Raw genomic sequence first — 53,065 nt, forward strand, 5'->3', positions numbered from 1 at the left:
TCGGCATTGATGCGGAACTGCAACGCGAAGCCACGGTGCTGGATGTCTTCCTGCTTGATCGACAGCGGCAGGCCGGAGGCGATGCGAATCTGCTCGCGGACGATGTCGATGCCGGTGATTTCCTCGGTGATGGTGTGTTCCACCTGCACCCGGGTGTTCATTTCCATGAAGTACACCTCGCCATCGGCAAGCAGGAACTCCACGGTACCGGCGTTCTCGTAATCCACCGCCTTGGCCGCGCGCACCGCCAGGTCGCCGATGTAGGCGCGCTGCTCGGGGGTCAGCTGGGGGCTTGGGGCAATCTCGATCAGCTTCTGGTTGCGGCGCTGGATCGAGCAGTCACGCTCGAACAGGTGCACCACGTTGCCGAAGCTGTCACCGAGGATCTGCGCCTCGATGTGCTTTGGGTTGACGATGCATTTCTCCAGGAACACTTCCGCCGAGCCGAAGGCCTTGGTGGCCTCGGAAATGACACGGGGGAAGTTCTGCTCCAGCTCTTCACGGCTGTTGCAGCGGCGGATGCCGCGCCCGCCGCCACCGGAGGTGGCCTTGAGCATCACCGGGTAACCGATGCGGTCACCTTCGCGCAGGGCTTCATGGATATCGGCGACGTTGCCTTCGGTGCCGGGCGTGACCGGCACACCGGCCGCGATCATGGTGCGGCGTGCTTCGGTCTTGTCGCCCATGCGGCGAATGACATCGGCGGCCGGGCCGATGAACTTGATCCCGCGTTCGGCGCAGATCTCCGCAAGCTCGGCGTTTTCCGACAGGAAACCGTAGCCTGGATGCAGGGCATCGCAGCCGGTCTCGACAGCAAGGTTCACCAGCTTGCGCGGGTTCAGGTAGCCGGCCAGGGGCTCGGCACCGATGCTGTAGGCCTCGTCGGCGCGCTTGACGTGCAGGGCGTGACGGTCGGCGTCGGCATAGATCGCGACGGAGCGAATGCCCATCTCGGCGCAGGCACGCACGATCCGAACTGCGATCTCACCCCGGTTGGCGATCAGGATTTTTGTTATCACTGGAGTCTTCCCAAAGCCGTAGGAACAGACGATCCGGTTTTACCGGTCGGCGCGTGACCAGACGTCGCTGGCCAGTCGCATATTCACCCTAGCGCTGAAGGTCGATAAACAAAAATCAATATTTGTTAGGGGCAGTATTAGCAAAAGCTTATAGTGAGGTAACAAGGTTTTGCCGGAGCCCCGGAAAAAATGCGTAAGTCCTTGATGCGTATGACTTTGCGTCAGCTTCAGGTGTTCAACGAGGTGTGTGATCTGCGCTCCTACAGCCGGGCGGCCGAGGAGATGGCGCTGACGCAACCCGCCGTTAGTCTACAGATCCGCCAGCTCGAGGAGCTGGTCGGCCAGCCGCTGTTCGAGTACGTCGGCAAAAAGCTCTACCTGACCGAGGCAGCCGAGGCGCTGCAACGCGCCAGCCGGGATATCTTCGGGCGCCTGGAGAACCTCGACATGCAGCTGTCGGACCTGCAGGGCTCATTGCAGGGGCAGCTGAAACTGGCGATCGAATCCAGCGCCAAGTACTTCGTGCCACACCTGTTCGCCGCCTTCAAGCAGCGCCACCCGGAGGTCAACCTCACCCTCACGGTGGTCAACCGGGCCCAGGCGATCCGGCGCCTGTCGGACAACCGCGACGACCTGACCATCATGTCCATGGTGCCCCAGGACATGGGCCTGGAGTTCCTGCCCTTCCTCAACAACCCGATCATTGCCGTGGCGCCACCGGATCACCCGCTGTGCAAGCTCGAACAGCTGCGCCTGCAGGACCTCGAGCCTCATGCCCTGCTGGTCCGCGAACAAGGGTCGGGCACGCGCAAGGCCTGCGAGGAGTTCTTCAAGGACAAGCGCGTGCACTTCACCCAGACCCTCGAGGTGGCCTCCACGGATGCCCAGCGCGAATGCGTGGTGGCCGGCCTGGGCATCGCCCTGCTGACCCGCCACGCGGTCAACCTGGAGCTGGCCACCGGCGTGCTCAGGGAGCTGCCGGTGGAAGAGCTGCCGCTATACCGCAGCTGGTGCCTGGTGCAGTCCAAAAACAAGCGCCAGTCGCCGGTCGCCTTGGCGTTCCAAGCGTTCATCCGCGGCGAACGTGCACAGATCAGCGGGCTTGTGCAGCGTTTCTCGGGGAAGTTGCCGCCGACACCTGCCACACCGTGATGTCCTGCAGGTCGGGGTAGTCGGCCAGCTCGCGCAGCAGCTGGCGCTGGTCGCAGTAGCTTTCGATCGCGCGGCGAAACTCCATGCGGCGCTGGTCCTTTTCCTGCTGCTTGCGAGCCTTGGCGTTGGGTTGGTACACACCTGCGTGATCATGTGCCATTGCCTGTCTCCCAGATAGGATGCGGGAGTTTCAGACTGGCCTTGGCGGTTTACGGTTTGGCGGTGGAATGGTGACGAAATGATGAAATCTGCGTGGGAGCGGGCCTGCCCCGCGTTTGCAATCGCGGGGCAAGCCCGCTCCCACGGAACCTCTGCATTGCTCAGTCGTCGGTAGCCTTGATCGACTTAGGCGACAAACGCAGGCTGCGCAAGCTGCGCTTTACGCTCTTGAGGTGATTGACCAGGCTTGGCCCGCGGGCCATGGCCACGCCCATGGCCAGCACGTCGATCACCACCAGGTGAGCGATACGCGAGGTCAGCGGGGTATAGATCTCGGTGTCCTCATGCACGTCGATGGCCAGGTTGACCGTCGACAATTCGGCCAGTGGCGTCTGGCTCGGGCACAGGGTGATCAGGTTGGCGCCACTTTCACGCACCAGGTTGGCGGTGATCAGCAGGTCCTTGGAGCGCCCCGACTGCGAAATGCACACCGCCACGTCGCCCGGCTTCAGGGTGACCGCCGACATCGCCTGCATGTGCGGGTCGGAATACGCCGCGGCGCTGAGCAGCAGGCGGAAGAACTTGTGCTGGGCATCGGCCGCGACCGCGCCGGAAGCGCCAAAGCCGTAGAACTCCACGCGCTGGGCCTGGGCCATGGCGGTCACCGCCTGCTGCAGCGCCTGCGGGTCGAGGTGCTCGCGCACCTCCATCAGCGTGTGCAGGGTGGTGTCGAAGATCTTCAGGCTGTAGTCGGCGACCGAGTCGTCTTCATGGATGGCGAACTGGCCGAAACTGGCGCCGGCGGCCAGGCTCTGCGCCAGCTTGAGCTTGAGGTCCTGGAAGCCCGAGCAGCCGATCGCCCGGCAGAAGCGCACGATGGTCGGCTCGCTGATCCCCACGCTGTGCGCCAGATCGGCCATCGAGCTGTGCATGACGGCAGCCGGATCGAGCAGCACATGGTCGGCCACTTTGAGTTCCGATTTGCGCAGCAGGTGCCGCGATTGGTCGATATGTTGCAACAGATTCACGGGCTGGACTCGGTTATGATCGGCGTGCCGGGATGTAGCTTTCTTGTAGTTATACTACATGCTTGCCAACCCGCCCAGCTAAACGAACGTGGAGAGTGGTGGTTTGACGATTCCTTGCGACATCCTGGTCTTCGGCGGCACGGGCGACCTGGCCCTGCACAAACTGCTCCCGGCGCTCTACCACCTGTATCGCGAGGCCCGCCTGCACAATGCCGTGCGGATCATCGCCCTGGCCCGACGCCACCTTTCGCGCAACGACTACCTCAAGCTCGCCGAACGCCATTGCCGGGCGCAGATCGCCCGCCAGGACTTCGACGAGGACGTCTGGCAGCGCTTCTGCGCCCGCCTGGACTACTTCCCCATGGACGCCGCGCAGAGCGCCGACTTCGGTCGCCTGGCCCGTTACCTGGGCGAGCCCGGCGGGCTCACGCGCATCTTCTACCTGGCCACCGCGCCCAATTTGTTCGTGCCCATCGCCAACCACCTGCGCGTCGCCGGCCTTGCCGACAGCGAGGCGCGCATCGTCCTGGAGAAGCCCATCGGTCACTCGCTGGAGTCGGCCACCGCGATCAACGAGGCCATCGGCGCGGTGTTCAGCGAACCGCAGGTATTTCGCATCGACCACTACCTGGGCAAGGAAACCGTGCAGAACCTCATGGCCCTGCGCTTCGCCAATGCCCTGCTAGAGCCGGTGTGGCGCAACGGCCAGGTCGACCATGTGCAGATCAGCGTCTGCGAGACCCTCGGCGTGGAGAACCGCGGCGCCTACTACGACCGTGCCGGCGCCACCCGCGACATGCTGCAGAACCACCTGCTGCAATTGCTCTGCCTGGTGGCCATGGAACCGCCGGCGCAGTTCGAGGCCGAGGCGGTGCGCGACGAAAAGGTGAAGATCCTTCGCGCGCTCAAGCCCATCACCGGCCAGGACGTGCAGGACAAGACCGTGCGCGGCCAGTACGGCGCCGGCAAGATCGGCGGCCAGGAAGTGCCGGCCTATTACTTCGAGAAAGACGTGGACAACGACAGCGACACCGAGACCTTCGTTGCGGTCCAGGCGCACATCGACAACTGGCGCTGGGCCGGCGTGCCCTTCTACCTGCGCACCGGCAAGCGCATGGCGCGGCGCTCGTCGCAGATCGTCATCCAGTTCAAGCCGGTGCCCCACGAGCTGTTCAGCGGTGGCCAGGTCAATCAATTGCTGATCCAGCTACAGCCGGACGAGCACATCAGCCTGCGCATGATGACCAAGAGCCCGGGCAAGGGCATGCGCCTGGCACCGGTCGAACTGGACCTGAACCTCGCCCAGGCCTTCGCCCAGACCCGCCGCTGGGACGCCTACGAGCGACTGCTGCTGGATGTGCTGGAAGGCGACTCGACGCTGTTCATGCGCCGCGACGAGGTCGAGGCCGCCTGGGCCTGGATCGACCCGATCCTGCAGGGCTGGGAGGAACACTTCCAGGCGCCACGCCCCTACCCCGCCGGCAGCAATGGCCCGGAACAGGCCAACAGCCTGCTGGCCCGCCAGGGCCAGGCCTGGCACCTGTAGGAGCGGCCTCGTGCCGCGAAAGGGCTGCAAAGCAGCCCCGGCAATTTCATGCCGGGCGCCTGGGCCGACCTTTAGCGCAACAGGTCGGCCGTCGAGCGATCAAGCAGCGCGCGGAACGAGGTCGCGTCCACCGGACGACTGATCAGGTAGCCCTGCACCTCGTCGCAACCATGCTCGCGCAGGAACTGCAGCTGCTCGCGGGTTTCCACCCCTTCGGCCACCACTTTCAGTTGCAGGCTCTTGGCCATGGCGATGATCGCCCGGGTAATGGCCGCGTCCTGTGAACCTTCGAGCAGGCCGCGGATGAACGCCTGGTCGATCTTCACGTAGTCCACCGGGAAGCGCTTGAGGTAGCTCAGTGACGAATAGCCGGTACCGAAGTCATCGATGGCCAGCTTCACCCCCAGCGCGTGCAGCTGCTCGAAGGTGGTGATGATGTGCTCGACACTGTCCAGCAACTGGCTTTCGGTCAGTTCCAACTCCAGCAGGTGCGGCGCCAGGCCGGACTCCTGCAGGACCTGGCGCACCAGGCTGACCAGCTTGCCCTGGCGCAGCTGGTACACCGACAGGTTGACCGAAACGCGTACCTCCAGGCCCTGGCGCAACCATTCGCACGCCTGCCAGCAGGCCTGGCGCAGCACGAACTCCCCCATGGGCGCGATCAGCCCGGTCTCTTCGGCCAGGCCGATGAACTCGCTGGGTGGCACCATGCCCCACTCGGGGTGCTGCCAGCGCACCAGTGCCTCGGCCGCATGCAGCTGCCCGGTGCGCAGGCACAGCTTGGGCTGGTAGTAGACCAGCAACTGGCGCTCATCGATGGCCTTGCGCAGCTGGTTTTCCAGCTGCAGGCGTTGCAGGGTGCTGGCGCGCAGGCTCTCGGTATAGAACTGGAAACTGTCGCCGCCCAGGTGCTTGGCGTGCTGCTTGGCCATGTCGGCCTGACTGACCAGGGCATTGAGGTCCTGAGTGGCGTCGGACAACAGGCTGATGCCCACCGACGCGCTGATCACCACCTCGTGCCCACCCACACGCTGGGGCACGCGCAGCTTGTCGAGCAGCCGGGTGGTGACGCGCACCAGGCTCGACAGGTTGGTGTAGCCGTCGAACAGCACGGCGAACTCGTCGCCAGACAGGCGCGCCACGGTGTCGGCCTCCGGCACCGCGTTGGCCAGGCGCTGGGCCATCTTCTTGAGCAGCTGGTCCGCCAGTTCATGGCCCAGGCTCTCGTTGAGCAGCTTGAAGCGGTCCAGGTCCACATGCAGCAGCGCCAGGCTGCGGCCGTTCAGGCGCATGCGCTGCGCCGCCTCGTGCAGGCGCAAGCGGAACAGCGCGCGGTTGGCCAGCCCGGTGAGGTCGTCGTAATGCGCCAGGTAGCGCAGACGCTCCTCGGATTCGCGGCGCGCGGACAGGTCGGTGAAGAAGCCAACGATATTGACGATCCGTCCCCGTGGGTCATTCACGCTGTTCAGTTGCAGCCACTGCGGGTAGAGCTCGCCGTTCTTGCGCGCCTCGACCAGCTCGCCCTGCCAGCGGCCCTGCTGCTCCAGGGCCTGGTCGATGGCCTGGCTGTGGCGCCGGGCATCGCGGCTGCAAGGCAGCTCCAGGGCGTTGCGGGCGATCAGCTCGGCCCGGCCGTAGCCGGTGACATCGCAGAAGGCCTGGTTCACCGCCAGCAACTGGAAGTCCGCGTCGAGAATGGCGATCCCTTCGCTGGCCGCCTCGAACACCGTCGCGGCCAGGCGCTGCTGCTCTTCCTGTTCCTTCTGCGCGGTGATGTCGCGGCGGGTGCCGAGCATGCGCAGGACCTTGCCCTGGCCATCGGTCTCCACCGCCCGCCCCCGGTCCTCGATCCAGCACCAGTGCCCCTGGGCGTGGCGTACCCGGTACTCTACCCGGTAGTCCTCGGTGCGCCCCTTGAGGTGCTCGACCAGCGTGCGCCGCAGCACGGGCAGGTCATCGGGATGCAGCCGCGGCTTGAGGTCGGCGCGCACCGAGCGCACCTGCTCCGGATCCAGGCCGAACAACGTATGCAGCTGGGTGTGATGGACCTCGTCGGTTTCCAGGTTCCAATCCCACAGCCCGAGTTCGCTGGCCTGCAAGGCCAGGGCCAGGCGCTGCTCGCTCTTGCTCAGGGCCTGGTTGGCCAGGTCCAGCTCATGACTGCGTTGGGCCACGCGCTGCTCGAGGCCGGCATGGGCTTTGCGCAGGTCGTCCTCAGCCCGGCGTCGTTGGGCGATCTCTGCGCTGAGCTGACGGTTGAGGCCCTCGCCATGACGCTGGGCGTTCTGCAGGTGTTCGATCAGCGCCTGGTTCTGGAAACGGCGCAGCAGGCCGCGCTCGATCAGGCGATTGACCTGCCAGGCCACCACCATCAGCGCCACCAGCAGGATCAGCCCCAGCCAGCCCCAGCCGCGCTGGTGCCCAGCGTCATAGACGAAGAGAAACGCGATCGGCGGCAGCAGGCACGGCAGGGCGAAGCTGAGAAACGCCGGCAGGCTGACCGCGTAGGCGACACTGGCCGACAACGCCGCCGCGCCGAGCAGGCCGAAGACCCAGGCCTGCTGCACGAAGTTGTCCGCCGGCGCCAGGGCGATCACCGCGCAGGCCAAGGTCAGGCCACTGAACGCCGAACCGAGCAGGAACATGCGCCGCCAGGTCGGCTTGGCCTGGCGCGCCGGCGTCGCCGCGTCGAAGGCCGCCACCTGGATCACCCGAAGCGCCACCAGCGCCACCAGCCAGGCCATCCAAACCCCGACCAGCAAATAGCGCGCAGGGCTCCACAGCAGCCAGGCGCAGAGCAGGCCGTTGAGCAACATGAACAAGGTGGGCAGCAACGAGCCCTGGTACAGCAGGCGAGTACGCTCGATCGACAGCTGGGTGGCGAATTGCCTGCGAACGCTCCTTGTCGTCTCCGGCGATGCTCCGATCGCCGCGCAATCCTGGGTCATATTGGCTGGTTTCTTTTGTCTTCTTGTTATGGCTGACCGCAAATGTGCAGGGAGCATACACAAGCACCGCGTCGGACCAAACTGCTCTGCGTCATGATTTCGAAAATGTCTGCTGCGTCCAGGTCTGACCGCTCAACCACGGGCACCGGACAAGTCCACCGATGAACGGTCGAGCGCCCGTCCGGCGATTTGCGTCCGGGGCGTTTGCCCCTGCCTTCGCACGGCCATAGAATGCCCGGATGCATAATGACGACCTCTCCCTCCTGCTGAACTCCCTCAACGACGCTCAACGCCAGGCCGTGGCGGCCTCGGTGGGGCGCCAACTGGTGCTGGCCGGCGCCGGCTCGGGCAAGACCCGCGTGCTGGTGCACCGCATCGCCTGGCTGATCCAGGTCGAACAGGCCTCGCCGCACTCGATCCTGTCGGTGACCTTCACCAACAAGGCCGCGGCGGAAATGCGCCAGCGGATCGAGCAACTGCTGGGCATCAACCCGGCCGGCATGTGGGTCGGCACCTTCCACGGCCTGGCCCACCGCCTGTTGCGGGCGCACTGGCAGGAAGCGGGGCTGGCGCAGAACTTCCAGATCCTCGACAGCGACGACCAGCAGCGCCTGATCAAGCGGGTGATCCGCGAGATGGGCCTGGACGAGCAGAAGTGGCCGGCGCGCCAGGTCCAGTGGTTCATCAACGGGCAGAAGGACGAAGGCCTGCGCCCACGGCATATCCAGGCCAGCGGCGACCTGTTCCTGGCCACCATGCGCGACATCTATGTGGCCTACGAGCAGGCCTGCGACCGCGCCGGGGTCATCGACTTCTCCGAGCTGCTGCTGCGCGCCCTCGACCTGTGGCGCGACCACCCGGACCTGCTCAGGCACTACCAGCGCCGCTTCCGCCACCTGCTGGTGGACGAGTTCCAGGACACCAACGCCGTGCAGTACGCCTGGTTGCGCCTGCTGGCCTCCGGGGGCGACAGCCTGATGGCGGTGGGCGACGACGACCAGTCGATCTACGGCTGGCGCGGCGCCAAGATCGAGAACATCCACCAGTACACCGCCGACTTCCCGGACGCCGAGCTGATCCGCCTGGAGCAGAACTACCGCTCCACCGGCGGCATCCTCAAGGCCGCCAACGCCCTGATCGCCAACAACAGCGGGCGCCTGGGCAAGGAGCTGTGGACCGACATGGGCGAAGGCGAACCGCTCACGCTCTATGCCGCGTACAACGAGCACGACGAAGCGCGCTATGTAGTCGAGACCATCGAAAGCCTGGTCAAGCAGGGTAACGCGCGCAGCGAGATCGCCATCCTGTACCGCTCCAACGCCCAGTCGCGGGTGCTGGAAGAGGCCCTGCTGCGCGAACGCATCCCCTACCGCATCTATGGCGGCCAGCGCTTCTTCGAGCGCGCCGAGATCAAGAACGCCATGGCCTACCTGCGCCTGCTCGAAGGTCGCGGCAACGACGCGGCGCTGGAGCGGGTGATCAACGTGCCACCACGGGGCATCGGCGAAAAGACCGTCGAGGCCATCCGCGACCACGCCCGCCACAGCCAGCTGTCGATGTGGGAAGCCATGTGCCAGCTACTCGCCGCCAAGGCCCTCAAGGGCCGCGCCGCCAGCGCCCTGGGCGCGTTCATCGAGCTGCTCGAGAACCTCGCCGCCAAGGTGCTGGACATGCCGCTGCACCTGATGACCCAGACCGTCATCGAGCAGTCCGGGCTGATCGTCTATCACCAGGAAGAAAAGGGCGAGAAAGGCCAGGCCCGGGTGGAAAACCTTGAGGAACTGGTCAGCGCGGCGCGCAACTTCGAGACCAGCGACGAAGACGCCGACCTCTCGCCGCTGTCGGCGTTCCTCGGTCACGCCTCGCTGGAGGCCGGCGACACCCAGGCCGACGAGCACGAGGACAGCATCCAGCTGATGACCCTGCACAGCGCCAAGGGCCTGGAGTTCCCGTACGTGTTCCTGGTGGGCATGGAGGAAGGCCTGTTCCCGCACAAGATGAGCCTGGAAGAGCCCGGCCGCCTCGAAGAGGAGCGCCGCCTGGCCTACGTGGGCATCACCCGGGCCATGCGCCAGCTGGTCATGACCTACGCCGAGACCCGCCGCCTGTATGGCAGCGAGACCTATAACAAGGTATCGCGCTTCGTCCGGGAGATCCCCGCCGGGCTGGTGCAGGAAGTGCGCCTGTCGAACACCGTCAGCCGTCCGTTCGGCGGCGCGAAGACGCCGGCCAGCAGCCTGTTCGCCAACGCCAGCATCCCGCAGACCGCCTTCAGCCTCGGCCAGCGGGTGCAGCATGCGGTGTTCGGCGAAGGCGTGATCCTCAACTTCGAGGGCTCCGGCGCCCAGGCACGGGTGCAGGTGAACTTCTCCGAGGGCAGCAAGTGGCTGATGCTGGGCTACGCGAAGCTGGAAGCTATCTGACTACCACTCCCACTGGCTTCGCAGATCCTGTGGGAGCGGGTTTACCCGCGAACACGGGCGAAGCCCGTGCCAGGCACCGCGTCGCCTTCTTCGCGGGTAAACCCGCTCCCACACGACCCTGACCATCCTTACAATCAGGCAAAAGCTCGAAACATCTTGTCGCTGGCTATGTCTGCCAGTTCATGTGCACCATGACGCGCGTGCAATCCACACAAACGGGAATCCCCATCTTATGCAACGTTTTCTTAGCATCGCTCTGGCGCTCTGCGTCGGCCTGACGCTGAGCCTCGACGCCAACGCCAAGCGCTTCGGTGGTGGCAAGAGCTCGGGCTCCGCGCCTATCCACCAGACCCGCCAGGCCACCCCGACCACGCCTGCCGCCGCCCCGACCGCTCCTGGTCGCGCACCCGCCGCCGCCAGCGGTGCCTCGCGCTGGCTGGGCCCACTCGCCGGCCTCGCCGCCGGTGGCCTGCTGGCCTCCATGTTCATGGGCGACGGCTTCGATGGCATGCAGATCCTCGATTTCCTGATCATGGGCCTGATCGCCTTCCTGGTCTTCCGCTTCATCGCCGCGCGCCGTCGCCAGCAGCAGCCGCAACACGCTGCCGCCGGCCACGCCCCGTACCAGCGCGAAGCCCAGCCGCAGGCCGCCCCGCAGTCGATCTTCGGCGGCTCCGCCGCACCGGTCGCCTCGCCTGTGATCAACGCCCCGGCCTGGTTCAACGAAGCCAGCTTCCTGTCCGCCGCCCGTTCGCACTTCCAGTCGCTGCAGCAGCACTGGGACGCCAACGAGATGGACAAGATCGCCGAGTTCGTCACCCCGCAGATGCTCGAGTTCCTCAAGCGCGAGCGCGCCGAGCAGGGTGAAGGCTTCCAGTCCACCTACATCGACGACCTCGATGTGCAACTGGACGGCGTCGACGAGCGTGTCGACCAGACCGACGCCACCCTGACCTTCCGTGGCGTGTCGAAGACCTCGCGCTTCGACCAGGGCGAAGCCTTCAGCGAAAGCTGGCACATGGTTCGCGCCCATGGCGAGAACCAGCCTTGGCTGCTGGCCGGTATCCGCCAAAACGGTTAACCGTCGCACGTTGCAGAAAAAACCCCGGGCCTGTCCCGGGGTTTTTGCTTTTGCCAGAGCGGCCTACTAGGGTATAACGCGCAGCGTTGTCATAAGGTCAGAGGATGTGAACCGTGGAAGAAGTGATCGAACAACTCCGTGAAGCCAACGAGCCGGTACCGGTGCCGCTGGAACTGCCGGACGAGGATCAGCTGGTCGAGATCGAGGAAGAACTGTTCATCAACATCCCGTTCGTGTTCAAGGAATACCTGCTGACCGTCAGTGACGTGGTGTACGGCAGCCTCGAGCCGGTGACCGTGACCGATCCGCAATCCCACACCTACCTGCCGGAAGTGGCGGCCAACGCCTGGGACGCCGGCGTGCCCCGCGACCTCATTCCCATCTGCCAGGACGGTGACGACTACTACTGCGTCGAAGAGGACGGCACCGTGGTGCTGTGGTCCGGCGAAGAAGAAATCGTCACCGAGGAAAGCTGGGAATCGGTCTGGCACTGGGCACGGGATGTCTGGCTGGAAAGCTGAATGAGAAATACCCGCATAAAGTGATGGCTTATCGCTACCCATCACTCGTAGAATCGCCAGGCTCTCTGCGCCTGGCGACACTGCTACCGCTCCATCCCCTCGGACGACGGTGAAATCTTGCGCAGAAAGCGTTAACCGCGCGCTCAGTGCGAATGATCGCGGCTGTTCTCCAGCGTCTCCAGCAACGCCACCTGCATCCGCGTATGCACCCGGATCAGCCAGCGCCACAGCAGCGCCACCACCACTGCCGCCACCACGACGATGACCAGCAGCAGTTCGCTGGTCGGCAGGATGCTTGCCGACAAGGCCGACAGCAGCAGGAAGATCACCAACAGTGACAGCAGCGGAATCACCTCGGCGATCACCCGCCGTACCCGCTGGGTATGCCGCCCGGCCATCTCGGGCTTGACGCCCATCTCAGCCAGTAGCATCGACAGCGCCTTGAGCTTGCGATAGGCCGCGATCAGGAATGGCAGCGACAACAGCAATGCCGCGCCCCAGATCAGCGCCTTCTGCTGGCCGGCATCCGCCACCCACTCGCTCAACCAGTTGCCGATGCGCCCGGCGAAATAACCGCCACTGAAGAAGATCGCGATCACCAACGCCAGGTTGACCCCGACCTGCAGCAGAATGCGTCGGATCATCGCCGCCAGCATGGCCCCCTCACCCTGCGGCTGAATGCTGCGCAACCACTCGCCATACAGCGACAGCACCCGTGCCACGCGGCTCGGTACCACCTTGCCCAGCCTTATCGACAGAGGGTCAGCAGCCCGGATCAGGTACGGTGTCAGCAAGGTTGTAATGGCCGACACAGCTACTGCGACCGGATAGAGAAAGTCACTGGTGACCTGCAAGGTCACCCCCAGGGCGGCGATGATGAAGGAGAACTCGCCGATCTGCGAAAGCCCCATCCCCACGCGCAACGAGGTGCGCCCGTCGTTGCCGGCGATGAACGCACCCATGCCACAGGAGAGCATCTTGCCCAGCACCACCGCCAGGGTGATGACCACGATCGGCCAGGCGTACTCGACCAGGATCGATGGGTCGATCATCAAGCCGATGGCGACGAAGAAGATGGCGCTGAACAGGTCGCGAACCGGCTCGATCAGCCGTTCGATCTTCAGCAGCTGGCGCGACTCGGCCATGATCGCGCCGATCAGGAAGGCGCCGAGCACCATGCTGTACTCGAGCTTGACCACCAGCAGGCAGAAGCCGAAACACAGGCCCAGCACGGTGATCAGCAGCATCTCGTTGCTTTCGAATTTCGCCACGTAGGCCAGCAGCCGCGGCACCAGCAGGATGCCGATGACCAGCGCGACGATCATGAACAGCGACAGCTTGCCCACGGTGGAGAACACCTCGCCGGAACTCACCGAGCCGCTGACGGCAATACCCGACAGCAGCGCGATGATGCCGATGCCGAGGATGTCCTCGACGATCAGCACGCCGAAGATCAGCTGGGCGAAACGCTCGTTCTTCATCTTCAGGTCGTTGAGCGCCTTGACGATGATGGTGGTCGAGGAGATCGCCAGGATCGCTCCGAGGAACAGCGAATCCATGGTATTCCAGCCGAACCAGCGACCGATCTCGAACCCGATCCAGATCATCAGGACGATTTCCAGGAACGCCGCAATGAAGGCCGTGGCGCCGACCTTGAACAGCTTGCGCAGGCTGAACTCCAGGCCCAGGCAGAACATCAGGAAGATCACCCCAAGTTCGGCCAGGGTCTTGATGGTGTCTTCGTCGTGGATCAGGCCGAACGGCGGCGTGTGCGGGCCGATGATGAAACCGGCGACGATGTAGCCCAGCACCACCGGCTGCTTGAGGCGATGAAAGAGGATGGTGACCACCCCGGCAACCAGCATGATCACCGCCAGGTCCTGGATGAAGCTGATGGCATGCATGGCGTGATACTCCTTGTTTTCGGTGCTCGGGGCGAACCGCTCCTCTGCCGGACGATCCTTCGGCGCGGAGCAGGCACATACTGTTGTGATAGACGCAAAAGCCCACGTTGCATGGGCGTCGTCAGGTTAACATCGCGCCTTGCCACAAATTGCCGATGCAATATGCAGAAACAGATCGGCCGATTCGACACCGGCGATGGCAAGATTGGCGTGACGATGGAGCGTCAGCCGACGTCCCGTACCAGGATGGGAAACCTCAACGAGGGGAAACAGAAGTGTCTGCAGATACCCGCCCCGAATCCGTGCAAATTCACCGTGAGCTCTCTATGGAACCTGGAAACGCCCAGCTGACCATGACCGTCCTGATGACACCGGACATGGCCAACTTCTCTGGCAACGTACACGGCGGCACCCTGCTCAAGTACCTCGACGAAGTCGCCTATGCCTGCGCCAGCCGCTATGCCGGCACCTATGTGGTGACCCTGTCGGTGGACCAGGTGATCTTCCGCGAACCGGTGCATGTCGGCGAGCTGGTGACCTTCCTGGCCTCGGTCAACTACACCGGCAACACCTCGATGGAGGTGGGCATCAAGGTGGTCACCGAGAATATCCGCGAGCGCTCGGTGCGCCACTCCAACAGCTGCTTCTTCACCATGGTCGCGGTGGACGACGACCGACGCCCGGTGAAGGTGCCGCCGCGCCAGCCGCAGAGCAGCGAGGAGAAGCGCCGCTTCCTGCAGGGCCAGCAACGCCGCCAGATCCGCCAGGAGCTGGAACAGCGCTACCAGAACCTCAAGGCTGATTCGATCTAGTAGAGCAAGCGCTGCGCCTCGAAGCGCACCCGCGGATGGGCGATGCGATCCTGGGCTCGCACCAGTTGCAGTTCATAGCTGGTGCAGGCCTGGGTTTCCAGCAGCACTTCATGCACGGCGGCGGCGGTGAATTCGAAAGCCTGCAACCAGTCGTCGCCCAGCAACACGCGGGCGAGGAACAGCCCGGAGGTCAGGTCGCCCACGCCCACCGGCTGGCGTGGGAAGGCCAGCAAGGGCCGGCGCAGGTGCCAACTGGCATCGCGGGTCACCAGCAGCATCTCGAAGGCATCGTCCGCCCGCTGTGGATAATTCAGGTGCTTGACCAGCACCACCTGCGGCCCGCGCTCCAGCAACCCGCGCGCCATGCCCACGCAATCTTCCAGGGACTGCGCGCGACGGCCACAGAAGCTGTCCAGCTCGAGCTGGTTCGGGCACAGGATATCGGCCTTGGCGACCGCCTCCTCGAGCAGGAACTCGCTGACCTCCGCCGGTACGATGCAGCCCTTCTCGGCATGCCCCATGACCGGGTCGCACAGGTACAGGGCCTTGGGATTGACCGCCTTGATCCGCTCGACGCCGGCCAGGATCGCCCGCCCCTGCTCGGCACTGCCCAGGTAGCCCGACAACACCCCATCGCAGTGGCCCAGTTCGCCGATATTGGAAATGCCTTCCACCAACGCAGGAATTTGCGCTGGGGCAAGCACTTCCCCGGCCCACTGTCCATACTGAGTATGGTTGGAGAACTGTACGGTGTTGAGCGGCCAGACGTTGACCCCGACCCGCTGCATGGGAAACACCGCGGCGCTGTTGCCGGCGTGTCCAAAGACCACGTGGGACTGAATGGCGAGCAGGTGCGGCGTACGTTTCATGCGGGACGATTCCGAAACTGTGTGAATAAGTGTGCGGCCCGCAGTATGAACCTGATTGCCATCTGTACGACAGGCCAGAGACGCAGTTAAGCTGGATCGACCTGTCTGGAGCTTACGCAAATGCTGACCCTGGAAAACCTCTTCGTCCTGATGCTGGTGGCGACCGCAGGCGCCTGGCTGTGGCACAACCACGGGCTGCGCGAAAAGGCCCTGGCACGGGTCAAGCAGCATTGCGCCAAGCTCGACCTGGAGTTGCTCGACGACGCCGTGGCGCTCAAACGCATCGCCTTCGTGCGTGACGCCAATGGCAGGAAGCGCCTGGCGCGCATCTACAACTTCGAATTCACCGTCACCGGTGAACAGCGCCACCCCGGCACCGTCACCCAGTTCGGCGCCCACACCATGCAGATTGAACTCGCGCCCTATCCGTTCGAGATCAAGACCCCGCCGCGTGCCGACAACGTCATCGAGATGCAGCAGTGGCGCCAGGAGCACAACCGCTGGCGCAATTGATCAACGGATCAGCTGGCAGCCGCATATTGCCGCTTGCAGGGCCTGCAAGGGTTGCGGTCGATCGAAGATCAGCTCGATGCGCGAGTCCTTGCGCCATTCGCTGGAGCGCCACTCCAGCGTTCCGCCTTCCAAGCCATTGAACGACTGCCAGCCTTCGGTGCTATGGACAACACCCTTCGCCCGGCGCCACGGCCATTGCTCGAGCACACCGCGCAGCACGGCCTCGTCGAAGCATTGGTCGGGATGCCAGCGCCAGCCGATACTCCAACCTCCCTCCCCCTTCTGATACTGGCAGATCGGCTGTCGTGGATCGGTCCACAGGGTGGGCAACGGCACTGCACCGTTATCCACAGGCAGGCTGCCAGGGTCGACCGTACCTGCCGCCACGGGGGTTGAAACAGGCAATGCAGCAAGCGGCAGTATCCCGTGATCCGTCCAGCGCGCCGGTATTGCGGGTAGTGATGCAGTTATCAACAAGCGTGCGGCTTCATCCACAACGCTCGCCTTGTTGAACACCAGCAACCCCGCCTTCGCCAGCGCCTGGTGCTGAGCCTCGGGCAGGACGTCGCCCCGGGACAGCGCTGCGGCATCCAGCACCATCAGCAGTGGCTGGACCGACAGCACGCCAGTCCAGGGCGCACGCCCCAGTTGCTCCAGCAACTCGACCGGGTGACCGAGGCCGGACGGTTCGATGAACAGGCGGTCCGGGCGAGCTTTGCGCAGCAAGCGGCCAAGCCCCACCTGGAATGGCGCGCCATTGACGCAGCACAGGCAGCCTCCCGCCACTTCTCCGATGGAGATGCCCGCCTCGTCGCGGCTGAGCAAGGCGGCATCAAGGCCAATCTGACCGAACTCGTTGACCAGCACGGCCCAGCGCTCACCTGCCGGACGCTGGTCCAGCAGGTGGCGGATCAGGCTGGTCTTGCCGGCGCCGAGGGGGCCGGCGATCACATGGGTGGGGATGTTCTGCAGCATGGCTCGGTATCGGGGTGAATTGATGGCAGTCTATACCGCCAGGCCCCGCGATTCATGCCAACCAATCCAGGCTCAACAACAATCGGCGCTCCCCGGCAGGCGTCAGCGGTGACCGGTGGACCAATCCCGCGCCCTCGTTGCCCAGCCACTTCTCGCCCTTCAGCAAAGCCACCTCTCCCGCCGCCAGGCGCCGAACCTTATCCACAGGCGTCGACAACTGCTGCAAGCGAGCGCGATCGATCGCTCCCTCCGCCAGCCATTCGCTGCCCGCACCGGCATAGGTGCTGAGCAGGCGCACCGGCACATGGTCCACATGCATGCGCGGGCACATCGCCCCATCCAGTACCCGCACGCGCACACCGAGACGACGGGCGCCCAGCAGGCAGGTGTACGCGGCCACCAGCCAAGCCACATCCGCGACGAAACCGTCATAGCCGTGCAGGTCGGCGGCCTCCCTGAGCAAACCTGGCAAGGCTGGTGGGTGGCGTTCATCCACCTCGATCACCCGCTCATCGGCCAGGGGTTGGCCAAGGCTGAGCACCAGGTTGGCGAAGTCCTCCACCTGGGCCGGCAGGCGGCGCTGCCAGACCGCCAGGTTGACGCCATCCTGAAGAATGTCGGTCATCACCTGGGGCGATTCACCGAACACCTGGCGGATATCCACAGTCATGCCACCGCGTCCTCATGCCAAGCCCCGAAAGGATCGGGCAGACGCAGCCAGGCCATCGGCCCCGATTCCATCTCGTCGTCCGTGAGCAGGCAGGCCTCCAGCTCTGTGGATAACCGCTCAAAGTCGATGTTCTGCCCGATGAACACCAGTTCCTGACGGCAATCGCCGCTTTCCACCGACCACTGCTTGAGGATCGCCGCGGTGTTCTCTTCGTCCTGCGGCCATTGCTCGCGTGGCACGAAGCGCCACCAGCGCCCCGCCAGGCCGTGACGCATCATGCCACCGGCCTGGGACCAGCTCCCGGCCTCCTGGTATTTGCTGGCCAGCCAGAAGAACCCCTTGGAACGCAGCAACCGCCCGTTGCTCCAAGGCGTGTGGATAAAGTCGTAGAAGCGCTGCGGGTGGAACGGCCGACGTGCCTGCCAGGTGCTGGCGGCGATGCCGTATTCCTCGGTTTCCGGCACATGCTCGCCCCGCAGTTCGCGCAGCCAGCCCGGGGCCTGGGCCGCCTGGTCGAAATCGAACAGGCCGGTATCGAGGATGCGCGACAGCGCCACCTGGCCCATCACCATCGGCACGATCTGCGCCCGGGCATTGAGGCTGCGCAGGATGGCCACCAGCTCCTCGCGGTCAGACTGGCTGATCAGGTCGATCTTGCTCAGCAACAACACGTCGGCGAACTCGACCTGCTCGATCAGCAGGTCGCTGATCGAGCGCTCGTCCTGTTCACCCAAGGTCTCGCCGCGGCTGGCGAGACTCTCGGCGGCCTGGTAGTCACGCAGGAAGTTCAGCCCGTCGACCACGGTGACCATGGTGTCCAGCCGCGCCATGTCGGAGAGGCTGCGCCCCTGTTCGTCGCGAAAGGTGAAGGTCTCGGCGACCGGCAGCGGCTCGGATATTCCGGTCGATTCGATCAGCAGGTAATCGAAGCGGCCCTCACTCGCCAACCGCGCCACCTCTTCCAGCAGGTCCTCGCGCAAGGTGCAGCAGATGCAGCCGTTGCTCATCTCCACCAGTTTTTCTTCCGCCCGGTTCAGGCTGACGTTGCGCTGGACCTCGCTGGCATCAATGTTGATTTCACTCATGTCGTTGACGATCACGGCGACGCGCAGGTTGTCGCGGTTGCGCAGGACATGATTGAGCAGCGTGCTCTTGCCGGCGCCGAGGAAGCCGGACAGCACGGTGACAGGGAGACGGTTGGGCATGACTAACCTCATCGGGAAGGCGCATTCGAATCGATGCATTGCATAATGTTATATTATAACAATACAATTTCGCCAAGCCGTGTCGACCGAACGGTTGTCTGGAGAGCGTCATGAAATCATCCGGCCTCGCTGCCCTACTGCTGCTCGCAGCCCCCACGCAGCTTCTCGCCATGCCCCACACCGACCTCGCCCTGTGCACCCGCAGCGCGACCCTGCTCGCCTGCCAGGATGGCCAAGGCAACTACTACAGCGTGCGTACCGAAGGCAGCACCTTCTACCTGCGTGGCTACGAAGTGGCAGGCAAGCGCCTGTGGGCTCAGACCAACAGCCGCTACGGCACGCTGACCTTCTTCACCGGGCTGGCCAGCGACGGTGAAGCCTGGGTGGGCTACAGCCGCCGCATCGGCTGGACCACCCTCAACCGTGTCTCCAGCTCCAGCGGTCAACGCTTCAACCTGCACTGCAGCCTTGTCGGCGGTTGCCGCTGACTGCCATCACTTCAGGATTCTTACATGTCTAGCCTTGCCCTTCCCGACATCGCCGCACAGAGCAGCCCGCAGGCACTGCCGCTGGACTGGGTCGGCATGTGCGGTATCGCCCTGCCGCTGCTGGTCGACGGACGCAGCCTCGGCGCCCACGCCGATGCCGGCGTGAGCCTGGATGACGGCGCAGCCCGGGGCATCCACATGTCACGGTTGTACCTGGCGCTGGAAGCGCTGGAACAGCAAGCCTTGAGCCCACGGCTGATTCGCCGGACGCTCGAGCACTTTCTCGCCAGCCACGAGGGCCTTTCGAACACCGCCTACCTGCGTCTGGCGTTCGATCACCTGCTCAAGCGCCCGGCGCTGGTCAGCCCGCTGGCAGGCTGGAAACGCTACCCGGTGAGCATCGAAGCCCAGCTGAAAGATGAAATGTTCCACGTGGAACTATCGGTGCACATTCCCTACTCCTCGACCTGCCCCTGCTCGGCGGCGCTGGCAAGGCAGCTGATCCAGGCGCAGTTCGACCGGGACTTCGCTGATCAGTCGCTGGAGCGGGAACGTGTTCGCCAATGGCTTGGCAGCAGCGACGGCATCGTTGCAACACCCCACAGCCAGAGGAGCCTGGCCAAGCTGCAGGTCCGCCTGGACGGCGACGCGTTCAGACTGACTGAGTTGATCGAGACAGCGGAGGCAGCCTTGGGCACGGCCGTACAGACGGCAGTGAAGCGCGCCGACGAGCAGGCCTTTGCCCTGGCCAACGGACAGAACCTGATGTTCTGCGAGGATGCCGCCCGCCGCCTGCATGCGGCCTTACGAACGCTAGCGGGCGTGAGCGGCTTCAGCGTGCGCGTGGAACATGCAGAGAGCCTGCATGCCCACGACGCGGTGGCGGTCAGTCGTTATCGCTGGTGACAGATCAAGTACGTGGTTTGACGGTTCCACAATCATTCCCAAGCCAGACCGCCCGGGTGTCCATGCTGCCCTGCTGCTGGACCCCGGAGGCATTGAAGGTACCGTTGACCTTGGTCAGGAACTCCCGGTCGCTGAGGAAGGTGGCCTGGCCGTTACCCTGGGCCTTGGGGCAACTGAACTGGAACTTCCAGACATTGCCATTGCGCTCGGTGATCTTCTGCGTGCACCCGGACTGCGGATCCTGCAGCGGAATGTCATTGGTCTTGACCTGCTCCGCAGTCAGGCACGAGCGCACCCCCTTGCCTCCCACCGTGATGCCCTGCTTGGCCAGGGCCCCCTCCATCATCGCCCGTTGCTCGGGCGGCAGGTTCTTCAACTGACCGAGCATGAACTCCATGTCCGGCAACGGCTTGCCATCGACCTGCATGTTGCTGGTGGTCAGTTCCCACAGGCCGGGTTGCAGCATCTGCGCATGAACCAGCGGGCTGCCCAGCCCCAGTACCAGGGCGAGCAGTGGCAGACGAATCTTCATGGATGAAAGCTCCTCGAAATACCGGCTCCGGCCGGACTGAGCCGTTAGACGTCAAAATCGCCTATGGGTTGCAGGCATACCCTCGAACGTGGTCTGTTAGCAGCAGTGCTCTCGGCAAGCAGGATGCGTATGGATTTCCACAGCCCCTACTTCTTCGGTTACTTGCTCGGCCTGATTCATCTGCTCGGTCTCATCGCCGCGTTGCATGCGGTGTTCACCGTGCGCACCGCCCAGGGTGCGATCGCCTGGGCCATGTCGCTGCTGTTCATCCCCTACCTCACCCTCATCCCCTACCTGGTGTTCGGCGCCCGTTCCTTCTACGCCTACATCCAGGCCCGACGCCAGGCCAACCAGGAGATGCACGTGGCCATGGCCAACCTGAACTGGCGGCCCTGGGTGGAGGAAGCGCTGACCGCCCGCGAATCCGACAGCTACGCCGCCCTGCGCGCCATGCCCAAGCTGGGGCGCATGCCGTGTCTGGCCAACAACGAGGTGAAGCTGCTGATCGATGGCGCAGCCACCTTCGAGGCGATCTTCTCGGCCATCCGCATGGCACGGGACACCGTGCTGGTGCAGTTCTTCATCATCCATGACGACGCCCTCGGCCGGGAGTTGCAGCAACTGCTGCTGCGCAAGGCCGCCGAAGGCGTGCAGGTGTTCGTGCTGTACGACCGCGTCGGCAGCCATGCCCTGCCGGCCAGCTACAGCCAGGTGCTGCGCGACGGCGGTGTGCAGATCGAGGCGTTCGCCACCCGGCGTGGCTGGTTCAATCGTTTCCAGGTCAACTTCCGCAACCATCGCAAGATCGTCGTGGTCGACGGCCTGCTCGGGTTTCTCGGCGGCCATAACGTAGGAGACGAGTACCTCGGGGCACACCCCAAGCTGTCACCGTGGCGCGACACCCATGTGCAGATCGGCGGCCCGGTGCTGGCCTGCCTGCAAGAATCCTTCGCCGAGGACTGGTACTGGGCCACGCGCCAGCTGCCGCCGCTGATCCTGCCCGACGTCTACCCGGAGAACGGCGTACTGTGCCAGGCCTTGGCCAGCGGCCCGGCAGATCCACAGGAAACCTGTGCGCTGTTCTTCCTCGAGGCGATTCACTCGGCTACCCGACGGGTGTGGATCACCAGCCCCTATTTCATCCCCGACGAAGCCATCTTCGCCGCCCTGCGCCTGGCGGTGCTGCGGGGTGTCGACGTGCGCATCCTGATTCCCTCGCGCCCCGACCACCGCATCGTCTACGCCGCCTCCAGCCTGTTCGCCTTCGAGGCGGTGCGCGCCGGGGTGCGCATGTTCCGCTACCTGCCGGGCTTCCTGCACCAGAAGGTGGTGCTGGTGGACGATGAGGTCAGCGCCATCGGCAGCGCCAACCTCGACAACCGCTCGTTCCGGCTGAACTTCGAGATCACCCTGCTCACCGTGGACCGCACTTTCGCCGACCAGGTCGAACAGATGCTGGAGAATGACTTCGAGCAGGCTCGGGAGATCACCGCGGAGGACAGCCGCGACACCCACCGCCTGCAACAGTTGGGGATGCGTATCGCGCGGCTGATTTCACCAATCCTGTAGCCCGGCGAGCCTAGTCGGCACGCCGGGCTACCCGGTCAGCGATAGAGGTCCTCACGCGTCCACGGCAGGTCGTGGTGGCCGTCGGCGTAGGGCTTCACCGCGAGAATCTGGTGCAGGTTGATCCAGCCCTTGGTGAAGGCGTAGGCGCAGCCGGCCAGGTACAGGCGCCAGATGCGCAGGGTCTTCTCCGGCACCAGCGCGGCGGCGCGATGCAACTGGTTCTCCAGGTTCTCGCTCCAGTGATTGAGGGTCTTGGCGTAGTGCAGGCGCAGGCTCTCGATATCGACCACCTCCAGGCCCGCCTCGCAGATCCGCGCCGTGATCATCGAGATATGCGGCAACTCGCCGTGGGGGAACACGTAACGGTCGATGAAGTCCCCCGCGCCGCGACCGACCGGGCGACCATCGACGTGCTTGGCGGTGATGCCATGGTTCATCACCAGGCCACCTTCCCGCACCGCGCCGAACAGCCGCTGGCAATACAGCTCGAGGTTGGCATGTCCGACGTGTTCGAACATGCCGACGCTGACCGCCTTGTCGAAGCGGCCATCCTGGGGCAGGTCGCGGTAGTCGAGGATCTGCAGGTCAACCTTGTCGGCCAGGCCCTCCTCCTTGACCCGTTGGCGGCCGAGCTTCAACTGCTCCTTGCTCAGCGTGATGCCGAACACCTTGGCGCCATACTCGCGGGCGGTGAACCGCGCCAGCCCGCCCCAGCCGCAACCGACATCCAGCAGATAATCACCGGCCTGCAGGCGCAGCTTGCGGCACAGGTGATCGAACTTGTCCTGCTGGGCCTGGGCCAGGGTGTTGTCCGGCTCCTTGAAGTAGGCGCAGGAATAGACCATGTCCGGGTCGAGCCACAGTTGGTAGAAATCATTGGACAGGTCGTAGTGGTAGGAAATGGCTTCGGCGTCGGTGCGCTTGTCATGGGAGGTGCGCTCCGGCAAGCACTCGTCTTCATCCTTGAGCAAGGCTTCGCTGAGCTCGTCGCAGACCCGAATCACTTCGCCGATATCGCCTTCCAGCTCCAGCTTGCCCTCGACGAAGGCGGAACCAAGCTCTTCCAGGTTCGGGTGGGTGAGCTGGGCGATCAGCTGGGGCTCCTTGACCAGGATGGTGACCTGCGGGCTCGGCCCCAGATCGAACTGGTTGCCATCCCACAGCTTGACGCGCAAAGGTAAGTGCAGGCTCTGCAATGCGGGTGGAAGTTGCGCAAGCATTCATGACCCTCCCTTTCATTGATACGGGACGCCAGACCTCAAGGTGTCGGACGTCACCGGATCAGGGTAGTTCATTCGTGCGAAGTTTCCGTTAATCGCGACCATAGTCTAGAACTATCTGGTCCGGGCCGCACAACAGATTGTATACAATTTTCATCTCTCAGACTAACCTTGTGCCCCTCTTCGCTTCCTCACACTCTCGGAGTAACGAAACCCATGAAATCCTATGACGTGGTGATCATCGGCGGCGGCCCCGGCGGCTACAACGCAGCGATCCGTGCCGGCCAGCTGGGCCTGAGCGTGGCCTGTGTCGAGGGTCGTCCGACCCTGGGCGGCACCTGCCTGAACGTCGGCTGCATGCCTTCCAAGGCGCTGCTGCATGCGTCCGAGCTGTACGAGGCGGCCAGCGGCGAGGAGTTCGCCCACCTGGGGATCGAGGTCAAGCCGACCCTCAACCTGGGCCAGATGATGAAGCAGAAAGACGAAAGCGTGACCGGCCTGACCAAGGGCATCGAGTACCTGTTCCGTAAGAACAAGGTCGACTGGGTCAAGGGTTGGGGCCGCCTGGACGGCGCCGGCAAGGTGCTGGTCAAAGCCGAGGACGGCAGCGAAACCACCCTGCAGGCCAAGGACATCGTCATCGCCACCGGTTCCGAACCCACGCCGCTGCCCGGCGTGACCATCGACAACCAGCGCATCATCGATTCCACCGGCGCCCTGTCGCTGCCTCAGGTGCCCAAGCACCTGATCGTGATCGGCGCCGGCGTGATCGGCCTGGAGCTGGGTTCGGTGTGGCGCCGCCTGGGTGCCGAAGTGACGGTGATCGAGTACCTGGACCGCATCTGCCCAGGCACCGACGAGGAAACCGCCAAGACCCTGCAGAAGGCCCTGGCCAAGCAAGGCATGACCTTCAAGCTCGGCAGCAAGGTGACCCAGGCCACATCCAGCGCCGACGGCGTCAGCCTGACCCTGGAGCCCGCCGCCGGTGGCAACGCCGAAACCCTGCAGGCCGACTACGTGCTGGTGGCCGTCGGTCGCCGTCCCTATACCAAGGGCCTGAACCTGGAAAGCGTGGGGCTGGAAACCGACAAGCGCGGCATGCTCGCCAACGACCATCACCGTAGCGCTGTCCCAGGTATCTGGGTGATCGGCGACGTCACCTCCGGCCCGATGCTGGCGCACAAGGCCGAGGACGAAGCGGTGGCGTGCATCGAGCGCATCGCCGGCAAGCCCCACGAGGTCAACTACAACCTGATCCCGGGTGTCATCTATACCCGCCCGGAACTGGCCAATGTCGGCAAGACCGAAGAGCAGCTCAAGACCGAAGGCCGTGCCTACAAGGTCGGCAAGTTCCCCTTCACCGCCAACAGCCGGGCCAAGATCAACCACGAGACCGAAGGCTTCGCCAAGGTCATCGCCGACGCCGTCACCGACGAGGTGCTGGGTGTGCACCTGGTTGGCCCGAGCGTGAGCGAGATGATCGGCGAGTTCTGCGTGGCCATGGAATTCTCGGCCTCGGCCGAGGACATCGCCCTCACCTGCCACCCGCACCCGACCCGCTCCGAGGCCCTGCGCCAGGCGGCGATGAATGTGGATGGGAAAGCGATGCAGATCTGAGTGAGCACCTTGTAGCAAAACGGTGTGGGAGCGGGCTTGGCCCGCTCCCCCATGTGCCAGGCCTAGCCGTGGGCCAATTGTTTATCCACACCCTCACGGAAGCGCGAGGCCAGGAATGGCGTGATATCCAGCGGTAACGCCTCATTGTGGAGAACCTTGTCCAACAGCACACCGGTAATCGCCGACGTGAGGATCCCGGTACGGAAATGTCCACAGGCATTGAAATAGCCCTGAACATTATCCACAGGCCCGAGAATCGGCAGCTCGTCCGGTGACCCCGGGCGCAGGCCGGCCCAGGTGCGCTTGAGGTTCACCTGCGCCAGCTGCGGCACGCAGCGGATCGCGCCCTGCACCAGGCCGCTGATTTCCGGGAAGGTGTTGCTGACATCGAAGCCCTTCTCTTCGGTGGTGCTGCCGATCAGGATTTCGCCATTGTCCTTCTGCGCCATGTAGCAATCGCTGGTGGTGATGCAGCCATCGAGCAGCTTGGGCAGGCGCTCGGTCAGCACGATCTGGCCCTTCACCGGCTTGACCGGAATGCTCTCCCCGGTCGCCCACTCGCTCAGCTCCGCGGCCCAGGCGCCAGCGGCATTGATCAAGGTACCGCAATGGAACTCGCCGGCCTCGGCGGTGCGCACGCCCTTGATCCGCGAGCCTTCATGCAGCACGCCGGTGATGTTCACGTTCGGGTACAGGTCGACGCCGTTCTGCCGCGCCGCCTCCATGTAGGCATCGCCCAGGCGGAACGGGCTGACCTGGTGATCGCAGAGAAACTCCAGCGCGCCATTGGCCTTGAGCGTCACCGCCGGCTCCGAGGCCCGCAGCGCGTCGCGGTCGAGCCAGCGTACCTGGTCGGCCAGGTGCGGGATCTGCTTGACGATGTGCTCGGCGTACAGCTGGTCTTCTTCATCCTGGATGATGTACTTGAGCCCGGTGCGTTCGAACTTGAAGTCCATGCCGTGGCGCTCGATCAGCTCCTGGTGCAGCTGTGGATAAAGCGCGTTGGACTGCAGGGCGAAGTCGAAGAAACACTCCGGCAGGATGTGCGGCGTGCTCGAGTCGACCACCACCGCCGCGCCGTTGGCCTCACGCTTGTTGCGCGAGGACATCATGCGAAAGAAGATCACCCCGCAGCCCAGTCCCACCGACTCGCCGATGGCCCACAGGCCGCCGGCCGAGGCGCGGGTGGCGTTGCCCGGGCGCTTGCAGTCGATCAGGGCGATCTTCAGGTTGTGCCGCTTGGACAACTGGTAGGCACAGGAAGCGCCGATCACGCCGCCACCGGCAATGATGATGTCGTAATGCTTGTTCATGCTCAGGCCTCCGTGCCGAGTTGTTCGAATGCGGAAAACGGAATCGGGTCTACCGGGAAGCGCGGGCGCAGCCAGCCCACGTCCGGGCGTCCGGTGGCGCTGCGCAGGCGGTCGCTGCAGTAGCCGACGCACATGCGCCCCTGGCAGTCGCCCATGCTTACTCGGGTACGCATCTTCAGGCTGGCCATGTCCTCCACGCCCTGCTCCAGGGCCAGGTCGATCTGCTCGCGGGTGACGTTTTCGCAACGGCAGATCACCGTGTCGGCCTGGGGCAGCTGGATCTGCGCCGCGCCGCGCGCGGTGTAGCGTTCCACCCCGGAGCGGAAGCGCTTGATCGCCGCCAGCTTGCCGAGGAAACGCTCGCGGCGCTCGATCGCCTGCTCGGCATCGAGCTTGCCCATCTGCTGCAGCATCGACACCGCGGCGATACGCCCGGTGAGCATTGCCGCCTCGCCACCGCGAATACCGGCCATGTCGCCGGCCAGGTGAATGTTCGGCTGGCTGCTCTGCTGCCACACGTTGCACTCGGCGCGCAGGTAGCCGTCCTCGCTGAAGCCATGGGCCAGGCCCAGTTGCTGGCTGAGCTGGGTCCGTGGAATGAAGCCGTAGCCCACCGCCAGGGTGCGCACCTGCTCGCGCTGGATGCGGGTCATGTCCGGCTGCCAGTCCTGGGTGTAGGGGGCGACCTGGACCTCCTGCAGCTCGCCATCACCCGTGGCGCCCACCACACCCCAGCCGTAATGCATGGGGATGCCGTTGAGCTTCATGTAGGCCAGCATGCTCAGGCCATCGAGGAACAGCTGCGGCTTATTCATCAACGCCAGGCTTTCCTTGGCGATACGGTTGAACGAGCAGGCCTCGTACACACCGGCCACCTTGGCGCCGGCAGCGTGCAGCTGGCAGGCGACCAGCGGCAGCAACGGCCCGGTACCGGCAATCAGCGTGCTGCCCAGTGGCTTGACCACACCGCTCTTGATCTGCAGCTGCAAGCCACCGAGCAGGATCACACCGGGCAAGGTCCAGCCGGGGAACGGCACGTTGCGTTCGTGACATCCGGCGGCCAGCAGCAGGTGCGAGTAGTCGATCTCGTGCAGCTGTTCATCAGCGTCGAGGACCATCAGCCGTTGATCGTCCCCACCCACCACGCGATGGTTCAGGCGCAGGTCGATGCGCTCGGCGCAGGCGGCGAAATCTTCATGCAGCTTGGTCAGGGCCTTGGTGTAGCGCGGCCCCAGGTAGCCCAGGTCGACACCCGCGCGCAGCGGACCACGATAGACCACGCCACCGGGGCGCGAGGCCTCGTCGAACAGCAGGAAATCCACGCCATGTTCGGCCAGCTCGATGGCGGCGCCCATGCCGGCCGAACCGCCACCAACGATCACGGGACGAAGGCTCATGGATGGGCCTCCTCTTGCACGCGGTTGACCTCGGTCTCGATACTCATGCCCGGCTTGACGATGGTCTGGCAGGCGCGACGCTTGGGACGCCCATCGATCTGCACCAGGCAGCAATGGCAGACGCCCATGCCGCAGTAGGCACCGCTGAGCTGGCCATGATCGTTACGCGCCAGCTGGCGCAGGCCAACGGCGTTGAGCACGCTGAGTACGGTTTCGCCGGCACTGGCGACTGCAGGCAGGCCATTGACCAGCAGGGTCATTTCAGCGCCTTCCAGTGGCTGGATATCGTGCTTTCGTTGCAGCGTCTGCATTTCCTGTCGTCCTTGATGACTGATGGGTCGGGCGACGTTAGGGCAAACAACGAGGGAAAACATTGATCCATGCCAGAGGCTTGGTTAAGAAATGTCTTACAGCGACGGACGCACAATTGTGTAGGAAATTACCTTGTTACCCCCCCCGATCTCACCGGCGCTGCAACTCGCTTGTCGATCCTCGGTTCAAGGAAACAGCTGTTCGATCTGTGCCACCGAACATTCGGCGGCTCTACCTTTTCCCATGAACCGTCGCCTGTTCTGGAAACTCGCCATCGTGCGGGCGGTCGGCGGGGTCGCGCTGATCTGGGTGATCAAACGCCTGGCCTGGCAGACCGAAGAAAGCATGAGTTTCATCCCCCCGAACATCAGCAAGAACGGGCTTGGTCGGCAATCGTGAAGTCGCAGGTACAGCCGCTTGGGCGGCCTGTGCCGACTTGTCGGAGAATCCCTAAACGAACTCAGTACTCTATCCTACCAGTCGTTTAATTAAAAATTTGGCCTTACCCGCACCAAACGAAATAGCAGTAGACGCGAACGGCACGTTGAGTGCCATCCAGGCTGCAATATGTAAAATTCTATATTTGAAGCTCGTGTCAAACGCCAGCAATTTACCAGTCAACGTGTAAGCTCGATTATCCTTGAGCTCCAGCTGCCGAAACGCTTCACCTGCTAGATATCTTGCCTTAGCCCTATTAATTAACGCACTTTTTGAAACTAATATAGGATGTTTTTCTACCAACAGATCAAGCGCGAGAAGCGATTCCTCCAGCAGCTTATAGGTCTGCATACTGGCCCCACCGAGATGTTTCCTGTAGCGACCCAATACCTCCGGAACTTTTATGACGGGACCATTCAATGATATTTCCAGGAAGAATAGCCAATCGCTCACTGTTTTGAGTCGATGATCATACCCCCCCTCAGGAATGGCCGTTCTGCGCACCATGATAGAGCAGCCACCAGGAATTCCACCTTTCAACAGCATATCATCAAAATTATTAACATCTTCACGGGGCAACTGGTTGGTTACAAACAGGCATTCATCCGTATCAGAGTTAAAAATTTCCACTGGGTGATAGCAAAGCACGGCATCCGGTTGAGCCTCTAAGGCGGCCACTTGCTTTGAGATTTTGCCAGGCAACATCAGATCGTCACCCGCAAACAATGAAACAAAATCACCATCGCAATGGTGTAAAGAAAGGTTACAGTTACTAGTAACCCCTAGATTTTTTTCATTGACAATAGCTTTTACTTTGCCCGGATAGCGCTGTGCGTAATCAAGAATAATACCCGCTGTACCGTCCTTGGATGCATCGTCGCACACGACCACCTCAAGGTTCTCATAATCCTGCGCAAGGATCGAATCAAGCGCCTGGGCGATGAACGCTTCCGCATTGAAAGCCGGCATCATGACACTAACTTTTTTCATGGCATTCCTTTGATGTATATTTTTGCAACAATAAGTGTGAAAATAAAATAAATAAAATAATTAACAATAAATGCGTACATCGCCCCAATCAATCCGAACGAAGCGCTCATAACGTAAACCAGCACGACATACAAAGAACTGAAAAACAACTCGGACAGGAAAAATGTCTTTGTCATCGATTTGGCCAGCATTATATACGACAACAAGAACGAAGCTATCTTGATCACATCGCCGATAAGTTGAGGGGCATACAAGTATAACGCCCCTTCGAATTCATCTGAGAATAGCAGCCAGGTAATAGGCCCTTTCAAGATAAAAACGAATGCTGCCGATAAAAAAACAACAGGCATAAGAATCGTATAACCCAGTACGATTTCACGCTTGAAGTTTTGCCGATCATCAATGGAAGAAAGCTTAGGTAAATAATATACGCTGATCGCCATGCTGATGAATAGCAAATAAGCTTCAGATACCTTTGTTACTGCTTGCCAGTAACCAACCTGCTCCCATGAGAAACTTTCAGCAAGCATGTTTCTCACGACGATCTGCACGATGGGGGCCAATAACGCTGAGGTTAAAGTCATCAACGAGAACTTTGCCAGCCTGGATAGCATCTCGTTATCCACACTCGGGCGAAAGTAATTTAAATTGAAATACTGACTTCGCGCATAGCAGCCAAGACTTACGAATAGTAACATACCTTGTCCGAGAACAAACGCCAGCAACACGCCATAGAGTTTAAAAAAGTAGCCTAGGACTGACGGCAACAAGACACCTATCACAGCACCTATCACGTGTACCAGAGCCAACCTTTTAACATCCATCATGCCATTAATGATGGCGATGATCAAATTATGCAATGCCACAAATATCTGCGCCACGGCGAGTACAACGATCAAGCTCGTATATTCTTCCCCTCCCAGAAGCCAAATGCTTATATCAGCACTGAAGATCAGCACCAGCACACACATTAATAACGAAGAAACCAGCGTGAACGTGAGCGCGCTGCCGACCAAGGCCTGAATACTTTGGACATCGTCTCTGAATTGTGCAAGATATTTGACAACACCCGAGCCCACGCCACCGCCCGCGAAAACCACTAACAGCGCAGTCAGGCTCATGAACTGCCCGAGTTGCGCAACACCTTCCGGGCCAGCAAGCACTGCGACCAGCTTCATTACCAGAAACGCTGAAAGCAATCGGGCGAAGGTTGCGATCGCAGTGAGAAACCCGGTTTTAAGCAAATTCAAGATAGGCAGCCTCATTCAGAGCAGAATAGTACTCATGCTCGCACAGGAACTGATCCCAATATGATTTTATATCATGGACGGTCGCCGGCAGCACACAGACGAATATATCGCACTCATATAACGTCAGCGACGAGTCTGTGAATCTACCCGAGCAACACTCTAGAAAACCTCTTTTGAAAAAAGAAAAAAGTGGTTCTCGAGGACTCTACAAACTCATTCCACTGCGTCTCGCAAGTGCGATCATACTCGACACAAATTACCATTCAAGTAGTTCTGCCAAGCCAAAACCTTGCTTTCCGTAGTCGTTCCCATTATAGAAGAGGAAAACCCGGCCATTCAGGTCAACCACACTAGGATACGCCATCATCTCAGAATCCCAGCCATCCTTTGACAGAGGTAATCCGAGTTGATCATCCATGCGCTGCCAATTTTTCATATCGTACGAACGAGCACAACCCAATTTATAGGGTGCATCTTCGGTACTAAACCCATAAAAAAGGTACGCATCGGTATCCGTCTTGCGGAAAATAAAGGGCCGGCCAATGCGATACTCTTCGCCCTCGGTTTCCAACAGGATGGTTCCCGCATCCGGAAAACTATACGGCGTTTCAGACTCTACATATCTGACGTTGTAAATCGGGAGCGTTTTCATCTTGCCCTGCGCAAACTGACTCCCTCCCCCATACCAAGCGCGCCATTTATTACCGTCCTTGATCACACTGTGCGGAACGCGGAATAAAGTTTCATCGCTGTTCCGCTCAAAGACAGGCGTTTTCTTATAACGACTGAATGTCAGTCCGTTATCATGACTTATCGCCAGGCCACCCAGCACAGAGAATCTAACCTTGGTGCCCAACTGGTAGCCGGCGTAGTACATATACACGACACCTCCGTCTGCAACAACCGCAGACGGTACGACACCACTTTCATCGAAGCAGCCAGGCTCGCCGATATCAAGTACCGGAGCCTCCGAGTACCCGAGTATCGTTTTCGGGTCGTTTCTGTCCAGATCCACAAAACCCACACGACTAACCCCGGCAGCATCACGTGCCCCCAAAAACACCCTGATTCTGTCTTCCAGCAATAGCGGGGTAGGCTGCAAGGCGGTGTTATCTGCCCAATCAAATACTTTAGGATCGAAGATCAGCCCCAATTTATTCCAACGCATAACTTCCCCTTCAAAACCTTACGCTAAATGCACTTTTATTCGGCAATTCTTTTGCCGGCGCAACCTGAAAAAAGCCCTCGGCAAGGCCAAGGGCTTTGGTGAACAGCGCTCACCTTACTCGACCGTCACCGACTTGGCCAGATTACGCGGCTGATCCACATCAGTGCCCTTTAGCACCGCCACATAGTACGACAACAGCTGCAACGGCACGGTATAGAGAATCGGCGCCAGGGCGTCGACGATGTGCGGCACTTTGATTACATGGGTGCCCTCGCCGTTGCTCATGCCGGCCTGCTCGTCGGCGAACACCACCAGCTCGCCGCCACGGGCGCGGACTTCCTGCAGGTTCGACTTGAGCTTCTCCAGCAGTTCGTTGTTCGGCGCCACGGTCACCACCGGCATGTCGTTGTCCACCAGCGCCAGTGGGCCATGCTTGAGCTCGCCGGCCGGGTAGGCTTCGGCGTGGATGTAGGAGATCTCCTTGAGCTTGAGCGCGCCCTCCATCGCCACCGGGTACTGGGCACCGCGGCCGAGGAACAGGGTGTGGTGCTTGTCGGCGAACAGCTCGGCGATCTTCTCGACCACGCCATCCATCGCCAGCGCCTCGCTCAGGCGGGCCGGCAGGCGGCGCAGCTCGTCCACCAGCTCGGCTTCGACACCGGCCTCGAGGGTGCCGCGCACCTGGCCGAGGGCCAGGGTCAGCAGCATCAGCGACACCAGCTGGGTGGTGAAGGCCTTGGTCGAGGCGACGCCGATCTCCGGCCCGGCCAGGGTCAGCAGGGTCAGGTCGGATTCGCGCACCAGCGAGCTGATGCCCTTGTTGCAGATCGCCAGGCTGCCGAGGAAGCCCAGCTCCTTGGCATTGCGCAGGGCCGCCAGGGTGTCGGCGGTTTCGCCGGACTGCGAGATGGAGACGAACAGGGTGTCCGGCTGCACCACCACCTTGCGGTAGCGAAACTCGCTGGCCACTTCCACCTGGCAAGGGATGCCGGCCAGGCTTTCCAGCCAGTAGCGGGCGACCATGCCGGCGTGATAGCTGGTGCCGCAGGCAACGATCTGCACGTTGCGCACCTTGGCGAACAGCTCGGCGGCCTGTGGGCCGAAGGCCTGGACCATCACGTGGTCCTTGCCCAGGCGGCCTTCCAGGGTGCGCTGCACCACGGTGGGCTGCTCGTGGATTTCCTTGAGCATGAAGTGGCGGTAGTTGCCCTTCTCGGCCGCTTCGGCACCTTCGTGATACTGCACCGTCTCACGCTGGACCGGATGACCGGCCTGATCCCAGATCTGCACCTGGTCACGGCGGATCTCGGCGATATCGCCTTCTTCCAGGTACATGAAGCGGTCGGTGACCTGACGCAGGGCCAGTTGGTCGGAGGCGAGGAAGTTCTCGCCGAGGCCAAGGCCGATCACCAGCGGGCTGCCGCTGCGGGCGGCGACCAGGCGATCCGGCTGGCTGGCGCTGATCACCGCCAGGCCATAGGCGCCGTGCAGGCGCTTGACCGCGGCCTTGAGCGCGTCGGTCAGGTCGGGAATGTCCTTGAGCAGGTGGTGGATCAGGTGGACGATGACTTCGGTGTCGGTCTGCGAGACGAAGACATAGCCCAGGCCCTTGAGCTCTTCACGCAGCTCTTCGTGGTTCTCGATGATGCCGTTGTGCACCACCGCCACGTCATGCCCGGAGAAGTGCGGGTGGGCATTGGTCTCGGTCGGAGCGCCATGGGTCGCCCAGCGGGTATGGGCGATGCCCAGCTGGCCGGCCAGCGGGTCGGCGCTCACGGCGCCTTCCAGCTCGCTGACCTTGCCAATGCGGCGGCGACGCTCGAGCGCGCCTTGCTGGTTCAGCACGGCCAGGCCGGCGCTGTCATAACCACGGTATTCCAGGCGCTTGAGGCCTTCGATGAGGATGGCCGTGATATTGCGCTCGGCAACGGCACCAACGATTCCACACATAAGATGTTGCTCCTAGCTGATAGCGGCGCAGATAAGGGTGATGCCGCGGGCTTGAATCCGGTCGCGTGCCTCGGCGGGCAGGCGATCATCAGTAATCAGGGTGTTGACGCTGCCCCAGGGCAGCTCGAGGTTGGGGATCTTGCGACCGACCTTGTCCGACTCGACCATGACGATCACCTCGCGCGCCACCTCGGCCATGACCCGGCTCAAACCCAGCAGCTCGTTGAAGGTGGTGGTGCCACGCTCCAGGTCGATGCCGTCGGCACCGATGAACAGCTGGTCGAAGTCGTATGAGCGTAGTACCTGCTCGGCCACCTGGCCCTGGAAGGACTCCGAATGCGGGTCCCAGGTGCCACCGGTCATCAGTAGCACAGGCTCATGCTCCTGCTCGCTGATGGCACGGGCGACGTTGAGCGAGTTGGTCATCACCACCAGGCCTGGCTGGCGCCCGAGCTGTGGAATCATCGCCGCCGTGGTGCTGCCGCTGTCGATGATGATCCGCGCATGCTCGCGGATGCGTCCGACCGCCGCCCGAGCGATGGCCTGCTTGTACAGGGACACCGGCTGGACTGCATCGCCCAGCAATTCCTGGGGCATGGTCACTGCGCCACCGTAGCGGCGCAGCAGCAGGCCGTTGGCCTCCAGGGCGGCGAGGTCCTTGCGGATGGTCACTTCGGAGGTTTCGAAACGCTTGGCCAGGGCATCGACGCTCACCTCGCCCTGCTCGTTGAGCAAGGCCAGGATATTGTGGCGGCGCTGGGGGGTATTTCGTTTCGACATATCGGTTTAAGTTTCGATTCGAAAGATAAGTGGTGCAATCAAAACCTAAGATGGAGGATTCGTCAAGTTTCTCTCTGCACTGACACGGTCCCTGTAGGAGCGGCCTTGTGCCGCGATGGGGCGCGCAGCGGCCCCGGCAATATCAGCTTGATGCGCAGATCTGGGGGCGCTTCGCACCCCTTTCGCGGCACAAGGCCGCTCCTACAGGGGACCTCTATACGACACGCAATAAAAAGCCGGCTTATTCACATAAGCCGGCTTTCGATCGAAAGCGCTGTGGATAACTCAGCTCTTCTTGAGCTTCTCCGGCCGCTTCCAGCCTTCGATGTTGCGCTGGCGCGCACGGGCCACGCCCAACTGCCCGGCTTCCACCGTCTGGGTGATGGTCGAGCCCGCTGCGGTAGTGGCCCCCGCCTGGATTTCCACAGGTGCCACCAGCGAGTTGTTGGAACCGATGAACACGTCCTCGCCCATCACGGTGCGGAACTTGTTGGCGCCGTCGTAGTTGCAGGTGATGGTGCCAGCGCCGATATTGGTGCGGGCGCCGACCTCTGCATCGCCCAGGTAGGTCAGGTGACCGGCCTTGGCGCCCTCACCCAGGTGCGCGTTCTTCAGCTCGACGAAGTTACCTACATGGGCACGGGCGTCCAGGACGCTGCCTGGACGCAGACGGGCGAACGGGCCGGCATCACTGCCCTCGCCCAGCACCGCGCCTTCAAGATGGCTGTTGGCCTTGACCACCACGCCCTTGCGCAGGGTGCTGTCCTTGATCACGCAATTGGGGCCGATCTGCACGTCGTCCTCGATCACCACCTTGCCTTCGAGAATGACGTTGATGTCGATCAGCACGTCGCGGCCAACCGTCACCTCGCCACGCACATCGAAGCGCGCCGGATCACGCAACGTGACGCCCTGGGCCATCAGGCGGCGGCCTTCACGCAGTTGATAGTGACGCTCGAGCTCCGCCAGCTGGCGGCGGTCGTTGGCGCCCTGCACTTCCATCGGGTCGTGGGGCTGCTCGGTGGCGACCACCAGGCCATCGGCCACGGCCATGGCGATCACGTCGGTGAGGTAGTACTCGCCCTGGGCATTGTTGTTGGACAACCGGCCCATCCAGTCGGCCAGGCGTGCGGCAGGCATGGCGAGAATGCCGGTGTTGCCTTCCTTGATCGCCTTCTGCGCTTCGCTGGCGTCCTTGTGCTCGACGATCGCGGTCACGTTGCCCGCAGCGTCACGCACGATGCGCCCGTAACCGGTCGGGTCCTGCAAGGTCACGGTGAGCAGACCGAGCTGCTGCTCGCTGACCTTGGCCAGCAGACGCTGCAGGGTTTCCACCTCGATCAGCGGCACATCGCCGTATAGCACCAGCACGGTATCGGCGGTGATCGCCGGCAACGCCTGGGCCACGGCATGGCCGGTGCCCAGCTGCTTGTCCTGCATGACGAAATTGAGATCGTCGGCGGCCAGGCGCTCACGGACCAGCTCGGCGCCATGGCCGATAACCACGTGAATACCTTTGGGCTGCAACTGGCGTGCGCTGTGGATAACGTGGCCGAGCATGGAGTTGCCGGCGACCGGGTGCAGGACCTTCGGCAGCGCGGAGCGCATGCGGGTGCCTTGGCCTGCGGCGAGAATGACGATATCGAGGGACATTGACTGGCTACCAATCCTGGGCGGTCAGGGACGTGACCGAAGGGGAATATCAGAAAAAGAAAAAGGGTAGCCGAGGCTACCCTTTAACTCAATCGCAACAGAAGTAAGCGGCCAAGGCCGGATTACTTGCCTTTGCGCAATTGCTGGACAGTACGCAGCTGAGCTGCAGCCTCGGCCAGACGTGCGGCAGCAGCGCCGTAGTCGAAGTCCGAGCCTTTAGTGTTCAGCGCGTTCTCGGCAGCCTTGAGGGCTTCCTGAGCCTGAGCTTCGTCCAGGTCGGCAGCGCGCTGCACGGTGTCGGCAAGAACCTTGACCATGTTCGGCTGCACTTCGAGGAAGCCACCGGAGATGTAGTACACCTCTTGAGTGCCACCCTGCTTGGTCAGCGTGATCGGACCAGGCTTGAGATTGGTGATCAGCGGCGCGTGGCCTGGAGCGATACCCAGATCGCCCAGGTTGCCGTGCGCTACTACCATCTCGACCAGGCCGGAGAAGATCTCTCCTTCCGCGCTGACGATGTCGCAATGGACTGTCATAGCCATCTGCTTGCCTCAACCTGATTAGCGCCCCTTGCGGGGCGCCGGGATTACAGTTTCTTGGCTTTCTCGATCGCTTCGTCGATGCTGCCGACCATGTAGAACGCTTGTTCTGGCAGGTGGTCGTAGTCACCTTTGAGGATACCGCTGAAGCCAGCGATGGTGTCCTTGAGCGAAACGTACTTGCCTGGCGAGCCGGTGAAGACTTCGGCCACGAAGAACGGCTGCGACAGGAAGCGCTGGATCTTACGAGCGCGGGCAACCAGTTGCTTGTCGGCTTCGGACAGTTCGTCCATACCCAGGATCGCGATGATGTCCTTCAGCTCTTTGTAGCGCTGCAGAACATACTGAACGCCACGAGCGGTCTCGTAGTGCTCGGTGCCGATCACGTTCGGGTCCAGCTGGCGCGAAGTCGAGTCCAGTGGGTCGACCGCTGGGTAGATACCCAGGGAAGCGATGTCACGGGACAGAACGACGGTGGCGTCCAGGTGAGCGAAGGTGGTCGCTGGCGACGGGTCGGTCAGGTCGTCCGCAGGTACGTATACGGCCTGGACGGAGGTGATCGAACCTTCTTTGGTCGAAGTGATACGCTCTTGCAGAACGCCCATCTCTTCGGCCAGGGTCGGCTGGTAACCTACTGCCGAAGGCATACGGCCCAGCAGTGCGGATACTTCGGTACCGGCCAGGGTGTAACGATAGATGTTGTCGACGAACAGCAGAACGTCGTTACCTTCGTCACGGAACTTCTCAGCCATGGTCAGGCCGGTCAGTGCTACGCGCAGACGGTTTCCTGGTGGCTCGTTCATCTGACCGTAGACCAGCGCTACCTTGTCGAGAACGTTGGAGTCCTTCATCTCGTGGTAGAAGTCGTTACCCTCACGAGTACGCTCACCCACACCAGCGAACACGGAGTAACCGCTGTGTTCCATGGCGATGTTACGGATCAGTTCCATCATGTTAACGGTCTTGCCGACGCCGGCACCACCGAACAGACCAACCTTACCACCCTTGGCGAACGGGCAGACCAGGTCGATAACCTTGATACCGGTTTCCAGCAGGTCGTTGCCGCCCGCCTGGTCGGAGAACGAAGGCGCTGGCTGGTGGATACCGCGACGCTCTTCTTCGCCGATTGGACCGGCTTCGTCGATCGGGTTGCCCAGGACGTCCATGATACGGCCCAGGGTTGCCTTGCCGACAGGTACCGAGATGGCAGCCTTGGTGTCGACGACATCCAGACCGCGCTTCAGACCTTCGGTCGAGCCCATCGCAATGGTACGAACCACGCCGTCGCCCAGCTGCTGCTGAACTTCCAGGGTGGTTTCCGCGCCTTGTACTTTCAGCGCGTTGTAAACACTCGGCACGGCATCACGTGGGAATTCCACGTCGATGACGGCGCCGATGATTTGAACGATACGTCCGCTACTCATAGCTGGATCCTCTGAATTTTTGAACCGTTAAACCGCGGCAGCGCCGCCGACGATTTCCGAGATCTCCTGGGTGATCGCAGCCTGACGCGCCTTGTTGTAGATCAACTGAAGCTCTTTGATCAAATCACCGGCGTTGTCTGTGGCGTTCTTCATGGCGATCATCCGGGCCGCTTGTTCAGCAGCGTTGTTCTCGACCACCGCCTGGTAGACCTGCGACTCCACGTAACGCACCATCAAGCCGTCCAGCAGCTCTTTTGCGTCGGGTTCGTACAGGTAGTCCCAGTGGTGCTTGAGTTCCTGATCCGGGGTTGCCACCAACGGTACCAATTGCTCGACCGTCGGTTTTTGGGTCATGGTGTTGATGAACTTGTTCGAAACCACCGAGAGGCGATCGATGCGGCCGTCCAGGTAGGCGTCCAGCATCACCTTGACGGAGCCGATCAGATCATTGATCGATGGCTCTTCGCCCAGGTGGCTGATCGCGGCTACGACGTTGCCGCCAAAGATGCGGAAGAAAGTAGCACCCTTGCTGCCGATCACGCACAGGTCGATTTCAACGCCCTGTTCGCGGTTTTCGTTCATGTCCTTGACCAGGGCCTTGAACAGGTTGGTGTTCAAGCCACCGCACAGACCACGGTCACTGCTCACCACGATATAACCGGCGCGCTTTACAGGGCGCTCGATCATGAACGGGTGGCGGTATTCCGGGTTGGCGTTGGCCAGATGACCGATCACCTGGCGGATACGCTCCGCGTAAGGACGGCTAGCAGCCATGCGCATTTGTGCCTTGCGCATTTTGCTGACCGCCACTTTCTCCATGGCGCTGGTAATTTTTTGCGTGCTTTTGATGCTCGCAATCTTACTGCGAATCTCTTTTGCGCCTGCCATGTATCACCTATCAGGTTAGCAAGCGGGGGCCGGAGCCCCCGCTGCGGCTTACCAGGTCTGGGTGGCCTTGAACTTCTCGATACCAGCTTTCATGCCAGCGTCGATTTCGTCGTTGAAGTCACCCTTCACGTTGATCTTCGCCATCAGTTCGGCGTGATCACGGTTGAAGTAGGCGATCAGAGCTTGCTCGAAGCTACCGACCTTGGCGACTTCTACGTCGGTCAGGAAACCACGCTCAGCGGCGTACAGCGACAGGGCCATGTCGGCGATCGACATTGGCGCGTACTGCTTCTGCTTCATCAGCTCGGTAACGCGCTGACCATGCTCCAGCTGCTTGCGGGTAGCCTCGTCCAGGTCCGAAGCGAACTGGGCGAAGGCCGCCAGTTCACGGTACTGGGCCAGGGCGGTACGGATACCACCGGACAGCTTCTTGATGATCTTGGTCTGGGCGGCACCACCAACACGGGATACCGACACACCGGCGTTAACGGCAGGACGGATGCCTGCGTTGAACATGGCCGATTCCAGGAAGATCTGACCGTCGGTGATCGAGATCACGTTGGTCGGAACGAACGCGGAAACGTCGCCAGCCTGGGTTTCGATGATCGGCAGAGCGGTCAGCGAGCCAGTCTTGCCGGTTACGGCACCGTTGGTGAACTTCTCGACGTACTCTTCGGAAACGCGCGATGCACGCTCCAGCAGACGGGAGTGGAGATAGAACACGTCGCCTGGGTACGCTTCACGTCCTGGTGGACGGCGCAGCAGCAGGGAGATCTGACGGTAGGCAACGGCCTGCTTGGACAGGTCATCGTAGACGATCAGGGCGTCTTCACCGCGGTCACGGAAGAACTCGCCCATGGTGCAGCCGGCGTACGGGGCCAGGAACTGCAGTGCGGCGGATTCCGAGGCGCTGGCAACGACCACGATGGTGTTGGCCAGGGCGCCGGCTTCTTCCAGCTTGCGAACGATGTTGGCAACGGTGGAACGCTTCTGGCCGACTGCAACATAAACGCAGAAAATACCGGAGTCTTTCTGGTTGATGATGGCGTCGATGGCCATGGCGGTCTTGCCGATCTGACGGTCACCGATGATCAGCTCGCGCTGGCCACGGCCGACAGGGATCATGGCGTCGACGGACTTGTAGCCAGTCTGTACAGGCTGGTCTACCGACTTACGCCAGATCACGCCTGGAGCTACTTTCTCGACCGCGTCGGTCTGGGTGTTGCCCAGTGGACCTTTGCCGTCGATCGGGTTACCCAGTGCGTCGACGACGCGACCCAGCAGTTCCTTACCAACCGGAACTTCCAGGATGCGGCCGGTGCACTTGGCGCTCATGCCTTCGGCGAGGGTGTCATAGGCACCCAGGATCACTGCACCTACGGAGTCTTGCTCCAGGTTCAGGGCCATGCCGAATACGCTGCCCGGGAACTCGATCATTTCGCCGTACATGACGTCGGCCAGACCGTGGATCCGCACGATGCCGTCGGAAACCGAAACGACGGTACCTTCGTTACGGGCTTGGGAGCCAACATCGAGGTTGTCGATGCGGCCCTTGATGATTTCACTAATTTCGGAAGGATTGAGTTGCTGCATTGCTCTGCTGCCCCTTCAAACTCAAGATTTCAAGGCTTCGGCCAGTTTCGCGATCTTGCCGCGAACCGAACCGTCGATTACCAGGTCGCCAGCGCGGATGACGACGCCGCCGATCAGGCTGGCATCCTCCGACGCGTGCAGGCGCACTTCCTGGCCTAACCGTGCACTGAGAACCTTGGCGAGTTTGTCTTGCTGTTCTTGGTTCAACGCAAAAGCACTGGTGACTTCCACGTCCACGGACTTCTCTTGCTCGGCCTTGTACAGGTCGAACAGAGTCGAAATCTCCGGCAGAAGCAGGAGACGTTCGTTTTCCGCGGCAACATGAATGAAATTCTGTGCCTTGGCGTCAAACTTGTCACCGCACACTTCAATGAATGCGGCGGCCTTTTCTGCGCTAGTCAGTTGCGGGGCCTTGAGCAGGCGCTGCATGGTGTCGTCTTGCGACACCGCAGCAGCCAGGCCGAGCATGGCTGACCAATTGGCCAGTTGCTGATGGGCCTGGGCATGCTCGAAGGCAGCCTTAGCGTAAGGTCGGGCCAACGTGGTCAGTTCTGCCATGATCGCCCTCGCTTAAATTTCAGCGGCCAGTTTGTTAACCAGCTCCGCATGCGCGTTTTGATCGATTGTGGCGCCAAGGATCTTTTCAGCACCGCCAACGGCCAGGGCACCCACTTGGGCACGCAGGGCGTCTTTGACGCTGTTCAGTTCCTGTTCGATCTCGGCTTGAGCCTGAGCCTTCACACGGTCAGCTTCGACGCGAGCCTGTTCACGGGCTTCCTCGACAAGCTGAGCAGCGCGTTTCTTGCTTTGCTCAATGATTTCGGCTGCCTGTGCCTTCGCTTCACGCAGTTGCTGACCCGCTTTCTCTTGGGCCAGCTCCAGGTCGCGAGCTGCGCGGTTGGCAGCGTCCAAGCCGTCGGCAATCTTCTTTTGGCGCTCTTGCAGGGCAGTAATGACCGGAGGCCATACGTACTTCATGCAGAAGAGTACAAAAATCAGAAAAGCAACGGATTGGCCAATCAGGGTTGCATTAATGTTCACGCCAACACCTCGCTCGGTCTTTGTCCATCACACCAATCAACTCGTAGGAACGAGTGATTAGCCGGCGATCTGACCAACGAAGGGGTTCGCGAAGGTGAAGAACAGAGCGATACCAACACCGATCATGGTTACGGCGTCGAGCAGACCGGCAACGATGAACATTTTGACCTGCAGCATCGGAACCATTTCTGGCTGGCGAGCAGCGCCTTCCAGGAACTTGCCGCCCAGCAGGCCGAAACCAATGGCGGTACCCAGAGCACCCAGGCCGATCAGCAGAGCAACAGCGATAGCGGTCAGACCAACTACAGTTTCCATCTTTCCTCCCGACTTTTACGTCGTATTGGTTAGGTTTTTAGTTTGAAGCGGTAAAACAAATCGTTTGGTACAGCATGCCCTTGCGGACTTTTTAAGCCCTCCCCCCAAACGGGCGGGGAAGGCTATCAGACACGCCAGGCGGTCTTAATGGTTATCTTCGTGAGCCATCGACAGGTAGACGATGGTCAGCATCATGAAGATGAAAGCTTGCAGGGTGATGATCAGGATGTGGAACACAGCCCACGCCCACTGCAGCACCACACCCAGGCCGCTGAGCCAGAGGATGCCGGCGCCGAACATCACCGCGATCAGGATGAACACCAGCTCGCCGGCGTACATGTTGCCGAACAGACGCAGGGCCAGCGAGATCGGCTTGGCGATCAGGGTGACGAACTCGAGCAGGAAGTTGACCGGGATCAGCAGGATCTGCACGAAGATGTTCTTGCTGCCGAACGGGTGCAGGGTCAGCTCGCCGATGAAGCCACCCAGGCCCTTGACCTTGATGCTGTAGAAGATGATCAGGGCGAACACGCAGAAGGCCATGGCCAGGGTCGCGTTCGGGTCGGTGGTCGACACGGCGCGGAACGGAATGTGCGGATCACCGGAGATCAGGATGGCCAGCTGAGGAATCCAGTCGACCGGTACCAGGTCAATGGCGTTCATCAGGAAGACCCAGACGAAAATGGTCAGCGCCAGCGGAGCAATCACCGGGCTACGGCCGTGGAAGGAGTCCTTCACGCTGCCGTTGACGAAGTCCACCAGCACTTCCACGAAGTTCTGCAGACCGCTCGGCTGGCCGGAAGTCGCCTTCTTGGCCGCCATGCGGAAGATGAACAGGAAGATCAGACCCAGCGCAACGGACCAGCCGAGGGTGTCCACGTGGAACGCCCAGAAGCCCATTGCCTTGACTTCTGCAGCCGAATGGGCGAAGCCCCAGCTGCCGTCTGGTAGTTGACCGTAGGTCAGGTTCTGCAAGTGGTGCTGGATATAGCCCGAAGCGGTTTCTGCTGCCATGGTTGCCTCAAACGCCCTAAGGTCTCGAAAGTCTTTTATTCATCAGCAGGGGCGCGAACCAGCTGACCAAAAGGGTCAGCACGAAGACGCCGAATACTGCCAACGGCGCCAATGGCTTCACTCCTGCGAAGGTCAGTGCAAACAGCACTGCCGTCAAAATCATCTTGCCTGCCTCGCCCGCGTAGAACGACTTGACGATGGCCTGCGCCGCCCGGGCTCCGCTGAAGCGAAAAGCCTTCCAGGCGAAATACACATTGGGCAGCCAGGCAATCAGCCCTCCGCAGAGGCCTGAATATCCACTGACCGCCCCTTTCCACTGCCACAGCACCAAGGTTGCCAGCAGCAGGACGACAAATTGAGCCAGCAGTACCGGAAAAACCGCCCAGCGATGGAAAGGCAGGCGGTTTGGCGTGCGTATTTCCATCACAACTGCTCCTCGAAAGTCGACCGCCTAGTCAGCAATGACTTGGCATAATTTGTGCCGACAAAATGCGCGCAGAGTATAGGGGTGGATTAACCCCTATTCAACTCTTCGGTAGTGATTTCCGACTGCGCGCTACAACAGGAATTGTTTCAGCGGATGTGAGCAAGCACGCCCTGCAACTCGTCAAGGGAGTTGTAGCGAATAACCAACTGGCCTTTGCCCTTGTTGCCATGGCGAATTTGTACCGCCGAGCCCAGGCGCTCTGCCAGACGCTGTTCGAGACGGGCAATGTCCGGATCAGGTTTGCTCGCCTCGACCGGCTCAGGTTTGCCATTGAGCCACTGGCGCACCAGTGCCTCGGTCTGGCGCACGGTGAGCCCGCGTGCGACAACATGACGCGCCCCTTCTTCCTGGCGATCTTCCTCGAGGCCGAGCAAGGCGCGGGCATGGCCCATCTCCAGGTCGCCGTGGGCAAGCATGGTCTTGATCGCCTCGGGCAGCGAGATCAGGCGCAACAGGTTGGCCACGGTCACCCGCGACTTGCCGACGGCGTCGGCCACCTGCTGCTGGGTCAGCTCGAACTCCTGCTGCAGGCGCTGCAGGGCCAGGGCCTCTTCCAGCGGGTTGAGGTCCTCGCGCTGGATGTTCTCGATCAGCGCCATGGCGATGGCGGCTTCGTCGGGCACTTCGCGGACCATGGCCGGAACGGTGTCCAGGCCGGCCTGCTGGGTAGCGCGCCAGCGGCGCTCACCGGCGATGATCTCGTAGCGGTTGTCGCCGATCGGGCGCACCACGATCGGTTGCATGACTCCGTGGGTGCGGATCGAGTGCGCCAGTTCCTCCAGCGCCTCGGGATCCATGTCGCGGCGCGGCTGATACTTGCCGCGCTGGATCAGCTCGACCGGCAGCTGTTGCAGTTCCTTCTGGTCGATCTTCACTGCCTGCGCCTCGAGCGCGCTGACGGAAGGACCACTGAGCAGTGCATCCAACCCACGTCCGAGACCGCGTTTCTTGATGGCCATGCGGATTCCTTAAGTTGTTTGTGCAGTGCGTGATGGACGGCGCTGACGGCGAACCAGTTCCCCGGCCAGCGCCAGATAGGCGAGCGCGCCGCGAGATTGCTTGTCGTAGGCCAGCGCCGGCATGCCGAAACTCGGCGCCTCGGCCAGGCGGATGTTGCGCGGGATCACCGTGTCGTACAGCTGATCGCCGAAGTGTTCCTTGAGCTGCGCCGAAACATCGTTGTTCAGGCTCAGGCGCGGGTCGTACATGGTCCGCAGCAGGCCTTCGATCTTCAGCTCCGGGTTCAGCCGGGCGGCGATGCGCTTGATGTTATCCACAAGGTCGCTGAGACCTTCCAGCGCGTAGTACTCGCACTGCATGGGGATGATCACGCCATCGGAGGCGACCAGGGCGTTGAGCGTCAGCATCGACAGCGACGGCGGGCAGTCGATGAGGATGTAGTCGTAGTTCTCGCGGATCGGCGCCAGCGCGTTGCGCAGGCGGCTCTCCTTCATCTGCATCTCGAGCAGCACGACTTCCGCGGCGGTGAGGTCGCGGTTGGCCGGCAGCAACTGGAAGTTGCCGTGCTCGGAATAGTGCATGGCCTGGGCCAGGTCGCATTCCCCGATCAGCAGGTCGTACACCGAGTGCTCGAGCTCGTGTTTATCCACACCGCTGCCCATGGTGGCGTTGCCCTGTGGATCGAGGTCGATCAGCAGCACGCGACGCTTGGTCGCGGCCAGCGATGCGGCGAGATTGATGCAGGTGGTGGTCTTGCCCACACCACCCTTCTGGTTCGCGATTGCGAATACCTTAGCCATTGTTGCGTGTGTTCCCAGTCATGCCTTGCGGCGCAGTATCAGCAGATGGCGCTGGCCCTGGCAACCTGGAACGGTCAGGGCCTGCTCGCTTTCCACTGTGAAGTCTGCGGGCAATGCTACCAGTTCGTCGGCAGGATGCAGCCCCTTCATTGCAAGCCATTGCGTGCGGGCGTCACCCAGGTGGCGGGTCCAGTTGGTGAAATTCTCCATGCTGCTGAAGGCCCGGGAAATGATCCCGCAGAACGGCTGCTCGGGCTGGACCTCTTCCACCCGGCTGTGGATAACCGTGAGGTTGTCCAGTTTCAGTTCCATCTTCACCTGGGTCAGGAAGCGGGTCTTCTTGCCGTTGCTGTCCAGCACCGTCACCTGCTTGTGCGGATGCAGGATGGCCAGCGGAATGCCCGGCATGCCGCCGCCGCTGCCGACATCCAGCCAGCGCTGGGTGTCATTGTGGATAAACGGCATGACACTCAGGCTGTCGAGCAGGTGACGCGAGACCATCTCGTCCGGGTCGCGCACCGCGGTCAGGTTGTAAGCCTTGTTCCATTTGATCAACAGGGCCAGGTAGCCCAGCAGCGACTCGTGCTGCTGCGCGCTCAGCTCGACACCGAGCTGGCGCGCACCTGTGGACAACTCTTCGGCGTGTTGCGGGGTGACCGGGGAACTCAAGCGCTTTGCTCCAATTCGCGGCCTGCGCCGCGTTTTTTCAAGTGAATCAGCAACAGGGAAATCGCCGCCGGGGTGACACCCGGAATACGCGAAGCCTGGCCCAGCGTCTCCGGGCGGGTCTGCCCGAGCTTGCCCTGGATCTCCTTGGACAGGCCGGAAATCGTGGTGTAGTCGATATCCACAGGCAGGCGCGTGTCTTCGCTGGCGCGCAGACGGGCGATCTCTTCCTGTTGGCGGTCGATGTAGCCGGCGTACTTGGTCTTGATCTCGACCTGTTCGGCGACCTGTGGATCGATCAGTTCACCGCCGGTCGCCTCGATCAAGCCAGCGTAGTCGACTTCCGGACGGGCGAGCAGGTTAAGCAGGCTGTATTCGTGGGCCAGCGGCGTGCCGAACTTATCCACAATGGCCTGGCCCTGCGGCGTGCCCGGGCGGACCCAGGTGCTCTTCAGGCGTTGTTCCTCGCGCTCGATGCCTTCGCGCTTGGCGCAGAACGCGGCCCAGCGCTGGTCATCGACCAGGCCCAGCTCGCGGCCTTTTTCGGTCAGGCGCAGGTCGGCGTTGTCTTCGCGCAGGATCAGCCGGTATTCGGCGCGCGAGGTGAACATGCGGTACGGCTCCTGGGTCCCCAGGGTGATCAGGTCGTCGACCAGCACGCCGATGTAGGCCTCGTCGCGGCGCGGACACCAGCTTTCACGGCCCAGGGCGCGCAGCGCGGCGTTGGTCCCGGCCAGCAGGCCCTGGGCGCCGGCTTCTTCGTAACCGGTGGTGCCGTTGATCTGGCCGGCGAAGAACAGGCCGCCGATGACCTTGGTCTCGAGGCTGTACTTCAGGTCGCGCGGATCGAAGTAGTCGTACTCGATGGCATAGCCCGGGCGGACGATGTGGGCGTTTTCCATGCCGCGGATCGAACGGACGATCTCCAGCTGCACGTCGAACGGCAGCGAAGTGGAAATACCGTTGGGGTACAGCTCGTGGGTGGTCAGGCCTTCCGGCTCGATGAACACCTGGTGGCTTTCCTTGTCGGCGAAGCGATGGATCTTGTCCTCGATCGACGGGCAGTAGCGCGGGCCGATGCCTTCGATCACGCCCGAGTACATCGGCGAACGGTCGAGGTTCGAGGCGATGATCTCGTGGGTGCGGGCATTGGTGTGGGTGATCCAGCAGCTGACCTGGCGCGGATGCATCTGCGCATCGCCCATGAACGACATCACCGGGATCGGCGTGTCGCCCGGCTGCTCGGTCATCACCGAGAAGTCCACCGAACGGCCATCGATGCGCGGCGGCGTGCCGGTCTTCAGGCGGCCGACACGCAGCGGCAGTTCACGCATGCGCTGGGCCAGGGCGTTGGCGGGCGGATCGCCGGCGCGGCCACCGGAGTAGTTCTGCAGACCGATGTGGATAAGTCCGCCGAGGAAGGTGCCGCTGGTCAGGACCACGGAGTCGGCGAAGAAGCGCAGACCCATTTGCGTGACAACGCCCTTGACCTGGTCCTGCTCGACGATCAGGTCATCGCACGACTGCTGGAATATCCACAGGTTCGGCTGGTTTTCCAGGATTTCGCGTACCACCGCCTTGTAGATGGCGCGGTCGGCCTGCGCACGGGTGGCGCGTACGGCCGGCCCCTTGCGGTTGTTCAGGATGCGGAACTGGATGCCGCTCTTGTCGGTGGCCAACGCCATGGCGCCGCCGAGCGCATCGATTTCCTTGACCAGGTGGCTCTTGCCGATGCCGCCGATGGCCGGGTTGCAACTCATGTGACCGAGGGTTTCCACGTTGTGGGTCAGCAGCAGGGTTTTCACACCCATGCGTGCGGACGCAAGCGCAGCCTCGGTACCGGCATGGCCGCCGCCGATGACGATCACTTCAAAACGGGAAGGGAAATCCACCACGCACCTCGTGCCTGTTTTTGCGAATAGAGAAGGTAAGCGGACAAGTATAGGGACTTACCGCCCTTCAAAGAAACCTTCTGAGCAAAAAATGAGCAGGCTGTGGATGAGTGGCAGGCAAAAGAAAACAAAGAGGAAAAATTTAAAAAAGCTTTGTTTTTATGTTTATGTTTAGGCAGCTATCCACATGTGGATAAGTGACCTAAGCCCTTACACTGCGTGGCTTTGCCGGAATCATAACCCTGTGGCGTAGTAGGCCTGGGGGTTCTGGATAACGGCGTGTAACCTGTGGATTAAAGTATCGATTACCCACAGGCGGGTTTGTCCTCAGAAAAAAAGGCCAGTTATCAACGGAGCTGATGGCGAGTTTTCCACAGAGCTCCTGAGCCTGAAATCTCGTCTGTGGATGACGGCGTCGCAGCTGCCTTACAGATACGGCAGGCCAAGCCGGCGCTCGGCTCCCTGAATAACAGGCAAAAAAAAGCCGCTCCAGACAGGAGCGGCCTTGTTATCGAAGGGCTGTGGACTATTTGCCGATGCAGAAGCTCGAGAAAATCCTGCCAAGCAGGTCGTCCGAACTGAACGCCCCGGTGATTTCACCCAACGCTTGCTGTGCCTGGCGCAGATCCTCCGCCAGCAGCTCTCCGGCGCCCGCCAGGGTCAGCTGCGCCCGACCATGCTCCAGGTGCTCGCTGGCCTGGCGCAGCGCTTCCAGGTGCCGGCGACGGGCGCTGAAGCTGCTCTCCGCGGTCTGTTCATACCCCATGCAGGCCTTGAGGTGGTCACGCAGCAGATCCAGCCCCATGTCGTCTTCGCGGGCACTCAGGGTAATGGTTACGTGCCCATCGTCACTCTGCTCCATGCCGACATGCTCACCGCTCAAGTCGGCCTTGTTACGGATGAGCGTGACCTTTGCCACATCTGGCCGTTGGTCCAGGAACTCTGGCCACAGCGCAAAGGGATCACTGGCCTCCGGCGCGGTCGAGTCGACGACCAGTAGCACCCGATCGGCCTCGCCGATGGCCTTGAGCGCCCTTTCCACCCCGATCTTTTCCACATGGTCATCGGTATCGCGCAGACCGGCGGTGTCGACCACATGCAGCGGCATGCCATCGATGTGGATATGTTCGCGCAGGATGTCCCGGGTGGTGCCGGCGATATCGGTGACGATCGCTGCCTCGCGTCCGGCCAGCTGGTTGAGCAGGCTCGATTTGCCGGCGTTCGGCCGGCCGGCGATGACCACCGTCATGCCGTCGCGCAACAGGGCACCCTGCCCGGCCTCACGCTGCACTGTGGACAACTCGCTGCGCACGTCATCGAGCATGCGCAACACATTACCGTCGGCGAGGAAGTCGATTTCTTCCTCGGGGAAGTCGATAGCCGCCTCGACGTAGATGCGCAAGGCAATCAGCGCCTCGGTCAGCCCATGCACACGCTTGGAGAACGCTCCCTGCAACGAACGCAGGGCATTACGGGCAGCTTGCGTGGAGCTGGCTTCAATCAGGTCGGCGATGGCTTCGGCCTGGGCCAGGTCGAGCTTGTCGTTGAGGAACGCACGCTCGCTGAACTCCCCCGGGCGTGCCAACCGGCAGCCCAGTTGCAGGCAACGCTGCAGCAGCATGTCCATGACCACCGGACCCCCGTGGCCCTGCAGCTCCAGCACGTCTTCGCCGGTGAACGAGTTCGGCCCGGGGAAGAACAGCGCGATGCCTTCGTCTAGGACCAGGCCATCGGCATCGCGGAACGGGCCGTAGTGGGCATGGCGCGGGCTCAGCGTGCGACCGGTGATGGCCTGCCCGGCCTGGCTGGCCAGCGGCCCGGACAAGCGGACGATGCCGACCCCGCCGCGGCCCTGGGCGGTAGCGATGGCGGCGATGGTTTCACGCACAGTGTTCATGCTCGAAAGCCTCTACAACGAATTCGTCAGATAGCAAAAACGCCCCACTAGGGGGCGTTTTTATTCACAGGCAAACAGGCTTGCCCGTCAAGCGGCAGCTTTCTTGGTCGCTGCCTCGATGCTGCGGGTGATGTACCACTGCTGTGCGATCGACAGGCAGTTGTTCACAACCCAGTACAGCACCAGACCGGCCGGGAACCACAGGAAGAAGAAGGTGAAGATGATCGGCATCATTTTCATCACCTTGGCCTGCATCGGATCCGGCGGGGTCGGGTTCAGACGCTGCTGGATGAACATGGTGGCGCCCATGATGATCGGCAGGATGAAGAACGGATCCTTGATCGACAGGTCGGTGATCCACAGCATCCACGGGGCCTGGCGCATCTCTACGCTTTCCAGCAGTACCCAGTACAGGGCCAGGAACACCGGCATCTGCACCAGGATCGGCAGGCAGCCGCCCAGCGGGTTGATCTTCTCTTTCTTGTACAGCTCCATCATCGCCTGGGACATCTTCTGGCGATCGTCACCGAAGCGTTCCTTGAGCTGGGCCAGCTTCGGCGCCACGGCACGCATGCGCGCCATCGAGCGGTAGCTGGCGGCCGACAGCGGGAAGAACAGACCCTTGATCAGCATGGTCAGGACGATGATCGACCAGCCCCAGTTGCCGAGCAGGCTGTGGATATGTTGCAGCAGCCAGAAGATCGGCTGGGCGATGAACCACAGGAAGCCGTAGTCGACGGTCAGTTCCAGGCCTGGGGACAGTTCCTTGAGCTTGGACTGGATCTTCGGACCTGCATACAGCATGGCGCTGGTTTCGACCTTGCCGCCGGCAGGGACGTCAAGCGCAGGGCCGGTGAAGCCGATGATGTAGTTGCCCTGGCTGTCCTTGCGGGTTTGGACGGCGTTGTTGTCCGACTTGCTCGGGATCCAGGCGGTCACGAAGTAGTGCTGCAGCCAGGCGACCCAGCCGCCGGTCACATTTTCTTTCAAATTGCCCTTGTCGATGTCTTTCATCGACACTTTCTTGTACGGCTCGGAAGCTGTCCACAGGGCGGCGCCCAGGTAGGTGGCCGTACCGGTGGCAGTGCTCGACGACGGATCGGAGCTTGCGTCGCGCTTGAGCTGGGCAAACATGTTGCCGCTCCAGGCCTGGCCGCTCTGGTTGTCGATCAGGTAGCTGACGGTCAGGTCGTACTCACCGCGTTTGAAGCTGAAGCGCTTGATGTAGTTGACGCCGTTCTCGCTGAACTTCAGGTCGACGGACAGTTGGTCCTGACCGTCGGCAAGCTGGAAGCTCTTCTGTTCGGCGGCGTACAGCGGGCGACCAGTGGAGCGGGCGTCCGGGCCGTTGGTGCCGGTCAGGCCGCTCTGGGCCAGGTACACGCGCTCGCTGCCGTTGTCGAACAGCTGGAACGGAATGTCCGGATGGTCCTGGCGACGTGGGTACTTCGGCAGGTTCAGCTGGACGATGTCACCACCGACCGGGTCGATAGCCAGGTCCAGGACATCGGTCTTGATCCGGATCAGGTCCTTGCTGAGGGCGACCGGCGCCAGTTCAGCAGGGCTGGATTCAGCATTGGCGCTCGGCACATCGGCGCTTGCACCGGAGTTGCCGGCCGGCACGGTGTCCGGCAGGGCCGGGGCAGCATTGCTGGCAGCAGCATTCTGAGTCGGCAGGGCAGCCTGGCCATAGTCCTGGTTCCACTTGAGGACCATGACATAGGACACGATTGCCAGGGCGACGATCAGGATCGTGCGTTTAATATCCATGATTACTCGGCTATCGAAGAAGTTCGGGAGGAAGGAGCAGGTGGAACGGGATCGAAACCGCCATCGTTCCACGGATGACAACGCCCCAGGCGACGAACGGCCAGCCACCCACCACGCAAGAGGCCATGATTTTCGATGGCTTCATAGGCATAACAGGAACAGCTGGGATAGAAACGACAGTGACTGGCCATCAGTGGACTGATGGCGTAACGGTAGAACTGGATCGGAACGAGGGCCAGTTTACGCATTGTGACTGTCTACCCCTGCGGAATCGGCGACCGCTGGAGAGGGCCGACTGCGGACCAGTCGCTTCCAGAGCTTGCCAAAGTGTTGGTGCAATTCTGGGTTTTCCACTTCGCCCAACCCCTTGCGTGCAACGATCACGATATCCAGCCCAGCCAGCATCTGCTGGTTCAACCGGAACGAATCGCGCATCAGGCGTTTCAGGCGATTGCGTTGAACGGCGAGCTTGACGCTCTTCTTGCCGATCACCAGGCCGAGGCGTGGATGATCGAGGCCGTTCTCGCGGGCAAGGATAAGCAGGTTTTTCCCTGGAACCTTGCCGGTTGGGGAGTCGAAGACCGCTTTGAAATGCCGGGGTGTAAGCAGTCGCTTGTCCCGACTGAAGTCCTGACTCACCACCTGTGCCGAAAAATCAAATGGCCAGACGCTTACGGCCTTTGGCACGGCGACGCGACAGAACGGCACGGCCGTTCTTGGTAGCCATACGGGCACGGAAACCGTGGGTGCGGGCGCGCTTGATGGTGCTTGGTTGGAAAGTACGTTTCATGGCGTGTTACCTGGGTTGGTCGACAACGGGCCGGAAGGGCCCCCTTTTTAAGAGATCGGCGATTCTAGAGAAAGCAAGGCGATAGGTCAATTTCCAACCAGCCTTTCCTTATGGAAGGTCGAGCCAGGTCGATGGGCGTCATGTCGACCTGGCTAACCTGAAAGCGGGCAAATCAAAAAAACAGAAGAGGCATATAAAAAGCTTTTCTGAAGAACTTATAGAGCTTAGGTGGATAACCTTCTGTGGATAAAATACTCCAGGCCACGAGTGACGGCGTGTACAGAAAATCACAACCTTGTCGGTAAGGGGTGTTCTGTCTGTGTCCCACATGAGGAAAACCTGTGCGGGAACAGGTAGTTTATCCACAGATGATTTATCCACAGATCTGAACCCAGGGTTGTGCATAGCCCACAAGTGCCGTTATCCACAGGGCTTATCAACAGTTCGTGGGTGGTGTTCAAGTCGTTTTTTGGCGGATTTACCCTGATAGTGGGTGGCGTCACGTGTGGATAACTGACCGCCCGCCCGGTACAATGGCGGTTTGTTTTTGCCTCATCCGGCTTTCAACTCAGGGGATATCC

50 protein-coding genes (1 of these 50 cut by a window edge) are annotated in these 53,065 nt (G+C 61.9%); 12 read left to right on the forward strand and 38 right to left on the reverse strand.

Features of this window, described 5'->3' with window-relative positions; translation table 11 throughout:
- Nucleotides 1–1,019: the 5' portion of an acetyl-CoA carboxylase biotin carboxylase subunit gene (locus VUG52_RS26910; RefSeq protein WP_050707570.1), read on the reverse strand. It extends 397 nt beyond the left edge of the window; the window shows 1,019 of its 1,416 coding nt (coding positions 1–1,019); the start codon lies at nt 1,017–1,019; its stop codon lies beyond the left edge, outside the window.
- Nucleotides 1,020–1,223: 204 nt separating this feature from the next.
- Between VUG52_RS26910 and VUG52_RS26915 the strand changes: the two genes are divergently transcribed.
- Nucleotides 1,224–2,171, forward strand: coding sequence for a LysR family transcriptional regulator (locus VUG52_RS26915; RefSeq protein ID WP_162232991.1), 948 nt, complete (start codon nt 1,224–1,226; stop codon nt 2,169–2,171).
- Here VUG52_RS26915 and VUG52_RS26920 read toward each other — a convergent pair.
- A complete protein-coding gene (locus VUG52_RS26920) occupies nt 2,113–2,331 on the reverse strand; it encodes a PA3496 family putative envelope integrity protein (protein WP_198742564.1) in 219 nt (72 codons plus the stop codon). The genes VUG52_RS26915 and VUG52_RS26920 overlap by 59 nt on opposite strands.
- A gap of 160 nt (nt 2,332–2,491) precedes the next feature.
- Complete coding sequence (gene hexR / locus VUG52_RS26925) at nt 2,492–3,358, reverse strand: transcriptional regulator HexR (RefSeq protein WP_023630201.1); 867 nt, start codon at nt 3,356–3,358, stop codon at nt 2,492–2,494.
- Between the two features lie 103 nt (nt 3,359–3,461).
- On the opposite strand from hexR, the gene zwf reads away from it, so the two are divergent.
- Complete coding sequence (zwf, locus tag VUG52_RS26930) at nt 3,462–4,904, forward strand: glucose-6-phosphate dehydrogenase (protein WP_050707573.1); 1,443 nt, start codon at nt 3,462–3,464, stop codon at nt 4,902–4,904.
- Between the two features lie 71 nt (nt 4,905–4,975).
- Here zwf and VUG52_RS26935 read toward each other — a convergent pair whose 3' ends face one another.
- Nucleotides 4,976–7,852, reverse strand: coding sequence for a putative bifunctional diguanylate cyclase/phosphodiesterase (locus VUG52_RS26935; protein ID WP_331832298.1), 2,877 nt, complete (start codon nt 7,850–7,852; stop codon nt 4,976–4,978).
- A 239-nt stretch (nt 7,853–8,091) separates the two neighbouring features.
- Here VUG52_RS26935 and uvrD point away from each other — a divergent pair, with 239 nt between their 5' ends.
- The 3 genes from uvrD (at nt 8,092) to VUG52_RS26950 (ending at nt 11,877) form a co-directional block, all read left to right on the forward strand.
- The gene (gene uvrD, locus VUG52_RS26940) at nt 8,092–10,275 is read left to right on the forward strand and encodes a DNA helicase II (protein WP_050707575.1); all 2,184 of its coding nucleotides are present in this window, start codon (nt 8,092–8,094) and stop codon (nt 10,273–10,275) included.
- A gap of 232 nt (nt 10,276–10,507) precedes the next feature.
- Nucleotides 10,508–11,356 carry a Tim44 domain-containing protein gene (locus VUG52_RS26945; RefSeq protein ID WP_050707576.1) on the forward strand — a complete coding sequence of 283 codons (849 nt, stop codon included), beginning with the start codon at nt 10,508–10,510 and terminating at the stop codon, nt 11,354–11,356.
- A 113-nt stretch (nt 11,357–11,469) separates the two neighbouring features.
- Nucleotides 11,470–11,877: an SMI1/KNR4 family protein gene (locus VUG52_RS26950; RefSeq protein WP_028689999.1), complete on the forward strand. Its 408-nt coding sequence runs from the start codon at nt 11,470–11,472 to the stop codon at nt 11,875–11,877.
- 143 nt (nt 11,878–12,020) lie between these two features.
- Here VUG52_RS26950 and VUG52_RS26955 read toward each other — a convergent pair whose 3' ends face one another.
- Nucleotides 12,021–13,781, reverse strand: coding sequence for a cation:proton antiporter (locus VUG52_RS26955; RefSeq protein ID WP_028690000.1), 1,761 nt, complete (start codon nt 13,779–13,781; stop codon nt 12,021–12,023).
- Nucleotides 13,782–14,107: 326 nt separating this feature from the next.
- On the opposite strand from VUG52_RS26955, the gene VUG52_RS26960 reads away from it, so the two are divergent.
- The gene (locus VUG52_RS26960) at nt 14,108–14,593 is read left to right on the forward strand and encodes an acyl-CoA thioesterase (RefSeq protein ID WP_050707577.1); all 486 of its coding nucleotides are present in this window, start codon (nt 14,108–14,110) and stop codon (nt 14,591–14,593) included.
- Here the strand turns inward: VUG52_RS26960 and pdxY are convergent.
- The gene (pdxY, locus tag VUG52_RS26965) at nt 14,590–15,462 is read right to left on the reverse strand and encodes a pyridoxal kinase PdxY (protein WP_331832301.1); all 873 of its coding nucleotides are present in this window, start codon (nt 15,460–15,462) and stop codon (nt 14,590–14,592) included. The two genes, VUG52_RS26960 and pdxY, sit on opposite strands and share 4 nt — an antisense overlap.
- A gap of 120 nt (nt 15,463–15,582) precedes the next feature.
- On the opposite strand from pdxY, the gene VUG52_RS26970 reads away from it, so the two are divergent.
- Nucleotides 15,583–15,975, forward strand: a complete 393-nt coding sequence (locus VUG52_RS26970; RefSeq protein ID WP_050707579.1) for a DUF3301 domain-containing protein — start codon at nt 15,583–15,585, stop codon at nt 15,973–15,975.
- Here the strand turns inward: VUG52_RS26970 and VUG52_RS26975 are convergent, their stop codons facing one another.
- Genes VUG52_RS26975 through zigA form a run of 3 tightly spaced genes read right to left on the reverse strand, consistent with a single transcriptional unit; the run spans nt 15,976 to nt 18,825 of the window.
- Nucleotides 15,976–16,950 (reverse strand): CobW family GTP-binding protein, encoded by a 975-nt coding sequence (locus VUG52_RS26975; protein WP_331832302.1) that lies wholly within the window; start codon nt 16,948–16,950, stop codon nt 15,976–15,978. It lies immediately after the preceding gene.
- A 52-nt stretch (nt 16,951–17,002) separates the two neighbouring features.
- Complete coding sequence (locus VUG52_RS26980; protein WP_331832303.1) at nt 17,003–17,620, reverse strand: DUF1826 domain-containing protein; 618 nt, start codon at nt 17,618–17,620, stop codon at nt 17,003–17,005.
- A complete protein-coding gene (zigA, locus tag VUG52_RS26985; RefSeq protein ID WP_331832304.1) occupies nt 17,617–18,825 on the reverse strand; it encodes a zinc metallochaperone GTPase ZigA in 1,209 nt (402 codons plus the stop codon). Before zigA ends, VUG52_RS26980 begins: the two co-directional genes overlap by 4 nt.
- Before the next feature lie 110 nt (nt 18,826–18,935).
- Between zigA and VUG52_RS26990 the strand changes: the two genes are divergently transcribed.
- Both VUG52_RS26990 and folE2 read left to right on the forward strand, forming a co-directional pair.
- Nucleotides 18,936–19,313 (forward strand): glutamine synthetase, encoded by a 378-nt coding sequence (locus VUG52_RS26990; protein ID WP_186732159.1) that lies wholly within the window; start codon nt 18,936–18,938, stop codon nt 19,311–19,313.
- Between the two features lie 24 nt (nt 19,314–19,337).
- Complete coding sequence (gene folE2 / locus VUG52_RS26995) at nt 19,338–20,219, forward strand: GTP cyclohydrolase FolE2 (RefSeq protein ID WP_331832305.1); 882 nt, start codon at nt 19,338–19,340, stop codon at nt 20,217–20,219.
- A gap of 4 nt (nt 20,220–20,223) precedes the next feature.
- On the opposite strand, the gene VUG52_RS27000 is transcribed toward folE2, so the two are convergent.
- A complete protein-coding gene (locus VUG52_RS27000) occupies nt 20,224–20,751 on the reverse strand; it encodes a DUF3617 domain-containing protein (RefSeq protein ID WP_050707585.1) in 528 nt (175 codons plus the stop codon).
- A 129-nt stretch (nt 20,752–20,880) separates the two neighbouring features.
- On the opposite strand from VUG52_RS27000, the gene cls reads away from it, so the two are divergent.
- Entirely contained in the window at nt 20,881–22,320 is a 1,440-nt protein-coding gene (gene cls, locus VUG52_RS27005) for a cardiolipin synthase (RefSeq protein WP_050707586.1), read from the forward strand.
- 35 nt (nt 22,321–22,355) lie between these two features.
- On the opposite strand, the gene cfaB is transcribed toward cls, so the two are convergent.
- Nucleotides 22,356–23,540 carry a C17 cyclopropane fatty acid synthase CfaB gene (gene cfaB, locus VUG52_RS27010; RefSeq protein WP_331832306.1) on the reverse strand — a complete coding sequence of 395 codons (1,185 nt, stop codon included), beginning with the start codon at nt 23,538–23,540 and terminating at the stop codon, nt 22,356–22,358.
- A 216-nt stretch (nt 23,541–23,756) separates the two neighbouring features.
- Here cfaB and lpdA point away from each other — a divergent pair, with 216 nt between their 5' ends.
- On the forward strand, nt 23,757–25,157 hold the full coding sequence (gene lpdA / locus VUG52_RS27015) for a dihydrolipoyl dehydrogenase (RefSeq protein WP_331832307.1): 1,401 nt from the start codon (nt 23,757–23,759) through the stop codon (nt 25,155–25,157).
- Between the two features lie 62 nt (nt 25,158–25,219).
- On the opposite strand, the gene hcnC is transcribed toward lpdA, so the two are convergent.
- From hcnC to hcnA, 3 genes are read right to left on the reverse strand one after another with little or no spacing between them, the layout of a single operon-like run.
- On the reverse strand, nt 25,220–26,470 hold the full coding sequence (gene hcnC / locus VUG52_RS27020) for a cyanide-forming glycine dehydrogenase subunit HcnC (RefSeq protein ID WP_331832308.1): 1,251 nt from the start codon (nt 26,468–26,470) through the stop codon (nt 25,220–25,222).
- Nucleotides 26,471–26,472: 2 nt separating this feature from the next.
- Nucleotides 26,473–27,867 carry a cyanide-forming glycine dehydrogenase subunit HcnB gene (gene hcnB, locus VUG52_RS27025; RefSeq protein WP_331832309.1) on the reverse strand — a complete coding sequence of 465 codons (1,395 nt, stop codon included), beginning with the start codon at nt 27,865–27,867 and terminating at the stop codon, nt 26,473–26,475.
- Nucleotides 27,864–28,178, reverse strand: coding sequence for a cyanide-forming glycine dehydrogenase subunit HcnA (gene hcnA, locus VUG52_RS27030; protein WP_050707591.1), 315 nt, complete (start codon nt 28,176–28,178; stop codon nt 27,864–27,866). Before hcnA ends, hcnB begins: the two co-directional genes overlap by 4 nt.
- Nucleotides 28,179–28,422: 244 nt before the next feature.
- Here hcnA and VUG52_RS27035 point away from each other — a divergent pair, with 244 nt between their 5' ends.
- Nucleotides 28,423–28,578: a hypothetical protein gene (locus VUG52_RS27035; RefSeq protein ID WP_156329682.1), complete on the forward strand. Its 156-nt coding sequence runs from the start codon at nt 28,423–28,425 to the stop codon at nt 28,576–28,578.
- A 69-nt stretch (nt 28,579–28,647) separates the two neighbouring features.
- Here the strand turns inward: VUG52_RS27035 and VUG52_RS27040 are convergent, their stop codons facing one another.
- The 24 genes from VUG52_RS27040 to rpmH all read right to left on the reverse strand — a co-directional run bounded on the left by VUG52_RS27040 (nt 28,648) and on the right by rpmH (nt 52,484).
- Nucleotides 28,648–29,607, reverse strand: coding sequence for a glycosyltransferase (locus tag VUG52_RS27040; protein WP_331832310.1), 960 nt, complete (start codon nt 29,605–29,607; stop codon nt 28,648–28,650).
- On the reverse strand, nt 29,604–30,857 hold the full coding sequence (locus VUG52_RS27045) for an O-antigen translocase (RefSeq protein ID WP_050707625.1): 1,254 nt from the start codon (nt 30,855–30,857) through the stop codon (nt 29,604–29,606). Before VUG52_RS27045 ends, VUG52_RS27040 begins: the two co-directional genes overlap by 4 nt.
- 256 nt (nt 30,858–31,113) lie before the next feature.
- The gene (locus tag VUG52_RS27050; RefSeq protein WP_050707593.1) at nt 31,114–32,025 is read right to left on the reverse strand and encodes a hypothetical protein; all 912 of its coding nucleotides are present in this window, start codon (nt 32,023–32,025) and stop codon (nt 31,114–31,116) included.
- 114 nt (nt 32,026–32,139) lie between these two features.
- Entirely contained in the window at nt 32,140–33,975 is a 1,836-nt protein-coding gene (gene glmS / locus VUG52_RS27055) for a glutamine--fructose-6-phosphate transaminase (isomerizing) (protein ID WP_050707594.1), read from the reverse strand.
- Between the two features lie 12 nt (nt 33,976–33,987).
- On the reverse strand, nt 33,988–34,755 hold the full coding sequence (locus VUG52_RS27060) for a DeoR/GlpR family DNA-binding transcription regulator (protein WP_050707595.1): 768 nt from the start codon (nt 34,753–34,755) through the stop codon (nt 33,988–33,990).
- 285 nt (nt 34,756–35,040) lie between these two features.
- Nucleotides 35,041–36,408: a bifunctional UDP-N-acetylglucosamine diphosphorylase/glucosamine-1-phosphate N-acetyltransferase GlmU gene (glmU, locus tag VUG52_RS27065; RefSeq protein ID WP_262950869.1), complete on the reverse strand. Its 1,368-nt coding sequence runs from the start codon at nt 36,406–36,408 to the stop codon at nt 35,041–35,043.
- Nucleotides 36,409–36,530: 122 nt separating this feature from the next.
- Nucleotides 36,531–36,950: a F0F1 ATP synthase subunit epsilon gene (locus VUG52_RS27070; RefSeq protein ID WP_028690018.1), complete on the reverse strand. Its 420-nt coding sequence runs from the start codon at nt 36,948–36,950 to the stop codon at nt 36,531–36,533.
- Nucleotides 36,951–36,994: 44 nt separating this feature from the next.
- Nucleotides 36,995–38,371 carry a F0F1 ATP synthase subunit beta gene (atpD, locus tag VUG52_RS27075; protein ID WP_028690019.1) on the reverse strand — a complete coding sequence of 459 codons (1,377 nt, stop codon included), beginning with the start codon at nt 38,369–38,371 and terminating at the stop codon, nt 36,995–36,997.
- A 27-nt stretch (nt 38,372–38,398) separates the two neighbouring features.
- Entirely contained in the window at nt 38,399–39,259 is an 861-nt protein-coding gene (gene atpG / locus VUG52_RS27080) for a F0F1 ATP synthase subunit gamma (RefSeq protein WP_028690020.1), read from the reverse strand.
- A gap of 48 nt (nt 39,260–39,307) precedes the next feature.
- A complete protein-coding gene (atpA, locus tag VUG52_RS27085) occupies nt 39,308–40,852 on the reverse strand; it encodes a F0F1 ATP synthase subunit alpha (RefSeq protein ID WP_050707597.1) in 1,545 nt (514 codons plus the stop codon).
- Between the two features lie 21 nt (nt 40,853–40,873).
- The gene (locus VUG52_RS27090; RefSeq protein ID WP_023628561.1) at nt 40,874–41,410 is read right to left on the reverse strand and encodes a F0F1 ATP synthase subunit delta; all 537 of its coding nucleotides are present in this window, start codon (nt 41,408–41,410) and stop codon (nt 40,874–40,876) included.
- Between the two features lie 12 nt (nt 41,411–41,422).
- On the reverse strand, nt 41,423–41,893 hold the full coding sequence (locus VUG52_RS27095; protein ID WP_023383136.1) for a F0F1 ATP synthase subunit B: 471 nt from the start codon (nt 41,891–41,893) through the stop codon (nt 41,423–41,425).
- Nucleotides 41,894–41,950: 57 nt separating this feature from the next.
- Nucleotides 41,951–42,208 (reverse strand): F0F1 ATP synthase subunit C, encoded by a 258-nt coding sequence (gene atpE / locus VUG52_RS27100; RefSeq protein ID WP_003097235.1) that lies wholly within the window; start codon nt 42,206–42,208, stop codon nt 41,951–41,953.
- Between the two features lie 144 nt (nt 42,209–42,352).
- Nucleotides 42,353–43,222: a F0F1 ATP synthase subunit A gene (atpB, locus tag VUG52_RS27105; protein WP_331832314.1), complete on the reverse strand. Its 870-nt coding sequence runs from the start codon at nt 43,220–43,222 to the stop codon at nt 42,353–42,355.
- 16 nt (nt 43,223–43,238) lie between these two features.
- Complete coding sequence (locus tag VUG52_RS27110; protein ID WP_008092225.1) at nt 43,239–43,646, reverse strand: F0F1 ATP synthase subunit I; 408 nt, start codon at nt 43,644–43,646, stop codon at nt 43,239–43,241.
- Between the two features lie 149 nt (nt 43,647–43,795).
- The gene (locus tag VUG52_RS27115; protein WP_011536508.1) at nt 43,796–44,668 is read right to left on the reverse strand and encodes a ParB/RepB/Spo0J family partition protein; all 873 of its coding nucleotides are present in this window, start codon (nt 44,666–44,668) and stop codon (nt 43,796–43,798) included.
- 9 nt (nt 44,669–44,677) lie between these two features.
- Nucleotides 44,678–45,469: a ParA family protein gene (locus tag VUG52_RS27120; protein ID WP_028690024.1), complete on the reverse strand. Its 792-nt coding sequence runs from the start codon at nt 45,467–45,469 to the stop codon at nt 44,678–44,680.
- Between the two features lie 18 nt (nt 45,470–45,487).
- Nucleotides 45,488–46,138 carry a 16S rRNA (guanine(527)-N(7))-methyltransferase RsmG gene (gene rsmG, locus VUG52_RS27125; protein WP_050707600.1) on the reverse strand — a complete coding sequence of 217 codons (651 nt, stop codon included), beginning with the start codon at nt 46,136–46,138 and terminating at the stop codon, nt 45,488–45,490.
- On the reverse strand, nt 46,135–48,027 hold the full coding sequence (gene mnmG, locus VUG52_RS27130; protein ID WP_262950861.1) for a tRNA uridine-5-carboxymethylaminomethyl(34) synthesis enzyme MnmG: 1,893 nt from the start codon (nt 48,025–48,027) through the stop codon (nt 46,135–46,137). Before mnmG ends, rsmG begins: the two co-directional genes overlap by 4 nt.
- Nucleotides 48,028–48,553: 526 nt before the next feature.
- Nucleotides 48,554–49,924 (reverse strand): tRNA uridine-5-carboxymethylaminomethyl(34) synthesis GTPase MnmE, encoded by a 1,371-nt coding sequence (gene mnmE, locus VUG52_RS27135; RefSeq protein WP_050707602.1) that lies wholly within the window; start codon nt 49,922–49,924, stop codon nt 48,554–48,556.
- Between the two features lie 87 nt (nt 49,925–50,011).
- Complete coding sequence (yidC, locus tag VUG52_RS27140) at nt 50,012–51,694, reverse strand: membrane protein insertase YidC (RefSeq protein ID WP_186712247.1); 1,683 nt, start codon at nt 51,692–51,694, stop codon at nt 50,012–50,014.
- Between the two features lie 2 nt (nt 51,695–51,696).
- Nucleotides 51,697–51,942 (reverse strand): membrane protein insertion efficiency factor YidD, encoded by a 246-nt coding sequence (gene yidD, locus VUG52_RS27145; RefSeq protein ID WP_011536514.1) that lies wholly within the window; start codon nt 51,940–51,942, stop codon nt 51,697–51,699.
- Nucleotides 51,935–52,336 (reverse strand): ribonuclease P protein component, encoded by a 402-nt coding sequence (gene rnpA / locus VUG52_RS27150; protein WP_011536515.1) that lies wholly within the window; start codon nt 52,334–52,336, stop codon nt 51,935–51,937. Before rnpA ends, yidD begins: the two co-directional genes overlap by 8 nt.
- Nucleotides 52,337–52,349: 13 nt before the next feature.
- Nucleotides 52,350–52,484 (reverse strand): 50S ribosomal protein L34, encoded by a 135-nt coding sequence (gene rpmH / locus VUG52_RS27155; protein ID WP_003253163.1) that lies wholly within the window; start codon nt 52,482–52,484, stop codon nt 52,350–52,352.
- Nucleotides 52,485–53,065 lie beyond the last annotated feature (581 nt).

The sequence above is a fragment of the Pseudomonas sp. LH21 genome (genome assembly GCF_036549575.1).
Classification (GTDB): domain Bacteria; phylum Pseudomonadota; class Gammaproteobacteria; order Pseudomonadales; family Pseudomonadaceae; genus Aquipseudomonas; species Aquipseudomonas peradeniyensis.

Bases quoted from the DNA above. Each gene is read 5' to 3' on its own strand.
- VUG52_RS26960 (WP_050707577.1), top strand. From the start codon at position 14,108: ATGGAACCTGGAAACGCCCAGCTGACCATGACCGTCCTGATGACACCG.
- VUG52_RS26945 (WP_050707576.1), top strand. From the start codon at position 10,508: ATGCAACGTTTTCTTAGCATCGCTCTGGCGCTCTGCGTCGGCCTGACG.
- uvrD (WP_050707575.1), top strand. From the start codon at position 8,092: ATGCATAATGACGACCTCTCCCTCCTGCTGAACTCCCTCAACGACGCT.
- VUG52_RS26955 (WP_028690000.1), bottom strand. From the start codon at position 13,781: ATGCATGCCATCAGCTTCATCCAGGACCTGGCGGTGATCATGCTGGTT.
- folE2 (WP_331832305.1), top strand. From the start codon at position 19,338: ATGTCTAGCCTTGCCCTTCCCGACATCGCCGCACAGAGCAGCCCGCAG.
- hcnB (WP_331832309.1), bottom strand. From the start codon at position 27,867: ATGAGCCTTCGTCCCGTGATCGTTGGTGGCGGTTCGGCCGGCATGGGC.
- VUG52_RS26990 (WP_186732159.1), top strand. From the start codon at position 18,936: ATGAAATCATCCGGCCTCGCTGCCCTACTGCTGCTCGCAGCCCCCACG.
- lpdA (WP_331832307.1), top strand. From the start codon at position 23,757: ATGAAATCCTATGACGTGGTGATCATCGGCGGCGGCCCCGGCGGCTAC.
- atpB (WP_331832314.1), bottom strand. From the start codon at position 43,222: ATGGCAGCAGAAACCGCTTCGGGCTATATCCAGCACCACTTGCAGAAC.
- pdxY (WP_331832301.1), bottom strand. From the start codon at position 15,462: ATGAAACGTACGCCGCACCTGCTCGCCATTCAGTCCCACGTGGTCTTT.
- VUG52_RS27000 (WP_050707585.1), bottom strand. From the start codon at position 20,751: ATGAAGATTCGTCTGCCACTGCTCGCCCTGGTACTGGGGCTGGGCAGC.
- VUG52_RS27050 (WP_050707593.1), bottom strand. From the start codon at position 32,025: ATGCGTTGGAATAAATTGGGGCTGATCTTCGATCCTAAAGTATTTGAT.
- VUG52_RS27070 (WP_028690018.1), bottom strand. From the start codon at position 36,950: ATGGCTATGACAGTCCATTGCGACATCGTCAGCGCGGAAGGAGAGATC.
- hcnC (WP_331832308.1), bottom strand. From the start codon at position 26,470: ATGAACAAGCATTACGACATCATCATTGCCGGTGGCGGCGTGATCGGC.
- glmU (WP_262950869.1), bottom strand. From the start codon at position 36,408: ATGTCCCTCGATATCGTCATTCTCGCCGCAGGCCAAGGCACCCGCATG.
- VUG52_RS27035 (WP_156329682.1), top strand. From the start codon at position 28,423: ATGAACCGTCGCCTGTTCTGGAAACTCGCCATCGTGCGGGCGGTCGGC.
- cls (WP_050707586.1), top strand. From the start codon at position 20,881: ATGGATTTCCACAGCCCCTACTTCTTCGGTTACTTGCTCGGCCTGATT.
- VUG52_RS26920 (WP_198742564.1), bottom strand. From the start codon at position 2,331: ATGGCACATGATCACGCAGGTGTGTACCAACCCAACGCCAAGGCTCGC.
- VUG52_RS27060 (WP_050707595.1), bottom strand. From the start codon at position 34,755: ATGTCGAAACGAAATACCCCCCAGCGCCGCCACAATATCCTGGCCTTG.
- VUG52_RS27040 (WP_331832310.1), bottom strand. From the start codon at position 29,607: ATGAAAAAAGTTAGTGTCATGATGCCGGCTTTCAATGCGGAAGCGTTC.
- atpD (WP_028690019.1), bottom strand. From the start codon at position 38,371: ATGAGTAGCGGACGTATCGTTCAAATCATCGGCGCCGTCATCGACGTG.
- VUG52_RS27090 (WP_023628561.1), bottom strand. From the start codon at position 41,410: ATGGCAGAACTGACCACGTTGGCCCGACCTTACGCTAAGGCTGCCTTC.
- cfaB (WP_331832306.1), bottom strand. From the start codon at position 23,540: ATGCTTGCGCAACTTCCACCCGCATTGCAGAGCCTGCACTTACCTTTG.
- VUG52_RS26935 (WP_331832298.1), bottom strand. From the start codon at position 7,852: ATGACCCAGGATTGCGCGGCGATCGGAGCATCGCCGGAGACGACAAGG.
- atpE (WP_003097235.1), bottom strand. From the start codon at position 42,208: ATGGAAACTGTAGTTGGTCTGACCGCTATCGCTGTTGCTCTGCTGATC.
- VUG52_RS27120 (WP_028690024.1), bottom strand. From the start codon at position 45,469: ATGGCTAAGGTATTCGCAATCGCGAACCAGAAGGGTGGTGTGGGCAAG.
- VUG52_RS26970 (WP_050707579.1), top strand. From the start codon at position 15,583: ATGCTGACCCTGGAAAACCTCTTCGTCCTGATGCTGGTGGCGACCGCA.
- atpA (WP_050707597.1), bottom strand. From the start codon at position 40,852: ATGCAGCAACTCAATCCTTCCGAAATTAGTGAAATCATCAAGGGCCGC.
- mnmE (WP_050707602.1), bottom strand. From the start codon at position 49,924: ATGAACACTGTGCGTGAAACCATCGCCGCCATCGCTACCGCCCAGGGC.
- yidD (WP_011536514.1), bottom strand. From the start codon at position 51,942: ATGCGTAAACTGGCCCTCGTTCCGATCCAGTTCTACCGTTACGCCATC.
- hcnA (WP_050707591.1), bottom strand. From the start codon at position 28,178: ATGCAGACGCTGCAACGAAAGCACGATATCCAGCCACTGGAAGGCGCT.
- atpG (WP_028690020.1), bottom strand. From the start codon at position 39,259: ATGGCAGGCGCAAAAGAGATTCGCAGTAAGATTGCGAGCATCAAAAGC.
- yidC (WP_186712247.1), bottom strand. From the start codon at position 51,694: ATGGATATTAAACGCACGATCCTGATCGTCGCCCTGGCAATCGTGTCC.
- rpmH (WP_003253163.1), bottom strand. From the start codon at position 52,484: ATGAAACGTACTTTCCAACCAAGCACCATCAAGCGCGCCCGCACCCAC.
- zigA (WP_331832304.1), bottom strand. From the start codon at position 18,825: ATGCCCAACCGTCTCCCTGTCACCGTGCTGTCCGGCTTCCTCGGCGCC.
- VUG52_RS27110 (WP_008092225.1), bottom strand. From the start codon at position 43,646: ATGGAAATACGCACGCCAAACCGCCTGCCTTTCCATCGCTGGGCGGTT.
- VUG52_RS26980 (WP_331832303.1), bottom strand. From the start codon at position 17,620: ATGACTGTGGATATCCGCCAGGTGTTCGGTGAATCGCCCCAGGTGATG.
- VUG52_RS27115 (WP_011536508.1), bottom strand. From the start codon at position 44,668: ATGGCCATCAAGAAACGCGGTCTCGGACGTGGGTTGGATGCACTGCTC.
- glmS (WP_050707594.1), bottom strand. From the start codon at position 33,975: ATGTGTGGAATCGTTGGTGCCGTTGCCGAGCGCAATATCACGGCCATC.
- VUG52_RS26915 (WP_162232991.1), top strand. From the start codon at position 1,224: ATGCGTATGACTTTGCGTCAGCTTCAGGTGTTCAACGAGGTGTGTGAT.
- VUG52_RS26975 (WP_331832302.1), bottom strand. From the start codon at position 16,950: ATGCTGCAGAACATCCCCACCCATGTGATCGCCGGCCCCCTCGGCGCC.